This window comes from Flavobacterium collinsii, from assembly GCF_902804485.1.
Classification (GTDB): domain Bacteria; phylum Bacteroidota; class Bacteroidia; order Flavobacteriales; family Flavobacteriaceae; genus Flavobacterium; species Flavobacterium collinsii.
Window position 1 is genome coordinate 57672 of the sequence record NZ_CADCST010000083.1, and the last position, 57671, is coordinate 115342.

The 57671-nt window shown below is 36.8% G+C and carries 42 protein-coding genes (2 of these 42 cut by a window edge); 33 read left to right on the plus strand and 9 right to left on the minus strand.

Features of this window, described 5'->3' with window-relative positions; genetic code table 11:
- Together FLA105534_RS11420 and FLA105534_RS11425 are read right to left on the minus strand one after the other, a co-directional pair.
- Positions 1-1197, minus strand: partial view of a sulfatase-like hydrolase/transferase gene (locus tag FLA105534_RS11420; RefSeq protein WP_173966247.1) — the 5' portion only. The gene continues 336 nt to the left of window position 1, outside the view; 1197 of the gene's 1533 nt are visible here — the first part of the coding sequence; its start codon is at positions 1195-1197; the stop codon falls past the left edge of the window.
- 547 nt (positions 1198-1744) lie between these two features.
- A complete protein-coding gene (locus FLA105534_RS11425; RefSeq protein WP_173966248.1) occupies positions 1745-3352 on the minus strand; it encodes a class I SAM-dependent methyltransferase in 1608 nt (535 codons plus the stop codon).
- A 381-nt stretch (positions 3353-3733) separates the two neighbouring features.
- Here FLA105534_RS11425 and FLA105534_RS11430 point away from each other — a divergent pair, with 381 nt between their 5' ends.
- A complete protein-coding gene (locus FLA105534_RS11430) occupies positions 3734-4672 on the plus strand; it encodes an autotransporter outer membrane beta-barrel domain-containing protein (RefSeq protein ID WP_173966249.1) in 939 nt (312 codons plus the stop codon).
- Between the two features lie 215 nt (positions 4673-4887).
- Here the strand turns inward: FLA105534_RS11430 and FLA105534_RS11435 are convergent, their stop codons facing one another.
- A complete protein-coding gene (locus FLA105534_RS11435; RefSeq protein WP_217427698.1) occupies positions 4888-5868 on the minus strand; it encodes a GlxA family transcriptional regulator in 981 nt (326 codons plus the stop codon).
- A gap of 202 nt (positions 5869-6070) precedes the next feature.
- Between FLA105534_RS11435 and FLA105534_RS11440 the strand changes: the two genes are divergently transcribed.
- The 6 genes from FLA105534_RS11440 to FLA105534_RS11465 all read left to right on the plus strand — a co-directional run bounded on the left by FLA105534_RS11440 (position 6071) and on the right by FLA105534_RS11465 (position 15192).
- The gene (locus FLA105534_RS11440) at positions 6071-6478 is read left to right on the plus strand and encodes a VOC family protein (RefSeq protein ID WP_173966250.1); all 408 of its coding nucleotides are present in this window, start codon (positions 6071-6073) and stop codon (positions 6476-6478) included.
- A gap of 10 nt (positions 6479-6488) precedes the next feature.
- A complete protein-coding gene (locus tag FLA105534_RS11445; protein WP_173966251.1) occupies positions 6489-6926 on the plus strand; it encodes a VOC family protein in 438 nt (145 codons plus the stop codon).
- A 98-nt stretch (positions 6927-7024) separates the two neighbouring features.
- A complete protein-coding gene (locus FLA105534_RS11450) occupies positions 7025-7414 on the plus strand; it encodes a DoxX family protein (protein ID WP_173966252.1) in 390 nt (129 codons plus the stop codon).
- A gap of 944 nt (positions 7415-8358) precedes the next feature.
- On the plus strand, positions 8359-9963 hold the full coding sequence (locus FLA105534_RS11455) for a hypothetical protein (protein WP_173966253.1): 1605 nt from the start codon (positions 8359-8361) through the stop codon (positions 9961-9963).
- A 600-nt stretch (positions 9964-10563) separates the two neighbouring features.
- Positions 10564-13755 carry a SusC/RagA family TonB-linked outer membrane protein gene (locus FLA105534_RS11460; RefSeq protein ID WP_173966254.1) on the plus strand — a complete coding sequence of 1064 codons (3192 nt, stop codon included), beginning with the start codon at positions 10564-10566 and terminating at the stop codon, positions 13753-13755.
- A 12-nt stretch (positions 13756-13767) separates the two neighbouring features.
- Positions 13768-15192 (plus strand): SusD/RagB family nutrient-binding outer membrane lipoprotein, encoded by a 1425-nt coding sequence (locus FLA105534_RS11465; protein WP_173966255.1) that lies wholly within the window; start codon positions 13768-13770, stop codon positions 15190-15192.
- Between the two features lie 113 nt (positions 15193-15305).
- Here FLA105534_RS11465 and FLA105534_RS11470 read toward each other — a convergent pair whose 3' ends face one another.
- Positions 15306-16661 carry an MBL fold metallo-hydrolase gene (locus FLA105534_RS11470; RefSeq protein ID WP_173966256.1) on the minus strand — a complete coding sequence of 452 codons (1356 nt, stop codon included), beginning with the start codon at positions 16659-16661 and terminating at the stop codon, positions 15306-15308.
- Position 16662: 1 nt separating this feature from the next.
- Positions 16663-17493, minus strand: coding sequence for a restriction endonuclease (locus tag FLA105534_RS11475; protein ID WP_173966257.1), 831 nt, complete (start codon positions 17491-17493; stop codon positions 16663-16665).
- Between the two features lie 468 nt (positions 17494-17961).
- Between FLA105534_RS11475 and FLA105534_RS11480 the strand changes: the two genes are divergently transcribed.
- The 4 genes from FLA105534_RS11480 to FLA105534_RS11495 are packed head-to-tail and all read left to right on the plus strand — an operon-like array spanning position 17962 to position 24708.
- The gene (locus FLA105534_RS11480) at positions 17962-20784 is read left to right on the plus strand and encodes a TonB-dependent receptor (RefSeq protein ID WP_173966258.1); all 2823 of its coding nucleotides are present in this window, start codon (positions 17962-17964) and stop codon (positions 20782-20784) included.
- A 28-nt stretch (positions 20785-20812) separates the two neighbouring features.
- A complete protein-coding gene (locus tag FLA105534_RS11485; RefSeq protein ID WP_173966259.1) occupies positions 20813-22015 on the plus strand; it encodes a DUF4876 domain-containing protein in 1203 nt (400 codons plus the stop codon).
- An 11-nt stretch (positions 22016-22026) separates the two neighbouring features.
- A complete protein-coding gene (locus tag FLA105534_RS11490; protein ID WP_173966260.1) occupies positions 22027-23535 on the plus strand; it encodes a DUF6850 family outer membrane beta-barrel protein in 1509 nt (502 codons plus the stop codon).
- 30 nt (positions 23536-23565) lie between these two features.
- A complete protein-coding gene (locus FLA105534_RS11495; RefSeq protein ID WP_173966261.1) occupies positions 23566-24708 on the plus strand; it encodes a cytochrome-c peroxidase in 1143 nt (380 codons plus the stop codon).
- 180 nt (positions 24709-24888) lie between these two features.
- Here FLA105534_RS11495 and FLA105534_RS11500 read toward each other — a convergent pair whose 3' ends face one another.
- Entirely contained in the window at positions 24889-27333 is a 2445-nt protein-coding gene (locus FLA105534_RS11500; RefSeq protein WP_173966262.1) for a TonB-dependent receptor, read from the minus strand.
- A 406-nt stretch (positions 27334-27739) separates the two neighbouring features.
- Between FLA105534_RS11500 and FLA105534_RS11505 the strand changes: the two genes are divergently transcribed.
- Positions 27740-28675 (plus strand): Dyp-type peroxidase, encoded by a 936-nt coding sequence (locus FLA105534_RS11505; RefSeq protein WP_173966263.1) that lies wholly within the window; start codon positions 27740-27742, stop codon positions 28673-28675.
- A gap of 52 nt (positions 28676-28727) precedes the next feature.
- Positions 28728-29036 (plus strand): hypothetical protein, encoded by a 309-nt coding sequence (locus FLA105534_RS11510; protein ID WP_173966264.1) that lies wholly within the window; start codon positions 28728-28730, stop codon positions 29034-29036.
- Positions 29037-29050: 14 nt separating this feature from the next.
- Here FLA105534_RS11510 and FLA105534_RS11515 read toward each other — a convergent pair whose 3' ends face one another.
- Together FLA105534_RS11515 and fdhD are read right to left on the minus strand one after the other, a co-directional pair.
- Complete coding sequence (locus tag FLA105534_RS11515) at positions 29051-31420, minus strand: FdhF/YdeP family oxidoreductase (RefSeq protein ID WP_173966265.1); 2370 nt, start codon at positions 31418-31420, stop codon at positions 29051-29053.
- 77 nt (positions 31421-31497) lie between these two features.
- Positions 31498-32379, minus strand: coding sequence for a formate dehydrogenase accessory sulfurtransferase FdhD (gene fdhD, locus FLA105534_RS11520; RefSeq protein WP_217427699.1), 882 nt, complete (start codon positions 32377-32379; stop codon positions 31498-31500).
- Positions 32380-32395: 16 nt separating this feature from the next.
- On the opposite strand from fdhD, the gene FLA105534_RS23935 reads away from it, so the two are divergent.
- Both FLA105534_RS23935 and FLA105534_RS11525 read left to right on the plus strand, forming a co-directional pair.
- On the plus strand, positions 32396-32530 hold the full coding sequence (locus FLA105534_RS23935; RefSeq protein WP_262888445.1) for a hypothetical protein: 135 nt from the start codon (positions 32396-32398) through the stop codon (positions 32528-32530).
- Between the two features lie 325 nt (positions 32531-32855).
- The gene (locus FLA105534_RS11525; RefSeq protein WP_173966266.1) at positions 32856-34901 is read left to right on the plus strand and encodes a patatin-like phospholipase family protein; all 2046 of its coding nucleotides are present in this window, start codon (positions 32856-32858) and stop codon (positions 34899-34901) included.
- A 114-nt stretch (positions 34902-35015) separates the two neighbouring features.
- Here FLA105534_RS11525 and FLA105534_RS11530 read toward each other — a convergent pair whose 3' ends face one another.
- Complete coding sequence (locus FLA105534_RS11530) at positions 35016-35810, minus strand: polysaccharide lyase (protein WP_173966267.1); 795 nt, start codon at positions 35808-35810, stop codon at positions 35016-35018.
- An 807-nt stretch (positions 35811-36617) separates the two neighbouring features.
- Between FLA105534_RS11530 and FLA105534_RS11535 the strand changes: the two genes are divergently transcribed.
- From FLA105534_RS11535 to FLA105534_RS11620, 18 genes are all read left to right on the plus strand, one after another.
- Positions 36618-37385, plus strand: coding sequence for a GNAT family N-acetyltransferase (locus FLA105534_RS11535; protein ID WP_173966268.1), 768 nt, complete (start codon positions 36618-36620; stop codon positions 37383-37385).
- A gap of 136 nt (positions 37386-37521) precedes the next feature.
- Positions 37522-38055 carry a hypothetical protein gene (locus FLA105534_RS11540; protein ID WP_173966269.1) on the plus strand — a complete coding sequence of 178 codons (534 nt, stop codon included), beginning with the start codon at positions 37522-37524 and terminating at the stop codon, positions 38053-38055.
- A gap of 77 nt (positions 38056-38132) precedes the next feature.
- Positions 38133-39026 carry a helix-turn-helix domain-containing protein gene (locus FLA105534_RS11545; protein WP_173966270.1) on the plus strand — a complete coding sequence of 298 codons (894 nt, stop codon included), beginning with the start codon at positions 38133-38135 and terminating at the stop codon, positions 39024-39026.
- A 107-nt stretch (positions 39027-39133) separates the two neighbouring features.
- Positions 39134-40051 (plus strand): DUF6268 family outer membrane beta-barrel protein, encoded by a 918-nt coding sequence (locus FLA105534_RS11550; RefSeq protein ID WP_246253222.1) that lies wholly within the window; start codon positions 39134-39136, stop codon positions 40049-40051.
- Positions 40052-40108: 57 nt separating this feature from the next.
- Positions 40109-40522, plus strand: a complete 414-nt coding sequence (locus tag FLA105534_RS11555) for a DUF2141 domain-containing protein (RefSeq protein ID WP_173966272.1) — start codon at positions 40109-40111, stop codon at positions 40520-40522.
- Between the two features lie 201 nt (positions 40523-40723).
- Positions 40724-41425 (plus strand): ABC transporter ATP-binding protein, encoded by a 702-nt coding sequence (locus FLA105534_RS11560; protein ID WP_173966273.1) that lies wholly within the window; start codon positions 40724-40726, stop codon positions 41423-41425.
- A 33-nt stretch (positions 41426-41458) separates the two neighbouring features.
- Positions 41459-42394 (plus strand): HlyD family secretion protein, encoded by a 936-nt coding sequence (locus tag FLA105534_RS11565; protein ID WP_173966274.1) that lies wholly within the window; start codon positions 41459-41461, stop codon positions 42392-42394.
- Positions 42391-43530 (plus strand): ABC transporter permease, encoded by a 1140-nt coding sequence (locus FLA105534_RS11570; RefSeq protein ID WP_173966275.1) that lies wholly within the window; start codon positions 42391-42393, stop codon positions 43528-43530. Before FLA105534_RS11565 ends, FLA105534_RS11570 begins: the two co-directional genes overlap by 4 nt.
- 11 nt (positions 43531-43541) lie before the next feature.
- Positions 43542-44888, plus strand: coding sequence for a TolC family protein (locus tag FLA105534_RS11575; RefSeq protein ID WP_173966276.1), 1347 nt, complete (start codon positions 43542-43544; stop codon positions 44886-44888).
- A gap of 80 nt (positions 44889-44968) precedes the next feature.
- Positions 44969-45667 carry a DUF1826 domain-containing protein gene (locus tag FLA105534_RS11580; protein ID WP_173966277.1) on the plus strand — a complete coding sequence of 233 codons (699 nt, stop codon included), beginning with the start codon at positions 44969-44971 and terminating at the stop codon, positions 45665-45667.
- Between the two features lie 124 nt (positions 45668-45791).
- On the plus strand, positions 45792-47216 hold the full coding sequence (locus FLA105534_RS11585; RefSeq protein WP_173966278.1) for an amino acid permease: 1425 nt from the start codon (positions 45792-45794) through the stop codon (positions 47214-47216).
- A 456-nt stretch (positions 47217-47672) separates the two neighbouring features.
- On the plus strand, positions 47673-49424 hold the full coding sequence (locus FLA105534_RS11590; protein WP_173966279.1) for an alkaline phosphatase D family protein: 1752 nt from the start codon (positions 47673-47675) through the stop codon (positions 49422-49424).
- A 487-nt stretch (positions 49425-49911) separates the two neighbouring features.
- Positions 49912-51723, plus strand: coding sequence for an O-antigen ligase family protein (locus FLA105534_RS11595; protein ID WP_173966280.1), 1812 nt, complete (start codon positions 49912-49914; stop codon positions 51721-51723).
- A 94-nt stretch (positions 51724-51817) separates the two neighbouring features.
- Positions 51818-53353: a transglutaminase domain-containing protein gene (locus FLA105534_RS11600; RefSeq protein WP_173966281.1), complete on the plus strand. Its 1536-nt coding sequence runs from the start codon at positions 51818-51820 to the stop codon at positions 53351-53353.
- Between the two features lie 139 nt (positions 53354-53492).
- Positions 53493-54785, plus strand: coding sequence for a hypothetical protein (locus tag FLA105534_RS11605; protein WP_173966282.1), 1293 nt, complete (start codon positions 53493-53495; stop codon positions 54783-54785).
- Between the two features lie 165 nt (positions 54786-54950).
- Positions 54951-56495, plus strand: coding sequence for a T9SS type A sorting domain-containing protein (locus FLA105534_RS11610; protein WP_173966283.1), 1545 nt, complete (start codon positions 54951-54953; stop codon positions 56493-56495).
- A gap of 5 nt (positions 56496-56500) precedes the next feature.
- Positions 56501-57619 carry a hypothetical protein gene (locus FLA105534_RS11615; protein ID WP_173966284.1) on the plus strand — a complete coding sequence of 373 codons (1119 nt, stop codon included), beginning with the start codon at positions 56501-56503 and terminating at the stop codon, positions 57617-57619.
- Positions 57588-57671: the start of a hypothetical protein gene (locus tag FLA105534_RS11620; RefSeq protein WP_173966285.1), read on the plus strand. Its footprint extends 435 nt past the window's final position; 84 of the gene's 519 nt are visible here — the first part of the coding sequence; the start codon lies at positions 57588-57590; its stop codon lies beyond the right edge, outside the window. Before FLA105534_RS11615 ends, FLA105534_RS11620 begins: the two co-directional genes overlap by 32 nt.

Below are 57671 nucleotides of genomic sequence, written 5' to 3' on the forward strand. Positions count from 1 at the left end.
GTCCTCCATTATAGGCAACAGACTCGTACCTGCAAGCCCTGTTGGCGGATTGGAAATATTAGCCATCTCAATAAAAGTAGGAAAAACATCAGCTAGTGTTGCTAAGTTAATAGAGTGTTTGACGGGATGATCCTTAAACAGAATCGGATTTGAGATAACAAGTGGTACTCTTAAAGCTTCTTCATAGGCAACAAAAGTTTTCTGACGTAATCCGCCATGAGCGAGTCCCATTTCTCCATGATCGGATGTCATGGTAACGATTGCAGAATCGGCCAGTTTATGTCCATTTTCATCTTCCTTATACAGTTCGTCAATCAGATAACCATATTGTTTATCCGCGAGACTTAATAAATAACCGTAGAAATTGATATAATTCAGTTTGTCTTCGGTGCTATTGACTGCTCCGAGACTTAAAGCCATATTGATCAGGATTTGTTCCTGTGCCATTGGTTTTTTATTCTCGAGTAGATTTTCACTTACGGTAGCGGGAAGACCTATCTCTCGACCCAGCCAACTGTCCGGATGGTATCCTGATGTACCTGCTGTTCTTGGATAAGCCAATACATCGTGCGGATTTACGAGAGACAGAATAAGACAATAGGGTTTATGGTTTCCTGCGGCTCTTTGTGCTCTTACTTCCTTTAGATATTGAATAGCTTCGGCCGTATACCTTGCATCATGATTGGCATATCCGCCTCCAAAATTAAGCGGATTGACATCTTCACCGGCGTCGGGAGCAATCCAGCCCATAGCTCCAAAGAGTGAAATATCGGCGGCCGTTAAATCCTCGTAGTTTGTTTTAGTTCCATTAGGAGCGACACCTTTACTCATGTGCCATTTTCCCCGGTACTGCACATCATATCCATCAGCCCAAAGTGTATTCATAATATTGGGTAGTGCATTGCTAAGCGTAGGTTCCTGAGGTGACAACAGACCGCCTTCGGTCAGGGTTTGGCTTACGCCATGTTTCGCAGGATATAAACCTGTAAACAGGGTAGAACGGCTAGGGGAGCACATACAGGTGTTGCAGAAAGCACGGTCAAAACTAAAACCATTTTGTTTCAGAAAAGTCAATGTAGGAAGATTTTCCTGTTCCCATCCCGGCGGGAAATGTTGCGTAGCACGCTGCTCGTCGGTAATAATTAAAATCATGTCCGGCTTTTGGCCAATCTCGTTAAGTTTTTCTTTTAGGTTCATTGTTTGTGGTTTAAGGGGTTAATAAAAATTGTAATTGTTGATATAATGACGAGTAGTCAATAATGATAGGTCAATTTGAAATAATCTAAAAAGGGAGTTGCTTTGAAGGCTGTATAAAATCTGGGCGTGGAGAAAGGATGTTAAGATGCGGGTGTGGAGTAAATCACAAAAGGCCTGTATGCAGTGTTTTAATCAAACTATTGATTTGATTAATAAGAATAAAATTACAATAACTAAGTAGATTTAAATTACGTATAAATACCTGTTTTATAGAAGTATAGGGTTTGATAATGAAATACTTTTTATTGAACGACCAATAGCGGTCCGTAGAATCTTTAATAGAAAAATTTTGTTTGAATGAGAAGTATAATGGAAAAACTGTCTGTATAATTTTGATATCATACTCTGGAGGAAGAAGAAGTTTTAAATTAGAAGCGTGAAGTTCTAAATGTCTTAAAATTCAAAAACCTTCAAAGACACTAGCCTTTGAAGGTTTTTGAATCAAATGATTTTAAAATAACGGCACCTGTTTAATGAAACTACCGCTCTAACGTCCTTTTAATAAATTGATACTTACGGTCGCGATATCAGCATCTGGAAATCGTTTGAAAATTGATTTATCAGGGAATAACCCAGCTTCTGCGGCAACTTTATTAAAAACATCTATTTCAACAATATACTGGTCCGAAAAACCATGAGTAGCATCATAAGCTGTAGCAGGAGTTTTTCCGATATTGTCGGCAGCAAGCTTTGGATTTATGGTATGTAGTTCAATCAACAGTAAACCAAATTTGTGTACATAAGGAGACCACTTTTGCAAATGTTCCAGAAGATTATCTTCGACCAGATTGTTACTGATTCTTTTTCCTCTGTAGGCAAATGCACCGTTAGACGCACTAATTCTGTCTTTGTCGATGTGTTCCGGATCTTTCCAGATTCGATTGTGATCTAAAAAAGTTCTTACGTTAAGTAAATCCTTCAGATCAATATTGTAGTTTTCTTTAAGATCTTCCGAAAGTAGTTGCGGACGTCCGATATCCCCCCAAATTACCTTTGCCCAAATGTCGGCCTTGATCAGATTGGCTCTGGTTACTTTCAGTGCTGCCTGATTATAATCGGCTCCAACCAAAAATAAGGGGTAATCGTCGAGCATTTTTCCACGCAACGTTTGTCGGTCGATTACTTCAAAAATATGCTGAAGAAAAGCACCGTTACCACAGCCCATATCAAGAATTCCTTTAGGTTGTTGTTCGATTGGCAGGTTGAAAAGAGTAACTATAATTTCATCTACAACTTTAAAATAAGTGTCGTGAGCACCACCGCTTCCCCAAACGTTCATTTCACGGTCGACATGAATTTCGTTTTCGCCATCGGTTATCATTCTTAGTACCGCTGGATCACCAAAGATTAATTCCTCAATTTTAGCAAATGTTGGCAAATACGAAACCGTTACGCCATAGGCACTGGCTCTTTTGGCATAAAAAAGCCCCGTTTCTGTAAATTGGTAGTTGCCATTTTTTTCCAAAAACCATCCAAGATGCACAAAAAAGTCCAGTATTTTTTTAAAATTTTCAGGAGATTTATGAAACTCTTCGGGCTGGAATGAAGTTTCCATGAAATATTTGTGAAACATCCCTTTCATTGCCAGACGAACAATTGTCGGACCTATCAAATGGCCTTCGATATGTTTTAAAATCTGTTCCTGAAGACTATTTTTTAAAGGATCGTCAGAAGGTTCAATACCATACCTTTTCTTATATTTTTCAAAAATAATATTGAGTTTTTCGAAGGGTACATCTTCAAAAAGACGCGGATGAAACTGCACCGAAAACTGAAGCAGATCAACAACATCCTGGTAGAGATAAAACAATGAAAAAGCCATTTCTGTCCTTTCATTGACGGAGATCGTAATTTCCTGTGAACGGTTATCGACTTCATAATCTAAAAAGCCCTGAGAAGCCAGAATTCTTAAACCAACATTCAAATAACCTTCATTTGCTGTAAAAACAGTTACCAGCTCTGATAATTGTATTTGTTTTTTATTTAGTATATACTCTAAAACAGCATTGTTTTTTAGCGCTATTGCTACGGGAGCAACTGCTAAGCCGTCAAGATGTCTGAAAATAGAACTGCGAAGTTGTGATTTATCGGTCATAATGTAAGAATGATGGTTTGCTAAAAATAGTGATTTTTTTTTGAACTTAGAACCTGTCATTTTTTTCCATAGCCAAAATTAAAAAGAATCGATTCGAGCCGTGAAACGGATGAAATGACACTAATACCAAATCGAGGCTGTGACCTGTAAATCGCCGATCTCTGATTTTGGAGTAAGCTTTTGTATGATCAGTACAAATAATCTTCTCAATCTGATTATTTATTACTTTCCTTTAGCAGAAAATATAGCAAAGAAATATACATTTGTATAAAATTATTTTTACATTATAAATCTTTCAAAAATGTCATTCTAAAAAGAAATGAAGAAGTAATTTTGTTTGCGATTAAAGAAAATAAACCTAAACTATAGAATAAAAGATAAATGAAAACAAAAATAATTATAGTCGCATTAGTATTATTAGCTACTTTAAAGATACAATCTCAAAGTTTAAATCCAACTTCTAATATCTCTTTAACCGGTGCGGCTGATACTTTTAAAGCCGGGTATACCTTTTCATATTCAACAGCAGGAACACCTTGGAATGGTGCTCTTATTAGTTATGGAGGCTTTCCGACAAACAATTACGATACTCAAATAAGCTCTGATTATGGGCCGAATGGTGGTAATCATATTTCATATCGAACTAAAAACGGAGATAATAATACTTGGAATAGTTGGAATGAATTAGCCATTAGAGGAACAAACACTTTTGTTGGAGATCAAAACATCAATGGAAAATTAGCTATAAATTTAGGTACAACTTCAGATAAATTTCAAATTAATCAAGGTGGAACGACAAGAATTACTGCCAGCGGAGATGGGGTAATTGCTTGGGGTGTTAATGCTGATTATGGGTATTTGTCTTGGGATGCGGGTACAACAATAATTGGAGGGTTGACTGGTAAATCTTTAGTTTTAGCGTCAAATGGAGTAAGACAAGTGACAGTTGCAGAAAATGGGAATATGGGAATTGGAACTAAAAGTCCAACCTCAAAACTAACCGTCGCAGGAAATATAGAATCGAGAGAGGTAAAAGTAACCGTTAATGCAGGTGCCGATTTTGTTTTTGAAAAAGACTACAATTTACCATCTTTGGAGTCTCTAGATAAATTTATTAAAGAAAACAAACATTTGCCTGAAATTGCTTCTGCCAAGGAAATGCAAAAAGACGGAATTAATTTGTCTGAAATGAATATCAAATTACTGCAAAAGATTGAAGAATTGACTTTGTATACAATTGAACAACAAAAAAATACGCAGAAGCTAATGGAAGTTATTGAAACACTAAACGTAAGATTAGAAGCAGTTGAAAAAAAGTAGTTCTTTTAAAATTTTTAACTCAAATAAAGGAAACATTTTCAATATGTTAACGAAGTAATTTGATGATAGACAATAATATTTTATAATCATCAGGAAATCGCAAGGAAGAGCCTCTAAAGTAAATTTATTTTAGAGGTTTTTTTTATATCGATTGAATGAAAAATTTGATAACCATTCTATAGCTCTTCCGCTTTGATATGGAGCCTAAAATATAATTAGTTTACAGCCATTTTGTTGTATTTATTGCGATACTCGATCGGATTTAGACCTGTTACTTTTTTAAAAATGGTACGAAATGCTTTTGTGTCGGTATAACCTACATCGTACATTACCTCATTGATATTTTTGCGGCTGTTTTCGAAGCTTTTTTTGGCAAACTCAATTTTCACGCGGTTGATGTATTCTAAAACAGAATTGTTGGTAGCGGCTTTAAAGCGTCGTTCAAAACTCCTTCTTCCCAATAGCACCAGATCAGCTAATTCATCAATTGTGATTTTCTCCTGAATATTATCTTCAATAAATTCCTGTACCTGTTTGATTGCCTCATCGTTATGATTTTTTTGGCCTTGAAACATCGCAAAAGCAGCCTGACTGTCCCTGTCAATATCGATAGCAAAATATTTAGAAGCTAAAATAGCGGTTTGTCTGTCTGTATACTTTTCGACTAAGTGGAGTAGAAGATTCCAATAAGAATGTGCACCACCACTGGAATATATCCGGTGTTCTTCTGTGATAATGCTTCCATCGATGACTTCTACTTCTGGAAACATTTCGCGAAACTCATTTTGAAAACCCCAATGTGTAGAACATTTTTTACCATCCAATAAACCGGTAGAAGCCAGTAAAAAGGCACCAACACAGAGCGAAGCTACTTCAGCTCCTTTGTGATAGTGTTCGTTTATCCAGGGCAAAAGCTCTTGATTTTGAGCAATCGCACTTTTCATATCTCCAAATAAGGCAGGAATAACAATTAAATCTGTGGTTGTAACTTCTTTTGTGAGTTGAGACGTATTAACCGAGTACAATCCGTTATTGAGTTTGACTTCTTTCTTTAAACCTACCAGCTGCACATCAAACAGTAGGGGTTTGCCCGATGCAGTCATAAACTGGTTTACTGCTGAAAATAAATATTGTGGATCTGCTATAGCCTGCAGAACGGAGCTTTCAGGAACAAGAATACTTACTTTTTTTATCATCTTCTTTATTTTTAGAACTGGCTGTAAGGGCTTATTTGTTGTGCAAAGTCCCTAAAAATCAAATCGTTTTCCTTTTTGTAATTTCAAAGATAAAGATAGTTTGTCGTAAATGCCCTTTTTGTTGTCGTTTTTGCATATCCGCAGTCTGTTATTTCTGCTGCATCTTTGTACTATCAATTAACAACTAAAAAATATAGAACAAATGGCAACAAAAATTTTCATCAATCTGCCGGTAGCAGATTTACAAAAAGCAATGTCTTTTTACACAGCAATTGGATTTACAAACAATCCTCAATTTACAGATGCAACAGCAGCCTGTATGGTTTTAACTGAAGAAATTTATGTGATGTTATTAACACACAATAAGTTCAATGAGTTTACCAACAAAGAAATTGGTAATGCTTTTCAAAAAGCGGCGGTAATTAATTCATTGTCAGTAGACAGTATCGATGAGGTTGATACCATGCAAAATAATGCATTAAAAGCGGGCGGAAAAGAAACTGCTGAAGCGAAAGATTACGGTTTTATGCAACAACGTAGCTTTGAAGATTTAGACGGACATCTTTGGGAGGTTTTATACATGGACCTGGCCAAAATCCCACAACAATAATAGTATTAAAATGGCACAGCTTAATTCTTATTTAACATTTAACGGTAACTGCAAGGATGCAATGTTATTTTACAAAGCATGCCTTGGTGGTGAACTCGAGCTACAAACGATAGCCGATTCACCAGTAGGGAAGCGCCTGCCGGAGAAAATGAAAAGATGTATTTTGCACGCCACGCTTAAAAGCGATACTCTTGTGATTATGGGATCGGATATGGCCCCGGAAAACCTGACAAAAGGGAATGCCTTTTCGATGATGCTCACTTTTGACAGTGAAGAAGAAACACGAAAGGCTTATGCCGACTTATCGAAAGACGGTCAGGCAACCCATCCGTTAGAAAGGACTTTCTTTGGAGCCCTGTTCGGACACCTTACGGATAAATTTGGACATCAGTGGATGCTCTGTTATTCGTCAGAAGAAAACAAAACCTTAACCGTTGGGTGTAATTAGTTTTTGATAATTATACCCAATTGGATAAACTTCCTTAAAAAAAAGCTATGAATCAGGAGCTAATAGCAAACTATTTTTAACCACTAACCTTTACACTTATGAAAAAAGATAAAATACTATTCTGGACCACAACAATTATCATTTTTATTATGGAAGGCATTATTCCGGCCCTAACTTCACAAACTGAGATTGCCAAGCAAGGAATCAGTCACATGCAGTATCCGGCTTATTTTGGCAATGCATTGGTAGTTTTTAAAGTGATTGGAGCTCTAACCGTAATTATTCCGCAAGCACCAAAATTTGCGAAAGAATGGGCGTACACCGGTTTTGGCTTTGTGTTTATATTTGCCAGCATCAGCCATTTTGCTGTTGACGGATTCGGGTTTCAGGTGATATTACCTTTAGTTTTCCTTGGTATATTGGTGATTTCATACAAACTATATCAAAAACTGTATCAAAAAGAATATGCGCTTTCAGGGGCTTATTAGGCCTGTTAAAACGGTAGAAATAAGCTATAGAAAGTGAAAGAGACGACTGTGCAGGTCGTCTCTTTTACTTTTATATTATTAAGAGATGGTATTTTTTTACACCTAAATATCTATGTGTTGAATTAATTATACTCAACAGGGTAAATTCATAAAAAAAAATAATATGGACCGAGCCTACGGCTCTTTTATGGTTGTGCCTATTTTTTACGACGGATTAAAATCCGTCGCTACAATATTATTCGAGCCTATGGCTCTTTATGATTGTACCTATTTTTTGTGACGGATTAAAATCCGTCGTTATATTATCGTTCGAGCCGATGGCTCTTTTATGACGTTATTCTTTATCTTATAAAAATCTATTTCGGTATATATCACCTGTTCCTATTTTAGGTGCATGGATCGTAATCCGTTAACAACAAAAACAACCGTATAATTAAGTTCGGAAGGAACGACAAATTTTATAGCAACGGATTTTAATCCGTTGAAAATAAAACGTATTCAAAAAAAGTTCCAGAGGAACGATACATTTTATTTCGTTTAAATACACATAACCTTCTCTGTGAAAGAAATATATTTCTATTTTGTTATTCTTTCGGATCTAAAATCTATGTTTCTATGTGTTAAAGCATTTGTTGTTAATTACACGCAACGGCAGAAGTTTTAAACTTTACTATTCTGAGATTTCCTTGTAATTATAAGGCTTTGCAACAGAAAATAGTTGACACATGACATTAAATTCCGCGTTCGTTGCATCTTTTTTATCTCTATTAGAATCAAGCAGTAGCTTTACTACAAAAGCAACTAAACAGGCAGTCCTGCTAAGATTTCCAAACTAAAAGTAAAGGATAATCTTAGAAAATTGTACCGTATAAAGCTGCTTCATTGAGATAAAATAAGGGCGGAACCCGAAAAGCCTACGAGTAGGGTAAATGCAAATTTAAATTATGGAAGTTAAAGAAATCGTAAAGCAGGAAGTATTACAGAACTTCATGCCAAAGGGTGCAAAAACAAATGCTACAGCCATTTCAAGAATGGTGAAATACACAGATGATACATTGGAAAAACTACTTGTATTTGATGTTACCACAATAGCAGAACAACAAAGTCCTCAGGCCCAGTATACAGTAGATCAGTGGACCCAAATTTTAAAAAATCCGGAAAACATCAAGATTCGTTCTGCAGCGGTTCCAGATCAAAAAGCTTATTTTACAGAGCAGGAAGTTAAAGATAATGTTTCCAAAATTCTAAGTCTTTTCTTTGAAGGAAACGAGGCGAGGATTCCGCTTGTTACGAAGAAAGATCAGACTACTAATGATTACTATAGTGATGTGTTTGTTGAGATGAGTAATAATTTTTATAAATCTTATTCGCTAAATGCTATAAAAGAAGGGAGAGATTCAGCGCAAGAGGTCATAACAAAACTATCGGTTCTTAATGATAGTCTGGCTAGTTTTGATACCGATTTTCGAAAGATGAGGAGGGATGCAGGTTCATTCTGGCGACCTGATAATCCAAAGCGATACGACAATGTTCGAACTTCACTCGACGAGTGTCTAAGAATGCTTGGCTTGACTCGTGCCATTGCTAAAAATTATTTGGAAGTATTGGATAACATTCTGCCTGTGATAACAGAATACAGTAATTTTATAGATCTGGTAAGTTCCAGACTTCCCGATTTAAAAATTGACTCGTCTTTCAACCTGCAGACACTTACTGAAAAAGAATTTTATCTTTTTGGGTGGATTACTTTAGGAACCAGTTTTTTTGCCGGTGTAGCGACTGTTGGCCTGCTTGCGACTGCACTTGGGCCGTTGGGCTGGATTGTTGCCGGACTGGCGGCTATATTATTGATTATTGGTTCCATAGATTATATTATTAATACTCTTGCTGAGGCCAACGATTTAATGGACTGGTATGAGAGTACCGAAAATAAATTAAACGATACGACTAAAAGTCTTGAAGAGCTGTACAAACAATTGAGTTATTCAAAAGGATTTTTTGATGAAAGTTGGGTCGAATTTCAGGAACTAGCAAATAGTCTAAAACAAAATGATCTGCCTGTGAATAATGGAGATCAGGTAAGTTATATTTTTAAACTGTACATAGGGGCGTTTAACGAGAGGTTGATTCAGGAAAAACAGCTGTTTTTGGATATGGCAAATGCAGGTGGAGATACGTCTTTGGTGCTTATAAAGGCCAAACGAATTATTGATGACAAATATCCTTACCGTGGCGAGCCGGACGATGATGTTGAAAGAGAGGTTTGGTTAAATTCCAATAGTAATAAAATTAAATCTTTAGCTTTTAAATGGTTATTGGAAGGTTATGCGAAAGCAGGGACTGACGCGGAAAAACGACGCTCTTTTGAGGTAGAAATTGAAAAAATAAGCGATCAGATGTCTCATGAAGAACTTAACAGATTATTGATCACGGCAGTTTTTGTACATTCCGAATCACCGGAAGAGGTTTTACGAGAAGCGAAATTCAATGCGGTATTAGTAGAAAGAATCAAACTTGAACTAATACAAAACCTGGTGATAGCGGCCTAATTGTTTGTCTTACTTATAGAAGAGCTTAAAGAAAAACATTTTAAGAAGCCTCCGAAACTTTGTAATTCCTAATTTATTAAATAAATGTTACTGATAAAAAAGTCGTCTATAGCAGACGACTTTTTTTTGCTGAATCTTTTTTCTCCTTTTAGAAAAAATCTTACACAGGAAGTAAATAATCAATAATACTTAACTATTTTGTTTTGAATTAGTTATTGAATTTTGATTAATTTATTTAACATTTTTTATATAAAAAAAAGAGTTAAAATTTTGGCATTCGCATTTTTAATATACTTTTGTTCTATCAAATTAGTAGAATATAAAATTTACCAAATTCGCTTCTTTTTTGAGCGAACAGGAGTTAAACTGAAAATTCATTTTCGATAGGTTGTCGGTATTGAAATTCTGCAGAGATCAAATTCAAATAATAGTAATCCAAAATAAAAAAGAAAATGAAAAAGCGAATGTGTAGCTAATAAAAAACCATTTCTGCGGGAACAGAAATGGCGAAGCTTAAAGAAATTGTACATCTCTATAAGGAAAGGACTGGCGGAGTATATCCGGCGACGGTCACCTTATTTATTAAACTAAAACAAAGTAATGAAAAAAAAATTAAATAGATATATAGCACTATGTATTTTGTTGATTTCCACTGGAATTAAAGCACAGGAGACGAAACCGCTTATTCAGTCCAAACTTGAAGGAACAGTAATTGATGCCGTAACAAAAGAGCCTGTTATTGGCGCTTCAGTAAATATTAAAGGAACTACACATGGGGTTGTAACCGATATGGATGGGAGATTTCATTTTCAAACCGGGCAAAAACTTCCTTATACTTTAATCGTAAGTTATTTGGGATATAAAAAAACAGAAATCGTAGCCAAAGAAAATTCAATTACCGTTAGTCTTACTGAAGAGCAAAATGCTCTTTCAGAAGTAGTTGTTACAGCACTTGGTATTACCAAAGAAAAGAAATCTTTAGGATATACTACGCAGGCACTTAAAGGTAAGGAGCTGTCCGATACAAAAGAAACCAACTTCTTAAATAGCCTTAGTGGTAAACTGGCGGGTGTTCGTATTACCAATTCGCAGGGTGATATGGGATCTTCACGTATCGTTATTCGTGGTGAAACTTCGATATCCGGAAACAATCAGCCATTATTTGTGGTTGACGGAGTTCCAGTAGACAACTCGCAGTTAGGAAGTGTTGGTGGAACTACCCGCGACTTTAAGAATGCAATTGCCGATTTAAATCCGCAAGATATTGAGTCATTAAGCGTACTGAAAGGCCCTAATGCGGCGGCTCTTTACGGATCTCGTGCTGCACATGGGGTAGTTTTGATCACAACAAAATCAGGGAAAAGCCAAAAAGGATTAGGGATCAGTGTAAACTCTGGAATCACCATCTCTCAGGTGGCTACTTTACCTAAATTCCAAAATTCATTTGGACAAGGATCAAATGGAAAGTTCAGCTTTGTAGATGGTAAAGGGGGCGGTATCAATGACGGAGTTGACGAAAGCTGGGGACCTAAACTGGACGGAAGGCTTATCCCACAATTTTACTCCAATGGTGTTGCTGTACCTTTCGTAGCACATCCGAATAATGTAAAGGACTTTTTTAATACCGGTGTCACTTATGATAATAGCGTTTCTATCGCGAAATCGGACGAAAAATCAGATTTCCGTTTAGGTATAAACAATCAAAAACAATTAGGAACGGTACCCAACAGTGAAGTAAACAAAACAAACTTTACGGTGAATACAAACTACCAAATCTCTAAAAATATAAAAGTAGGGGTAACGGCCAACTATATTGTTACCGATGCTCCGGCCTTACCAGGTGGACCACAGGGTAACCGTGCTGCCGGTGTAATGCTACAGTTTCTTTGGTTCGGACGTCAGGTAGACATCAACGAACTTCAGAAGAACAGAGACGTGAACTGGAACAACAGCTATTACAGCAATCCGTACTGGAATGCGTATTATAACACCACCAGCCAACAGCGTAACCGTATCATCGGAGACATTCATTTGGATGCCAAGATTATCGAGGGGCTTAATTTTAAATTCCGTACCGGAGTTGATTATTACAACGATCGCAGAAAGTACACGATTAAGTACGGTACAAACGGAACGCCTTTTGGATCGTATGCAGAAGATGCTTATACTGTAAACGAAAGAAACACGGAGGGGATTTTTACCTATACTAAAAAAGTAAACGATGATTTTAGTGTCGATGCTCTTGCGGGATTCAATATTCGTAACCACAGTGATGCCAACAACTATCAGAAAGCACCACGTCTGGCTGTACCTGATTTGTATACGCTGACCAATTCGAGAGACCCTTTAACGTCATCGAATTCGCTTTCAAAATTAAAAGTATACAGCGCTTATGCTTCGGCACAATTTGGATATAGAAATTATGCTTACCTGAACGTAACTGCCCGTAACGACTGGTCGTCTACATTACCAAGCAGCAACCGTTCTTATTTCTATCCTTCCTTTAACGGTAGTTTTGTAGTTTCTGACGCCTTCAATCTGAAAAGCAATACACTTGATTTCTTAAAGCTTCGCGGAGGCTGGTCTGAAGTAGGTAACGATGCAGATCCTTACCAATTGTCTACTGTTTATGATTTTCAAACCGCATTTGACGGAAACCCAATTCAAACCTCAGCTAAGAAAAAACTTAATGAGAACCTGAAACCTGAAACGACGCGTTCTACGGAATTAGGTATAGAATCTTCTTTCTGGAAAAACAGACTGCATTTGGATGTGGCGTATTACAACACCAATAGTTTTGATCAGATTTTGGAAATAAAAACCACAGCTTCGAGTGGTTACAACTCGCAATTGATCAACGCAGGTAAAGTTAACAACCGCGGTATAGAAGTTCAATTGGACGGAACTCCTGTTCAAACGGAGGATTTCAAATGGAATGTAGGCGTAAATTACTCGAAGAATATTAGCGAAGTAAAGATTTTGGACTACGACAAACAGATTCAAAACTATACAATTGGTTCTTCAGGAGGTGTTGATGTATTGGCTTCAGTAGGACAGGCTTACGGTGCTCTTTATGGTACAGGCTACCAGCGTGATGCAAACGGAAATATAGTAGTAGGCGCTAACGGATTGCCTAAAGCCGATCCGCAAAAAAAAGTATTAGGACACTATACTCCGGATTATTTAGCGGGTGTTACCAATACCCTGACGTATAAAAATCTTGAATTTTCATTCCTTATTGACGCCAGTGTAGGGGGTGACATTTATTCGGGAACCAACAGAACAGGTACTTATACCGGTGTACTGGCGGAGACTTTATCAGGCCGTGATGCCGCAAATGGGGGTTTAAATTACTATTATCCAAACAACAACTCGGCCAATCCGAAAACATTGTTAACGGGTGGTGTAGCTCCAAATGGAGCAACGGTATATGATGATGGTGTTATTTTTAACGGAGTTTATGCTGACGGAACCCCAAATTCTCAGGTGATTAGTGCACAGGAGTTTCACAAAGCATCTTTCAACATTAACGAAGCCTATATTTACAGTTCGACTTTTGTAAAACTAAGAGAGGTAAAACTGGCTTATAATTTCAATAAGAAATTTGCTAAGAAACTAGGATTAGAAGGAGCAAGTATTACTGCAGTAGGTCGTAACCTGCTATTTATCTATAAAGATGCACCAAATATTGATCCTGAAACGGCTTTCACTACAGGAAATGCTCAGGGATTGGAGAGCTTAGCTTTGCCAACTACCAGAAATTTCAGTCTTAATGTTAATCTTAAATTTTAAAAACAAGAAATCATGCTAAAAAAATTAGCCTATATAACTCTATTTGCGGTATCACTTACCTCTTGTGGTGACACTCTGGATGATATTAATAAGAATCCAAATGCAACTGAAACACCATTAGCACCCTATTTATTAACCGGAACCCTAAAGCAGGGAGCCGATTTGTACTGGGGTTCTGATAATAACTTTAATGCCTCTTTGTTATTTGTACAGCACTGGGCTAAGATTCAGTATACAGAGCCGGACAGGTACGATGTATCGAACACTTCTTTCACTTCTTTGTGGAATACAGGTTACGCAACTTTGATTACAGATTTGAACACAATTTTGAAATTTTCAGATCAACAAGCAAACCCAAATTATAAAGGAATAGCACTGACACTGCGTTCATGGACATTTTTATTGCTAACAGATGCTTACGGAAGTATTCCTTATAAAGAAGCAGGTCTAAAAGTGACCCCGGCTTACAATACGCAAAAAGAAGTTTATACAGGATTGCTGGAAGATTTGAAACAAGCGCAGTCTTTACTAAATCCGACAAGCGGAAGTGTAACAGGAGATTTGGCTTATAAAGGAGATATTTCAAAATGGAAGAAGCTCGTTAATTCACTTCGTTTACGTATCGCATTGAGAATTTCCGATAAAGAACCGGCATTAGCCAAACAAGCGGCTATTGAAGCAACAACTGATGCTGCGGGAGTAATTAGCAACAATAGCGAAACTTTCAAGTTTACTTATACGAGTTCTCCTCAACAAAATCCCGCTTCGGCCTGGTTTGAAACCCGTGATGATTTTCGCATTTCAAAGACATTGGTTGATAAGTTAAATGAATTATCAGATCCACGTTTGCCAGTTTACGCTCAGCTGCCTACAGATCAAACTGTTGGTAAATATGTGGGTGGTGCAAACGGGTTATCCAATAGTGATGCCAACAGTCAGGGTTTTGCTAAAACGTCGAAACCGGGAACTTACTTCCTGACTTCATCGTCACCGGCTGTAATTGTTTCTTACTCCGAGGTATTGTTTAACCTTTCAGAAGCGGTAGCACGTGGTTATATTGGTGGAGATGCCGAGCAATTGTACAAAAATGCAATTACTGCTTCGTTCAACCAATTTGGAATCACGGATGCAGCAACTATTAATAAGTATTTGAATCAGGCTACTGTGAAATATGATGCAGCCAATTATGCCAAATCGATAGGTACACAAAAATGGATTGCATTCTACGGACAAGGTCTTGACGCTTTTGTAGAGTGGAGAAGGCTTGACTATCCGGTATTAAAAGCGGGTCCGGCTACAGTTTTGAACGGACAGATTCCTTCGCGTTTCTTTTATCCGGGAACAGAGCAATCATTGAACGGAACAAGCTACCAGGCCGCAGTATCCGCTCAGGGGAAAGATTTGCTGACTACAAAACTATGGTTTGATGCCAATTAAATCCTATTTGGAAATAACTGATTTATAAAAATGTTTTTTTTTGAGAAACAGCCCTGCACTAAACCAATGGTGCGGGGCTGTTTGCTTTTGAAGGTCAAAAATTAAAACAAAGCCTAAATTTCGATTTCATTCCCCATTAACGGAACATTACATTTAAACTGGTAACGATTCCGAATTTTAATTCGCAGTTCATCAGCCGGCAAATTTTCGCCATGTATTAAAAAGACACACTTAGGCGTGTTTTTAAGAGCAGACAGCCAGTTTAAAAGATCATTTTGGTCTCCATGCGCAGAGAGGCCTTCTATCTGAAAGATTTTGGCTCTTACAATATAGTAATTTCCATAAATTTTAATTTCTTTATCACCTTCAAGAAGTTTTCTTCCGCGAGTGCCTTCTGCCTGATAACCCACAAAAATAACAGTTGTTTTTTCAAGACTGATATAATGTTCAAAATACGACAATACCCGCCCACCAGTTGCCATACCGCTTGCAGCAAGAACTACTTTAGGCTGAGGATTTGCAATAATACGCTGTGTTTCTTCGTATTCAGAAACAATTCTAAACATTTTTGCCATTTCATGACAGTCCTCAACAGATAGTTTGTGCCACTTTAAATTCTCTAAAAAAACATGCAGGGCATTGGCGCCCATTGGAGTATCGAGTATATAGGGAACGTCAGGAATTCTGCCTTCTCGTTTGAGTTGCCACAACAAAAACATGACCGATTGGGCTCTCTCTACAGCAAATCCGGGAATGATTACGGTTTCATTCTGTGCTATAGCAGCATTAATCAGTGTTTCCAGTTCTTTTTTTACATCTAAATTTGGATGCAGTTTGTTTCCATAGGTACTTTCCAGAAAGATATAATCAGCCTTTAGGGGTTTGGTTGGCGGAAACATCAACACGTCGTCATCGCGGCCTATATCGCCCGAAAATACTAAAGTTTTGCCCTCGACAGTTAGCGTAATACTACAGGCTCCTATGATATGTCCTGCATTTTCAAAAACAGCGGTGGTATCCTCTTCAATCGTTACGGCTGTATCAGGAGGGATGACTTTAAAGAATGACATCACAGCCTCAGCCTGTTCTACGGTATAAAGCGGCTCAGCCTGTGTGTGTTTCGAATATTGCTCCTTGTTGGCCCTTTCGGCTTCTTCCTCCTGAATTTTAGCACTGTCTAAAAGAACCAATTTAGCTATCGATTTGGTCGGACCGGTACAGTATATTTTGCCTTTAAAACCCTGAGCTACCAGCCGGGGAAGCCAGCCACAATGATCCAGATGACCATGAGTAAGCAGGACAAAATCGATACTGGAGGGTAAAACAGGTAAAGGATCCCAGTTAAGTTCCCGAAGTGATTTTATCCCCTGAAAAAGACCACAATCAATCAATATTCTGTTATTTTTAGTTTCTATGAGTGTTTTTGAACCTGTGACAGTTCCTGCACCTCCTATAAATTTTACTTTCATATCAAATAAGTTTACAAATTTGTGAAGCTTCGTGTAGTATATTTTTGATTCGGTTTTGGCTAAGTCCTATTTTAGACAGGCTTTGTGGATCATCAATAAGGTCTTTTACCAATATCTGATCCAGAATAAGTAACTTTTCTTTTTCAACAAGCGATAAGGTGGTGAGACAGGTAATAGGGTAGAGCGCTCCTTTGTCTATTTTATTTTTTAGACTATTGTCCTGCGGATAATCCCAGCTTACAAGAGAGATTCCGCTGCAACTGGCAAAATCCTGCGCGTCTTTGGTAAAACGATTGTTAGTGACAATAATACAGGAATTAATACTTTCATTATTAGTAAATATAGTGTGTCGGTTTGCCTTAAGGTCACTAAAACGAGAAAGGATGTACATCGGTACTTTTACATCAGAAGAACCTTCTTTGCTGCCGTGAAACTTACACTCAATCATGGTAATCAGATTCTCCTTCATAATCGCCACATCCACTTCATGCGACACACATTTTCCTTGTAGTGTTAAATTTATTTTGGCTTTATAACCGTCTGCGGCATACAGTCTGGCAATGAATTTTTCAAAGAAAAAACCAGCCGGACCAAGCATCTGCAGCGCCAGCCTGATATTGTAACGTCCTGCATGTCCATTTGACGCTTTTTTTAGAATAGCAAAGGCCATTTTGTAGATTTCTTTGGTTGTGATACCATCATAGATTTGCTTTTCGATTTCGCCCAAAGATTCCTGAATAAGATCAGGTGCAGCTCCCGATTTTTTGAGAGAAAGCTTTAGTTTTTCTTTGTCGAATGGGACTTTGTGTCCAGAGTGCTTCGTTATTTTCATCACAGACAATGTGTTTAGGAGCTTATTCTGTTTGTCAAAAAAGAAAAACAGCAGCTTGTTGCTATTGAGTTTAGGTTCCCTGCATTTGCTTATATAGTAGGTTTTGGGAACGGTTATAGAATTTTCGAACTTTATTCGTTCGGTTACTCCTGAAACAGGAAAATTGAAGATTTGGTAGTAAGTTGGCAGAAGAACGGTTACAGATGGCAACAGCACACCGTCAACTGTACCTTTATTGCTATTAAAAGTGTTTATTTTTTAAATAGTACACAAAGGATAAGCGTACAAACAAATTTCGGTAAATATTTTTGATAATCAATGATTTAAGCTAAAAATTAAGAAAGAAACAGTGGTTCAGATTTCAGGGTTTTAAAATATTATTTTTATTGAGTCTAAATTAGATTATATTTGCAACGATTAACCGCCTTTTTGTGATATAGCTTACTCAGCTGCTAGAAATTTAATACCATGTTTCTTTTTAATAGTCTTACGGCATTCCTGTTTAAAAGGATTGCAACTGTCCTTTCTGTAGCATTTCTGTTGCATTTTAACCCGGTTTTTGCTCAAAATATCCCTAAAATTACCCTTCAGATTACCCTTAAAGATGCCGAAAGTAAAGTTCCGTTAAAAGGAGTTTTGCTTTCTATCGAAGGAGCGCGGAAATACGAAACCCTGTCGGATGATTTTGGTGGTATCATTATAAAAAATATAGACAATGGTCGTTACAAACTAAAATTGATGTACCCGGGTTATGAAACGATCGAGAAGAATCTGGAATTGAAAACAAATGAGAAGCTGTCATTCGAATTAGTTCTGTCTACCGTTCAGCTAAACGAAGTGGTCATAACGGCCGTAGAGTCACGCGGGATGACTAGTACCTCGATTATTGATAAAAAAGCAATGCAGCATTTACAGCCATCAAGCTTTACCGATTTATTGGAATTACTGCCTGGCGGACGCTCGAAGGATCCTGTATTTAATGCTTCCAATCATATCAAACTAAGAGAAGTGGGTATAGCCGATTCGAACTATGATATTTCCTCTCTGGGTACTTCTTTTGTGATTGACGGAATTCCTTTAAATACCGATGCGAACCTGCAAAACACCACCGGACCCAACCTGACGATAACGCCGGGGTCGGGATATGCCAATACGCGCCGAAACACCACATCGAAAGGGGTAGACATGCGCTCTATTTCTACAGATCAAATCGAGAGAGTCGAAATTATCAGAGGAATTCCTTCTGTCGAGTATGGTGATTTAACGAGTGGACTTATTAAAATTCAACGAAAAAGAGGGCGAAGTAACTGGGAATCGCGCTTTAAAGCAGATGAATTTAGCAAATTATATTATTTAGGAAAAGGTTTTGAATCGGAAGAGAAACGATTGGTACTGAACGCTGGATTGGATTATCTGAATGCAAAATCAGATCCGCGAAACAGTTTTGAAAACTATAAGAGAATCACGGCATCTATACGAGCACAAAAAACATGGGAAAATGATGCTCATCAGCTTCAATGGGATTCCAGTTTAGATTACAGTGGGTCTGTGGATAATGAAAGGGCAGATCCCGATGTGGGTTATACTAAAATTGACCGGTATTCCTCTAGTTACAATCGATTTTCACTGGCAAACTCCTTCAATTTAAACTTTAAAACATCCCCGTTTTTAAAAGCACTTCATACATCGGCATCGATTAGTCAGCAATACGATAAAATTGAACAGACCAAATGGGTACAGGTATCCAGTGCAACGGCCATACCCAATACTACACAACAGGGTGAATCTGACGGGATTTTTCTAACACCACAGTATGTTTCTAATCTTACTGTAGACGGAAAACCATTTGATGCGTTCTTAAAAGCTATGGGAGATTTTGAAATTCGTTTGTTTGGAATTACGCATACTTTAAAAGCGGGTTCGGAGTGGACTTATTCTAAAAACAATGGAAAAGGGCAGGTGTACGACACCACACATCCGCCATCGCCTGAAATGTCTACACGTCCGAGATCCTACAAAGATATTCCTGCGAGTACAGATCTGTCATTTTTTGCCGAAGACGCCATTTCAATTCCGCTTGGTAAACATCGGTTAAACATGGCTGGAGGTATTCGAGCAATGTCGTTATTGAATGTGCCGTCGGCTTACTCCATTCACGGAAAATATTATTTCGATCCCAGAGTCAATACCCAATGGGTGCTTCCGTCCTTTAAAATGGGCGAACATGTAGTGAAAGCAGAGTTTACAACAGGTTTCGGACAGTATACTAAATTTCCAACGCTGGCACAGCTTTACCCGGATTTTATCTATAACGATTTGGTACAGCTCAACTATTATCACAATACACCGGAGTACCGAAGAATTAATTTGATGACCTACAAAACGTCTCCGGTAAACTACGATCTATCACCGGCAATTAATAAAAAATGGGAGCTTCGTGCCGATTTTTCGTATGACAGCAATCGATTTTCGGTGACTCTTTTTAACGAACGTATGGATTCCGGATTTAGAAACAACTCGAGATATCAGGCGCTTTCGTATAAAAAGTACGACAATAATTCTATCGATCCTTCAACTTTAACCGCACCGCCTGATTTGGCACAGCTGCGTTTTGTCATGGATACTTTATTAACGTCTTACAACATCACCAATAACGGAAGTAAACTGCTTAAAAGCGGTGTCGAGTTTCAATTCTCATCAAAGCGTTTTACTGCAATCAACACCCGATTTACGCTGAATGGTGCCTGGTTTAAAACAACGTACACCAACAGCAGCCCGGTTTATAAAAGAGGACAAAAAGATATTGTCATCGACGGAAAAAGACTTCCTTATCTAGGACTTTACCAGTTTGATGATGGTTCTGAAAAACAGCAGTTCAATACCAATATAATTGCGGATACCTATGTTCCTTCTCTCGGATTAGAGTTTTCGGGTTCCTTCCAGTTTTTATGGTTTAGAAACGATCAGTCTACCCCAATGAACGGAACGCCTGTTGCTTATATCGATCCTTCGGGCAAACAGCATTCTTATCTTGAAAAAGACAAATCAGATCCTGTTTTACAATGGCTGGACATCAAGTACAATGAGGCTTTGTTTCAAAAAAAAACAGTTCCAATGTCAATGAACATGAATCTGAAAGTGTCTAAAGATTTTTATAAGAGATTTAGAATTTCCATGTTCGTTAACCGACTCTTCAGCTACTATCAAAACTATGAAATCAATGGTCAGAAGATCGAGCGCAGAGGGCTTACTTCACCTTATTTCGGGATGGAATTAAACTTGAATTTTTAACTTTTAATATTAAATAAATTACCCAATTATGAGAATTAAATTACTACCCATTTATCTAACAATAGCCCTAATGGCACTCTTACAATCCTGTTCTAAAGATGATGATAACAGCAGCAAGGAAACGGCTTTAACCTTAACACTTGTAAATCCTGAGGATTTAAGCAGTGTTGCCTTTTCTGAAATTTCAGTTTCCTTTAAAGAGCGTAATACCGGTAAAGTCACACAAAGCAAAGCGGTATCGAACACCCTTTCGGTTGCATTAAGCGAAGGATCTTATGAAATTTCTGTTGATGGAAAAATCAAGTATACCATAGATGGAAATACGGTTGAAGCTACGGTAAGCAGTTATAAAGAATCGGTGGTGGTTACCGGTGGAAGTACAGCTGTTTCTTTGAATTTGTTCCTGAAAACAACTCAGTCTGATTTTGTGATCGAAGAGGTATTTTTTACCGGAACAAGAACTCCACAGGGCAAACAGTATTTAGGAGACAAATACTTTAAAATTCACAATAATACAGATAAAGTATTGTATGCAGATGGTTTAATGATCGCACAGTCAGAATTTATGACCACCGATAAACAGGAGTATACACCAAATATTATGGCACAATCGTTTGCCGCATCAGCGGTTGCGATTGTTCCGGGTAAGGGAACTACTTATCCAATTGCTCCGGGTGAATTTTTTGTTATTGCCGAAGATGCGATCGATCATAAAGAATACAACTCGGCCTCAATGGACTTGAGAAAAGCCAATTTTGAATTTTATACCGAAGATGCCGATGATGTTGATAATCCGGCCGTTCCGAATATGGAAAGTTTATTCTCTTCTATGGTGATCCACAACAGAGGATTTAAAAGTTTTGTTATCGCTCGTCTGCCAATAACCAAAGCAAAATATCTTACGGATTACACCTATGACTACGAATACAATTTGGTAGTTGGAGGAGAAAGTTATCCAATGGGAGAAAGTGTTTATTCAATTCCAAACACTTGGATTGTAGATGCTGTTAACTTAAGTGTCGAATCAGAATTTCAATGGATTGTAACAGCACCATCATTGGATAAGGGTTGGACGTATTGCGGAAAAGTAGATTCAGATGCTACCCGTTACGGAAAAAGTGTTCGTCGTAAAGCGCTTTCAACTACTTCAAATGGTAAAAAAATATTAAAGGATACTAACAATTCTACTTTAGATTTTAGTCCTGAGGCTAAACCCTCTTTAATGAATTAATGAATGTAATCATGAGCTTTCGTTCCCTGTTTCTATTTCTTATTTTGAGTTCGGGTATGCTGTATGCGCAGGACAGTACTTCGGTGCTGGTTCGCGTTCAGGAAGACTTGTCTCCTGAGCATAATTTTGTTGGTACCTTCTATAGTAATCCTGCCAATCAGCGTTATGCCCGTCGTTATTCATTGTCAGAACTGAGTGTCGAGTATAGTTCAGCTTCACAGCAAACCAATATGCAGCAATTGGGGAATGGAATTGGCCAGTTTCTGATCAACGCTAAATCGTACTATAAGATTGATTCTGAAAATACTGTTTTTGGAAACGCGTATTACAAGAGTGGCAAGCGCAAAAAGGTGCATTGGAACGAAAGCTCAGATTATCAAATCATTTATCCGTATGTAACGGCTGATTCTATTGGAGGTGATTTTTCGTATGAAGAGTATTCTTTTAGCGGTGGTTATACTAAAGCTTTTAGTAAAATGAACCTCGGTATTTCAGCTAATTACAGAGCTTTAATGGAGTATAGAGATAGTGACCCGAGGCCTAAAAATACCGTTTCTGATCTTAAGGTTTCGACCGGTATTTCGGTAAACATTGGCGATCATTATGTTTTAGGATCAGCACTACATCTGCAAAAATATACGCAGTCTGATAATTTGAAATTCTTTAGCGAATTGGGCGCACCGGCAGTTTATCATATGGTGGGACTTGGTGTGTACAATAAGCTGCTTACCGGAAATAAACTCAGCTCTTATTACGACGGAAGAGGATACGGCGGAAGCTTGCAGTTTTTTCCAAAAGACCGTAATGGTTTTGGATTATCGGCAGGATACGATCGGTTTAATTATGAAAAAATAATGACCGAATTTCAAAATCTTGTTGCGTCTGCTATTTTAGAAAATAGCTATGAAGCAGCCGTTTCTTATTTGAAAAAATCAGAAGAAAAGTTTTGGGGTACAAAGATTGGACTTTTTTATACCAACAGAGCGGGAACCGAAAACATATTCGACAATCAAAGTACAACATCTTACATTAAAATAGCCGAACATACGAAATACAGCAATCAGGTAACATCGGTTGTATTTTCGGGATTGTACACTGTTCCAACGCCCGGATTAACGTGGTCGGTTGCACCAAGTTTTAATTTAAAAAATACTGCAGAAAAATATAACGATCCTTTGAGAACTGTAGACATACAACAAGGTATTGGCCGACTGGATTTTGCCGTTTCAAAACTCCTGTCTCAATCCTTAATCAATCTCTCGATTTCGTTGGAGCATAACTGGATTTTAAGTTCGAATAGGACATTGAGCGACCGAAAAGTTAATCAAATTTTTGACCTGCTCGATTCTAATTTTGCCTACTTATCAGCGGGGTATACCAAAGTAAATCTCGCAGCAAGGTGGGATTATAAATACAAACCCGATCTTAACTTTTTTGTCAAAACGAGTCTCGATTATTACAACTATTCCAAAAACTTGAACAATACTTTTTATCAAATGTCATTGGGGTTGACATTTTAACACAGATTATAAAATATTTATCTACTCATAATGAAGTCTTTGATATTAAAATCCTCTTTTTTTGCCTTTTTTACAGGTATTATTTATGCATTGCTAAGTTTCAGTGCTGCATTTAGTGAAAAAATTGCAAATTCCAACTGGCGTGAAATTTACAGTAAGCCCATTCATCAATGGCCAAAACCTACCGTTGACAAAGATGTTCTTTGGCAGGAATTTGAATCTCTGGCGATAGATACCAGTTATTACGACAGATTGGAAGATCCTAAAGTAATTTTAGGGCAGCTGCTTTTTTTTGATCCCAAACTTTCCGGTTCCAATCAGGTTTCCTGCAGCAGTTGTCATGATCCGGAACTTGCCTGGGGAGACGCAAGAGAAAAATCTTTAGGCCATGACCATTTGCAGGGAAAAAGAAACACACCATCGTTATATAATATTGGAACCCGGAAATCCTTTTTTTGGGACGGTCGTGCAGCAACTTTAGAAGAGCAGGCGCAAGGCCCCATAACGGCACATCACGAAATGAATATGGAAGCGAAGAGCCTGGCAAAAAAGCTAAAGAAAATCAAGGCTTATCCGGTTTTGTTCCAAAATGCCTTTGGGAATTCTGAGGTTACCTATGAAAAAATCCTTCAGTCTCTGGCAGTGTTCCAAAAAACAATTCTCAGCAAAAGAAGTCGGTTTGATGCTTTTATTGATGGCGATTATACACAGTTATCCGATCAGGAAATATACGGGCTGCATCTTTTTCGTACCAAAGCAAGATGCATGAATTGCCATTCCGGAAAATACCTGACCGATGAATCCTTTCACAATATTGGACTCACTTATTACAAAAGAGAATACGAAGACTTAGGACTTTATAATGTTACTAAAAAAGCAGAAGACGTTGGGAAATTCAGGACTCCTTCTCTCCGTGATGTAACGTTTACCGGTCCTTGGATGCACAATGGTTTGTTTGATAATATCACGGGAATTGTAAACATGTACAACAGCGGCATGCACATGATCGACCCTGATGAATCGGAAAAAGCAGCTGATCCGTTATTTCCTAAAACAGATACTTTAATGCAGCCGTTGCATCTTAATGATGAGGAAATTGTGGCTTTAGTTTCTTTTATAAAAACATTGTCAGGAAGACAGTATAAAATGGAAAGACCACAAATACCTAGATAAATACCACATAAAAAAAATCCCATTTCGCAAGAGATGGGATTTACTTTTTAGGGAGTGAATAAAAACCTCCAGCCCGGACAAAAGTCCAAGCCAGAGGAGCAACAGGCATATATTTCTTTAAATGTTTTATTCATAGGATAAATAATCCAAAGTGTTTTCTGAATAGAAATACGGCACTTATTAAAAGGAATATCCTAGTGTTAAGAGCCAGTTCGAAGGCGCACCAGGGAACAAACGAATATAGTCGTAACCCCCAACCCAGTACGTTTTATTGGTGATGTTGTTGGCATTCACCTGAATTTTAAACTTATTGATGCTGTAATACAATGCCGCATTAAACAATGTATAGCCCGGAATGGTTTGTGTTACCGTTTGACTTAAGTTGCGGGTGGTCACAAAATTAGTCCCAAAAGCCAGACCAAAGTCTTTTAAAGCACCATCAGTAAAGTTGTAACGCGTCCAAACATTTCCTTGTTGTTTTGGCGTATTGGGTTTTTGTCTTCCAATTTCAGTACCTACGGGGCTTTCGGTAATTGCTGCTTCATTATACGAATAAGCCGCAGAAATACTCCAGTTTTTGGTAATGCTTCCGTTCACATCAATTTCGATACCTTTTGATTCTTCCTCACCAATGGCTCGCATCAAATCTGGGTTTACAGGATCGTTGGCAGGATATAAAGTGTTTTTTTGCTGAATTTTAAATAAAGCCACCGTTACAAAAAGTTTCTCTTTAAACCAGGAAGATTTTCCTCCAAATTCAATCATATTGCTTTCTAACGGATCAAATGGCCCTCCCGCATTCGGATTGGATAAAGAAGAAGCAGTTTGCGGATTGTATCCCTTTACGTAAGTTCCGTATAAATTAATATTTGGATTAAGGGTATAGGTAAGTCCAAAACGCGGCAGAAACGAATGCTGTTTTACCTTCTTTTCGGTTGCTTTTTTGTAGTTTTCTTTATCTGTATATTCGTCGTAACGAACTCCTATTAAAGCCTGAAATGCACCAAACTTAATGTGATCCTGGAGGTAAATTCCGTACAATGAATAATAAGTCGGGTCAAACGGACGAGCAGCATAGAAATATTTGCTCATGTCTTTTAACTGCTGTGATGCCGACGGATTGGTTAAGTCAAAATGCGCCACATTGGGAACCGGATTCCCTTTGGAATCTAATAAATAGAGATTCTTCTTTTTAGGATCGTAGGTTGCAATTGAACCCGTATTGGCTGCGTTTCTGTACCCTGTTGCCTGAAGCTGAGAACCTCCTGCCGGTACCTGTTCCTGTGCATAATCATAGCCGGCAATCAAATTATGATCTAAAGCACCGGTTTTTGCCTGATACTTAAAAAAGGCAGAAAGATTATCAATATAACGCTTACGCTTGCGTTGGAAAACCTGCATTTCGATTGCGGTTGGAATAGTCGTTCCGTCACCGGCTGAAGCATATTTGTTGGCACCACGATGCTCCAAAAGATCCTCCGTATAACCTGTACGGATATAAGAAGCAGAAAACGACAAACGATCGGTAAACTGATGGTTTAATGAAGTCGTAACAATATAAGTTTCTTCATTTAAATAATCATTTGTAGAATTTAATGAATTCGAAGTTTTTGTCGAATATAAATTATTCTCATAAGTAGATTGTCCACGATCCAGGATACTTTTCGAACCTGTATAAATCAGGTCAAAGTTCACACTGGTTTTATCATTTGGAAGAAAGGAAAGAGAAGGAGCTATAACAATATTTTTATCGAATTGCAGATCTCTAAAGGAATTTGCATTTTCATATCCTACATTTAAACGGTATAAAAGCGACTTATCTTCAGTCAGAGGACCTGTAAAATCGGCTAAGGCTCTTAACGTATTAAAACTTCCTGTTGAGAAACTCACACTGTTTGCGGCCTGATCCAGTGGTTTTTTAGTCACGCGATTTAAAACTCCTCCCGGAGAAGCATTCCCAAACAAAGCAGAGGAAGGCCCTTTTAAAACTTCAACACGCTCTAGGTAATTGGCAAGAGGCTGTTTCCAGAATCCGGTAGAAGTTCGCATTCCGTTTAGTAACTGTGTATTGCTTCCTCCGTTAATTCTAAAACCACGAATCGAAATGTCATCGTAAAAAGTAAACTGGCTCACACCGCTAAAGTTTTTTACCACTTCACCTACACGAATCGAACCCTGGTCAGCAATTAATTCTTTTGTTGCATAAGAAACAGCTTGCGGAAGATCTTTTAAAGCTATTTCGGTTTTGGCACCAATAAAGGATTTTGTGTTTTTATAAGACTTCTCCTTTCGGCCTGTGATCTCTACCGTTTGTAAAGTATTGATGTTTTCCTGTAAAACGATCGAAAGTTCAAGGTTTTCATTTAGTTGAAGCTCAACTCTTTTTTCCTGTGCAGAAAACCCCATTGCCGAAAAATGAAGGATATATGTTCCTGGTGTCAGGTTGTTGAATTCAAAGTTTCCTTTGTCATCAGAAGTAGTGTTTTTTTTGAGGCTTTTAAGAAACACAGAAGCGTAAGATACAGCTTCATGGTTCTGGGAAACGATCTTTCCCGTAATTCTGGCATTTTGCGCCTGACCAAGACTAGATAGGGCCAGCAGCAAAAGTAAATAATTGAATTTCATGGCGGTTATTTATATTATGATTTAAAAATTAGGTCACAAATATACTGTTATTATTTAGACTAAATATAAATAGTAAAGAAAAGAGGGAGATTTAACAGAATAATTTAGGCAGAAGATTTAATTTTTGTAAGGCATCGAATAGAACACAATCTTTTTGAATGCCATTTATATAGAGTAAAGGCTATATTTAAGCAATTCCGATTCGTAAGAAAGAAGATTTTTATTTGATATGCTTTTCAGATTCGTTTGCATACTATTTTTTTTACGATTTCAAAAAAAGACAGTTTGCTTTTTGTTTGAGCACCTTATATTTTATTACTAATTTTAGAGTACAGTTAGGATTTGGTTCTGTATACCATTGCCTAAGAATAAAAATCAAAATCGTATATAACGTATAGCTACCAGTATGAGTCAATCACAAAATGTTACCGATTATCCAAACAACAACACCATTTTTATGGTTTGGAAATTTAAAAATCAGACCGATATAAAGACTGCATTTAAGAAAGTTTGTTCGTTGATCAGTAATTTAAACAATTCCTTTACCATAAGAATTCCTGATGGACGAAGCAGCTGCGTAATGGGGGTTGGGCATGACGCCTGGATAGCACTTGACTTACCGAAACCTTTACCGAAAGAATTGGTGAATTTTGAGCCAATAACAGGAACAAAACACACCGCAAAATCTACCGTAGGTGACCTTCATTTTCATTTAAGAGCACAAAACGCAGCCATTTGTTTTGATATGGCTATGGCAATTTCGAAGGTTCTCGAGCCGGTTGCGGAATGTTTGGAAGAGGTCCACGGATTCAGATATTGGGACGGTCGGTCTATCATTGGTTTTGTAGACGGTACTGAAAATCCGATAGGCGATGAGAGAGATTTTTTTGCAATAGTAGGTGAGGAGGATGCTGCCTATAAGGGTGGAAGCTATCTGTTTGTACAGAAATATTTCCATAACATGAAAAATTGGGAAAATCTATCTACAGAAGAGCAGGAGAAAGTAATTGGAAGAACTAAAATGAATGATATTGAATTGGATGATGAAGTGAAACCGGCAAACTCACACAGCGCGCTAACCGCAATTACAGATGAAAATGGTGAGGAACTTAAAATTGTACGGGACAATATGCCTTTTGGAAATCCTTCTAAGGGGGAAGTTGGAACCTATTTTATCTCTTATGCCAGTACATTCAGTACCACAAGAAAAATGTTAGAGAATATGTTCATTGGTAATCCACCCGGAAATTATGACCGCATACTGGATTTTAGCACTGCAGCAACCGGAACATTATTCTTTGCACCAAGTTTTGATGTCTTGGATGAATACGCTGACGAATAAGATTTTTTGACTATAAATACTAAACCAAATACCAATTGGCAACCCAAATTTTATGGAAATTGAAAAAACTATTGAAGAGAATGTACATCACTTTTTATTCGACCTGAGAAAAGAAGGAGAAGGAGAGAAGCAGGCAGCTTTAATTATTCAGCAGTACATAAAAGAAGGCAATATAAGCGAAGACGAAGAGAACACGCTTAAAATTCAGCTTTCCGATTCGTTGAAAATAATTGGCATCGGCATTCCTTTTTTACTGCTTCCGGGCGCTTCTGTCTTATTACCAATACTGATAAAAGTGGCCGATAAATATCATATTGAACTGATGCCGTCAGCATTTGACAAAAGTGATGATGAGACGTAAACAGTTACTACGGTTTACAGTTCCTTTATGCTCTCGTATATTTTGGGATTGTGTCTTTTTATTTTAATTTTCACATATTTTGATGCCGGCATATTGCTGTCTTTTACAACATTGTTCACCGAAACCAGTACATTGGTTTCGGGAAAATAAGTAACAGTATTTTTCTCGGGTATCTGATAAGAAACAATAACGAATAAAGGCGCAATTCGTTCGATACCATCATCATAATTAAATAAATCAACTTTGTCGCCCGCTTTTAATCCTGCTTTTTCAATATCTTTTGGATTCATAAATACAACGCGACGTTCATTTTTTATACCGCGATAGCGATCATCAAGACCATAGATTGTGGTATTAAACTGATCATGAGTTCGGGTTGTTGCCATCATGTACTCATCAGGAGCAAGTGCATTATTCGGTACTGAAGTTAAGGTAAAGGGCGCCCGGTTCCCAAATTCTTTTGTGATAAATTGCCCGTCACGCGCTGCGTTAGGCAGGTAGAAACCTCCTTTTTGACGCGCTCTGACATTATAATTTTCAAAACCCGGAATACACTTTTCAATAGCGTCCCTTACGGCATCATAATTATCGTGATAGCCTTGCCAGTTAACAACTGATTTGCTTCCTAATGTTGCAATAGCCATTCTACAGACAATTTGTGTTTCGTTAATTAAATTATCAGACACAGGTCTAAGCATTCCTTTAGATGATTGTACCACACCCATTGAATTTTCAGTAGTTATAATTTGAATTTCGCCGTTGACAATGTCCCTGTCACTTCGCGATAATGTTGGTAGTATGAGCGCTTCCTGTCCGTGAATCAGGTGAGTTCGGTTTAACTTGGTAGATACGCAAACGGTTAAATTTAGTTTTCTTAAGGCACTGGCGGTATAAGTGGTATCAGGTGTTGCAGATAAAAAATTACCACCCATACAAAACAGCACTTTCACTTTTTCTTCCTGCATGGCTTTAATGGCGCGAACAACATCATAGCCGTGTTTGCGGGGAGGATTGAAGCCGAAAAATGCCTGTAACCGATCGAGTTGTTCGTCGGTCGGTTTTTCGTCAATCATCATCGTCCTGTTTCCCTGAACGTTGCTGTGACCACGTACCGGACAAACACCCGCTCCGGGTTTACCGATACTTCCCTTGAGCAGCAGTATATTAAGGATTTCTCTGATCATTTCGACACCGTTAGGCTGTTGGGTAAGCCCCATTCCCCAGCAAACAATAATTCGCTTTTTGAAAGCTAAAATTTCCGTAGCTTCATACAACAGCTCTTTAGAAACACCAGATTGTAGTGCGAGTTCATCAAGATTATAAGCGTCAAATTGTTTTAGAAAAGCGTCGTATCCTGTCGTTTTTTCTTTGATAAAGTCATAATCAAAGACTTCTCCGGGGTTGTTCTTTTCAAATTCAATTAATATAATTTCGATCGCTTTAAGCAAAGCCATATCGCCGTTTATTTTTACAGGTAAATAAAGATCGGCCAGTTTAATGCCGCTTCCAATAATTCCATTTACTTCCTGTGGGTTGTGAAACCCCATTAAACCTGCTTCAGGCAAAGGGTTTATCGCAATGATCTTTGCTCCGTTTTTTTTTCCTTTTGACAATGCACTCATCATTCGGGGCGCATTGGTTCCGGGATTCTGACCAATGATCACAATGACATCTGTATCATAAAAATCATCCAGAGTTACAGTGCCTTTTCCGATGCCAATTGTAGGTCTTAGAGCTGATCCCGATGTTTCATGGCACATATTGGAGCAGTCGGGCATATTGTTTGTACCAAATTCTTTTGCAAAAAGCTGGTAGAGAAAGGAAGCTTCATTGCTTGTTCTTCCCGAGGTGTAAAAAGCAGCCTCATCGGGAGATTCTAATGTATTGAGATGATCGGCTATTTTTTTAAATGCAGCATCCCAGCTTATACGCTCATAATGTGTCGCGTTTTTAGGTAAATACATAGGGTCAGTCAGTCGGCCCATTTTGCCAATTTGATAATCGTCTAGTCTGGCAAGTTCGTAAACCGAGTTTTCTTTAAAAAAGTCAGCTGTAACTTTTTTGGTAGTAGCTTCTTCTGCCAGTGCTTTGGCGCCGTTTTCGCAGTATTCGCCCAGAGGAGATCGCTCGTCATCGGGATCGGGCCATGCACAGCTTGGGCAGTCAAAACCCCCAACCTGATTCATTTTAAACAAAGCTTTTGTACCCCGAACAAGTGTTTTTTCTTCAATGAGATCACTAAAAGCTGCGATTACAGCGGGTACACCAGCAGCCCACTTTTCTACTTTTGTAAGCTTGAGATCTAAAAGTCTATATGGATTTTCAGCGTTTGGTTCTTTTGGAACTTTACCGTCGGTGTTTTTTTTAGATTGATCTTCTTTCATAACTTTTGCATTTAAGTAGTATACTCGTAAAAAATCTGGATCATTATAATTTTAATAGTAGCGGTACAAAATCTATTTTATTGTTTGTATGAAGTCGGGATTACTACCTGATCAGTAGAATTGTAGATATTGAATCTCTCTTTTTTAAGGAACCCCAGTAGGGTAATGTTAAATTCTGCGGCCAGTTCAACTGCCAGGCTTGAGGGCGCACCAATAGCAGCTACAATTGATATTCCGGCCATAGCCGCTTTTTGAATTAACTCAAAACTGATTCTGCCGCTCAGTAGCAAAATGTACTTGTTTAAAGGCAATAGGTTTTCAGCCAGAGCCTTACCAATTAGTTTGTCTAAAGCATTGTGCCGTCCAACATCCTCCTGCAAAAGCACTAATTCCCCCTCAATAGTAAAAAGGCCCGCCGCATGAATACCTCCTGTAAGAGCAAAACTACTTTGGCCAGCCCTTAATTTTTCGGGTAATTGATAAAGCACAGTTGTTGATAGTTTAAGCTTAGAGTTTTCTACATTTTTAAAAGCACTAACTGTCTTAATGGACTCGATAGAGCTTTTTCCGCAAACTCCACAACTTGAGGTAGTATAAAAATTCCGGTCTGTTTGTACCAAATGAGGAACAAAATTTTCGATGAGATCTACCTGAACTATATTTTTCTTTTGTGCTGCACAATTCTTTTCGATATGGTATACTTTTTTGATGTTTTGATAAGAGGAAATAATGCTTTCTGTGAATAAAAAACCAATTGCAAGATCCAGATCATTCCCGGGTGTGCGCATGGTCACCGAGATGTTTTTTTGTATTCTTTCAGCCTCAGGACCATAGCTGATCCTTATTTCAAGAGGCTCTTCAACAGAGACAATATCTGGGAAGGACGAACTTTCGATCCCGTCTACCTTTCTAATGAACACCTCTTTAATAGAAACTAATTCTGGATCCTTCATTTCCATATAAACGCATTAAAAGTTGACACGTAAATTTAATGAAAAAACAGATATAAAAAGTTCTGATTTTTACGATGATAGCTTTGAAATGAGCAGACGGACTGATGCTTTAGGTTTAGATCGATTTTATGGGCATTTATTTCTGAATGTGATTTAAGAGTTTGGTAAACAGGTGTATATACTTGCTTGGGATTCTGTGTTAATTCCTAAATTAGCTTGATAAAGCTGTAACATTAAATTTCTGCGGAATAGCAATCCGTAAAGAGTTTACACTTAGCTAGTTCGGCCCTGCATTATATCAATTAGGATACAATTAAAAGAATAGGTTAACCGCTTAATGTCGAATAACAAACTCCAAATTCACCATGACTCTATTTCGATTTTTTATAATAAATGCAAGCAATTTAATACGAGGTGTTTACTTGTTCTCACCCGGTCTTGTTTTTTTGATACTCTATTATTTTGTCATTGTTAAACTCCCAATGGGACAGGATATGTTGATGCAGACTGTTGAATATTTGGGACCGTTTGTATTTACAAATTTGAGCGTAATTTTATGGATGTTATTGTCCTGGCTAAGTTCCAGACAAATTTCAAATTTGTATATAAGCATGCATGGTGCCGCGACACCTCGAATTTACAATCATTTTCCTCGTCTGTTAGGGTATAATGTAGCCGTAGGCTTGCAGCTTGCGGCATTAAATCTGCCAGCTATTATTTTTGAGGAAAAAACGATTTGGCTTTTTTGGGCACTACTGTTGTTTCATAATGTCTATTATTTTTTATTGGACACAACTTTTAACTTAAAAACCAGACGACTCATTACGATCAGCATTGTTACAGGCATCAGCTACAGTATACTTCTCATTTATTTATTCGCTTCCACAAGTTTTGAGAAACTATTTAAAATGGATGATCCTAAATTTCCACTCCATATCCGGTATTGGATGTTTCTTTCTATTTTTTACTTTTTGCTGCAAATTCTGTTTGTGTTTGTCGCTGTACAAAAAAGAAAAACAACTGTTGGTACTACGGTAAGCACAGGATGGAAAAGGATTTTTTACGGAGCATTATACTTGTCGTTTGTATTGTATTTATTAATTCTTTTTTCACCAGATTTTGCCATTCGATATGGTTCCCTGGGCTGTCTACTATTGGCAATGGGATTGTGGGTAGCCTTTGTCTGCAAGATCAAATCTTACGCTGTCAAGTATAATTTTCGGTTTACAATGCTTATTGTTTTTTGGGCGATACTACTGGGTTCTTTTTACGATCCGTACGATGTAAATCTGGAGAAGACCACCACAAAACATTTGTACGCCAATAGACCTGATATTGATAAGTATCTCGACAAATGGATTCAGAATCCGATCCGTTCAAATGTCCTAAACAAAGACACTACATCTTATCCGATATATTTGGTTATTGCAGACGGTGGCGCTTCTAAATCAGGTTATTGGGTAGCTTCTGTATTGTCAAAATTGGAGGCCGCTTATCCTGAAGATAAATTCTCAGATCATCTTCTCAGTTTAGCAGGGGCTTCCGGCGGCTCTGTCGGCAATCTCGCATTTTATACCACGCTGGTCGATCCGTCAATCACCATTAAAGATACCACAAAGGTAATAAGCGACTATCCTGCCGCTGGTTTTTTTGAAGCTGATTTTTTGACCTATCCCTTAGCCCGGTTTTTAGGCCCGGATTTATTGCGTCATTTAGTTCCTTTTTTATTACAGGACGACAGGGCAGAGGCATTGGCAACCTCAATGGAAAAGTCAGATTACAACTCTCAAATCGGACAGTATTTTAAAAGAACTCTGGACACTGTTTTTGATGATACCGGACGTCTGCCTATAGTCTTTATTAATACAACCAATATTGAAAGCGGTTCATCCGGTGTTATCAGCAATGTGAAAATTAACCCTCCTTTTACACACCGTCTGGATGTGCTTTCGCAGCTGGATGCAGATATCGATGGGGGATACAAAAATATAAAACTGAGTACCGCAGCCGTTCTCGGAGCTCGTTTTCCTTATCTGTCACCAGCAGGAGAAATAAACAATAAATATTTTGTAGACGGAGGTTATTACGATAATAGTGGTGGTGGAATTACTTCAGAACTTTTGCAGCGCATTGAGATCCGAATGGAAAGCGGTAATAAAGATGACGAATTTTATAAATTACGCAAAAGATTGAAATTTAAAATAATATACATTTCTAATGGTACAGAAAAAAAGGACAAACCTAAAACATTACATCCATTGGTAAATGATCTGGCAGCTCCTCTGATAACTGTTTTGGGGACGTATGGCAATCAGACAGAATTGTCTAATAAAAAATTAAAGGATTATATAGAGCGTAGTTCTTTTAGAATGGATCACGAGTCATTCCGCAAAGAGAATTTGCCAAAAGATAGTACTGACAATATAATCCCATATCCGATGAACTGGGTCATTTCTGACTATAATATTAGAAGAATGGAAAAGAACCTGATAAAAGTAGACCCTAAAGAGGTACTGGGCAGGAAGTAAATAAACTTTAATTTATCTTTTCGGACTAATAGTATCAAATACAAAAAAGCTCTCACTTCATAAGAAATGAGAGCTTTTGATTTTATTATGGTCTAAACAGCTAGTTTACAGTTACTATTGAGCATCCCAGGTGGCAGTAGGATAGTAGATAGAACTTGTTACCGGAGCCTTCCAGTATTCCTGACTGCCGCCACGGAAGGTGTGAAGACTTACTGCATTCACATTTCGTTTTGAATCGTTTGTCACCCAACGTATGGTTTGATTTAATAACTCCGTACCGTTTACATAGTATTTGACGTATCCGTTAGTGTTGGATCCGGTATTTAATTTAACAGAGATCTGGCAGTTGTAGGTAACTCCTTCTTGTATGAAGTACTTTTTTCCAAAATCATTTCCAAATTGTCCCGGCTGATCTTTGTAATATACATACGGTTGAAGATAAGCTCCGCTTCCTATAGACGAGTTTGATCCATTTGGACAATACCACATAAATCTGGCACTACCACCATTTCCATCCCATCCTGGGTCACCGCCAGTGTTCTGATCACCAATTAGAATACCATATCCGCATTTACCGCCTCTGCTCCAGTAAAATCCGGAATTAAATCTCATCTGAAACCAAACAGTGTAAACGCCTTCCGACCAAACCCCGAACGAGGTACACAAACCGCCAGGACAGGATAGTGTATTGGTTTGCAATGTGATGGTTCTTGCACCGGCACTGCCTGCTAATGCTGCAGCAGCTGAAAGAGCCTCTTTTTTGGTGTTTTCTTGTATCTCATTGTTGACGATTTGTGACTCGTCTTTAGTAACACTTTGCGGGGCATTGACCTCCTGTTCCTTTTCGCAGGAACTAAACACTAGTACTGTAATAAATAACAAACTTGCTAATTTTAAGATTTTTTTCATTTTTAAAACTTTAAGGTTAATAAATAATTAATGGTTAGTAAAGAATAGATTGTAATTACATCATTGACCTTGTAACAAAAAACTTTTTTAATTATCAAAATCAGTATCAGGTAATTGACACTGTAAAGTTGATTAATAACAATTTGTAAGAGGATTAAAAAAGTACGATTTTAGGTACGCAATAATCCCGTTTAGTTATTTTTCCTATTATTTTTTTAGTTTCTAAAAGCAGCAGTAGTGGAAAGACGCAGGATAAAATACCTCAAAAGAGCATAAAGCCTTTCATTTTGAATGGCTTATTCTATCAGTTTGATAGGGATTTTTAAATGGTATAGAAACTTAATCCTTGCAGTTGTTTGTTTTTCAGTTACTTATGTTTTTTTGGGTTGTTTTGGCATATCGTTTGTCTTTATGGGGGAAAATCAACTCAAAAGTTTTACCTAAATCAATAGTAGTAGGATTGGTTTTGATAAGTATAAAACTTTTTATGACGGTTATATCAACATCCATATAACCCAAACAGTATCAAACAAAAAAAATATGAAAGCAAATAAAACAAGAGATAGGGAGATTGCGAAACTATACGCATCAAATAAATCCATGCAAAACAAAGATAGAATCATCAACTTAATCGTTTTTGCTTTAGTTTTATTCCTTACTGTTTTTCTAATTTCTCAATTGATGTAGAAAGTATTTAATTTAAGATGATAAAAGCCTTTCATCTCAATAAAAATTTTAATAACCTGTTAAGATTTTTTTTAAGAATCACATTAGATATCATAAGTAACATCATATACCTAAACAATTATGAAAATTATAAACCCTATTATAGATCCCAGAATAAATATATCTAAGAAGTTTTATTCTTTTTCTGATTCATCCCGTAACAAGGCAATATCTTCAGCTGTTAAAGACACGGAAGAAGCTGTTGATTTTATTATTGAAAAAGCCAGATGCAGTCATACCTATTGGATCAAAGAAATCTGTGAAGCCACATTATTAGCCGCTAAAGCTCGTGGAATAGGTATTTCGGAATGCGCTCCAGAGCTGTTGGAAGCAAAAATGAAAAAAGGAGATACTGTCATAGCATTTACATCAGACGGAAGATGGGCAGGTTTTTCTTCTATCAATTCATGGGAAAACGAAAGCTATGTTTCTAATTCAGGATTAGTTGTAGCACCCGAGTTTAAACATACCGAACTTGCAAAAAAGATAAAAATAAAAATTTTTGAGTTGAGTCGCGAGAAGTACCCGAATGCGCGTATATTTAGTTTAACGCCAGATCTCTCAGTAGTAAAAATGTATCATGAACTCGGCTTTAAACAAGTGAGCTCTTCGGAGCTAATCTCAAAAGAAGTGTTTTGGAAGAGCTGTAAATCATGTGTAAATTGCCCTGTACTAATGAATAGGGAAAGAAAAAACTGCTTGTGTACGGCGATGATTTATGATCCAAAACATGATACGGCAGTTGTTGATCAGAATAAAAAAGATGTTGTATTAAAGGATAAGGTTTTGTTGGAAGAATTGCGTCTAATTAAAATCAGGTCATTAAATTTTCTCTCAATTAAGATCTGAGATTTTAATAGCAAAAGGACAGTGCAAAAGCTTCAATATCTTGTCTTTTTAGCATGATGTTTTGACCTAAATTATTAATTTTAAATTTGATAATGAGGGTGTTATTGTATAGTGTAATCTTAAAAAATTCTAAAAAATGAAAATGATAGTAAACCTTAGAGCCGGTCTGCTTTTTCTGATGATTATTTTTCTTTCATTAGTAAGTGCATACTATAATTTTTCGATTGAAAAAGATACGGATGATATTTTGAAAGCTAATTTCAATACTTTGGAATATTCCAGAAATATGCTCCTTTCATTAGACGAGATAAACACAGATAAAACAAAGGCAGTAGCTGTTTTTCAGGACAATTTAACCAAACAAGCAGGCAACATCACAGAAGTTGGTGAAGATAAAGTAACGGGTAATCTGCAAGAGAATTTTGATTCTTTAAAAAAGAACGCGACCGCTGAGAACTTTAAAAGTCAAATTCGTCAGGATATTTTTCAGATCATGAAATTGAATATGACTGCGATTAAAAAGAAAAATGAGATTGTCAAACATAAAACGGAAACTGCCAATTTCTGGATTGCTATTTCGGGAACATTTTGTTTTTTGTTAGCTTTTAACCTGGTACTGAATCTATCGAATCGCATTAGAAATCAATCTGCTGATAAGCACAAAGAGTAAGATTTATAATGGTACTATATGCAACAAGACATGAAGTATGCAGCTGCCATTTACAATTTATTACTTAAGTTTGTAACATGAGTAAGAGTATTAAAATTATATCATCAGAGGAATTTCCAAAACAATTTATGTCGGATGCTTCCTTAGATTTTGATTTCTTAAAAACTCCTTTGCAGATATATGATTTGAATACCACAACAGAGTATATTCAAATTCCGACTCCGCTTTTCAGACCTGATTATAATTTTATTGTTCATGTTACTAATGGTAATGCCATACAACAAGTAGATAATGAGATAATAACATTAACTGAAGATGATGTTTTGTTTGTAAAACAAGGGCACATTACAGCAATGAAAGAAATTGATCTGGTTATAACCGGTCATTTTATTTTATTTGAAGAAAGTGTCTTAAATCATATTCTGTCCAAACAGGAGCTGATACAAATTTTTGCCACAAACTCAGTTGTTAAACTGCCAAAAGAGACGAGTGTATGGCTTAATTCCTTGTTTTGCTTACTAGGACAAGAATTTAGAAGCAAAAATTCCAATATCGAAATTTGTTATTCGCTCATGCAGGCTGCTTTTCAAAAAATCATTTCTTCCAATAAAGAGCTTAATAAAACGGTACACCGCGGTAATGAAATTACTTTTTCCTTCAAAGAACTGGTTTATAAATACCATAGTCAGGATAAATCCGTATCCTTTTACGCTGATAAATTAAAAATTTCTGTAAACTATCTCAATAGGTGCATTAAGCAAACCACAGGAATAGCTCCAAAAGAATGGATAAACAATGTAAGTATCCTGCAAAGTCAGATTCTTTTGCAAGATTTGACCAAAGACATTTCAGAAATAGCTTTTGAACTGAATTACGAAGATCCGTCTTATTTTGGACGGCTTTTTAAAAAAATAACCGGTACAACTCCTTCACAGTACCGAAACTCTCTTATGCACGATTTGTCCGAGTAACGGTAAACTAAATCCTAACAACAATTATTGTTTTAAGCACACCTTTGCCTTAAGAAAATCTTAGGGGGCTAATGCAGCTCATGTGTTTAAATTTAATAAGTGTTATTTTGAAAAATGTACGATCATTAGTTTTATTAACCTTGTTTATTTGTCTTCCAAATAAATTTTATGCTCAATTAATAACAGATGGCGCAGGGGTTAGCGTTTCTGTAAACGGAAAAAGTAGCTTTGAGAATGTATCAACTTTAGATCCTTATTACGGAAATAAATTCAGATACAATACGTATGATTTTTGGTTACCAATTCCATCCTTTAAAATTGGAAAAACTCGTATTCTTGGAATTGTAAACTACCGTGTTTTGGATTTTACATTCGATAAAGATTTCAAGGATAGTCCGAATCATATCACAAAAATACAGGAGATCAAGCCTACCATTGTAGTACGTCGTCCTTTTGGACAAAGATGGGCTGTTTTTGGAATTTTCTTGCCTACTGTGGCTTCCGATTTCAAAGATTCGTTTTCAATCAATGACATGGTTTTGGATGGGATTTTTGGAGTTTCAAGAAAGTTTGGAGAAAAATCGAATCTTGAAATTGGTATAGGTCCACATATTATGTATGCTTTTGATAAATTTCTCATAACACCTGCTATATCTGTTGATTACAAAAGTAATAATGGTAAGTGGATGGCTCAGCTATACTGGCCTAGGGTGAATGTTTTTAGGAATCTTGGTAATACTACACAAGTTGGTGTGGCAGGATCTATAGATTGGACACTTCACAATTTACAAAACTATAGGAACAACGAAGGCTTAGAAGTTGATTATGCTCAGTTCTCGGCTGTTCATGGCGGTTTGCAGATTAATCAGCGGCTTTTTGATGGTTTTTGGCTTCAGTTGCAGGGAGGTATAGGATTCGCCAATAAGTACACCTTGTATGATTCAGATAACAATAGTATTACCAACTATAAGACTAAAGAAATTCCATATGCGAAAATGATGCTTACCTATCGTTTTGGAAACTAATAGAAAAATAAGAATGCAAATTAAACAAGTTTAACAACAATAAATTAAAAGAAGAAAATGAAAAAAACAATTCTGAGTGTACTGGTATTAGGAGTTTCATATTTTACTAATGCGCAACAGGTAAAAATGAATATTGATGTGACCAATGTTCAAAAAGGGAAAGGGACAGTTGTAGTGAATGTTTACGATAAAAAGCAAAATTTCCTTAAAACAGCCTGTTTTACGAAAGTGCAAAAGGCCAATCAGGAAACGATAAAATTTCAGGTTGATTTGCCAAGGGGGACTTATGCCATTACTGTTTTTCAAGATTTGGATAACAATGGAAAATTAAACAGCAATTGGTTCGGAATGCCAAAAGAACCGGTAGGAAACAGTACCAATTTTAAACCGGATGGAGGAGCACCAACGTTTAATGATTGTTCTATCTATGTTTTAAAAAATGAGTCTGCGATAGCTATTGAGCTTTATTAGGAGTTTTTGGTCTCAGTTTACAGTCGCAGTTTACAGTCTCAGTTTACAGTCTCAGTGTACAGTCTCAGTATTCAGTCACAGTATTCAGTCACAGTATTCAGTGTTTGCAACAGGTAGGTAACGGGCTGTAAACTGCGACTGCGACTGAATACTCTTAAAAAACTGAATGCTAAAAAAAGAACCTAATTATAATAATAAACTATGGAGGAGATAATATCAAAGAACAGAGCTATTGCAGAAGTAAAAGGTGCATGCAAGGAGTATCAAACCGGTGACACCTTGATTACTGCCTTAAAACCTACAAGTGTTCAATTTAAAACGGGCGAACTTACCTTAATAATTGGTCCTTCGGGTTCAGGAAAAACGACATTGTTGTCTTTATTAGGCTGTGTTATTTATCCAACAAAAGGCGATGTTTTTATAGATGGTCAACAAGTAAATACGCTTTCGGCTAAACAATTATCCACTTTGAGATTGAATAAAATAGGATTCGTTTTTCAAAGTTTTAATCTTTTGGCCCCCCTTAGTTCCTTAGAAAATGTCATGATTCCGCTGCAACTTATGAATTTTGATGAGGCTGAAGCAAAAAGAAAAGCCGAAAATGCCTTGGAATTAGTAGGCATGAAAGACCGAATGAAAAACTTACCAAAAATGCTAAGCGGAGGTCAGCAGCAAAGAGTTTCTATTGCGCGGGCGTTGGTAACTAATCCGCCTATTGTGCTTTGTGACGAACCAACTGCTGCACTAGATGTCAAGAGCGTTGGTGTGGTTATGGATGAGTTAAAAGCACTTGCTAAAAAGGGCAAGAGTGTAATTGTAGTTACACATGATATGCGACTTAAACAATTTGCCGATAGAATTATTTATGTAGATAACGGAATCGCAACCGAAAAAGAAATGTAACACTATAGAAAATCATTAATCACATTATAAAGAATGAAATATATCTTAATTTATCTAATAGCCTTGTTTTTTAGTTGTTGCAGCAAAAAAGAAGAGAATAAATCCGATCAGGTGGCTGTCCATAAAGAAGTTGCTCCATCAGAAATTGTTGGACTCGGACGTATAGAACCTAATGAAAAACTATCTGCATTGGCAACCGAAGTAGGGGGCATTGTGGTAGGTATTCATAAAAAAGAAAATGACTTAATTACCAAGGGTGACTTAATTATTGAATTGGATCACGCTATTCAGGATGCAAAAAAAAAACAGATTAAGAGTAGAATTGAAACGCAAAAAATAGAAATAAAAGTAGCTCAGTTAAACTTAAAAGAAAAGGAAATAAATCTGGAAAATAAACAGACTGAGCTGCAACGATTGAAAAATTTGCATAAAAGTGGTGCAGAAACAAAACAGAATCTTGATAACCTTGAAACAGAAACGAAGGTCTCTCAAGCCAATGTAGAGCAATTACAAAGCAGAGTGCTGATGGCTAACTCCCGGCTTCAGGAAATGAAACAAGAACTGGAAGTATCCAACAGGGAATTGCAGCAATATTTGGTAAAAGCGTTAAGTGATGGACAAATTATGACCATGAATGCTACGAAAGGGGCAGCATTGTCACCAAATCAGGCATTTGCAGATTTTATTCCAAAAAGTGAATTGGTCGCAACTTGTGAAATCGATGAATTGTTTGCAGTTAAGATTAAACAAGGACAAAAAGCCATTATTCGTCAAATTGGTTCCAATAAAACGATCGGTTCGGGAATTGTCATTTTTGCCTCATCGGCACTCAAACGCAAGTCGCTTTTTTCTGAAAAAGCTGGTGATCAGGAAGACAGGAGAGTTCGGGAAATAAAAATACTCCTGGCAAACCAAACCAAGTATCTGATTAACTCGCGAATTGAATGTGTAGTTCAAACCTCCCTATGAAATCGATGATACAAACAGCCTGGAAGTTTATTCGTTTTGATAAAACTAAAAGCATAGGAGTAGTGGTGGGCATAGTGATAAGCACTTTCCTTATTGGTCAGCAAATAGGAACATTCAATTTTTTGACAGGATTAATGAGTGTTTTGGTAAAAAATACAACAACGGACATTTGGGTTGTTGATGATAAAACGACTGATGCCAATCAGCTTAGTTTGATTGACACCAGAAAAGAGAAAGAAATCAAGAGTCTGACAGGCGTTAAGGAGGCTTTCCCCATCGTTGTAATAAACGGAAAAGCAAAATTTCCCAATGGAACCAGCGCCATTGTAAACATTATTGGTAGCGAATATCCCCATTTTAAAGTAGGTCCGGATAGTACTAAGATCATACAGGGGGAACTTCCGGATTTGCTGCAGGAAGCGGGTGTATCTGCCGATTATTTTGACCGCGGCAATTTTGGAGGCTCGTCGGATGTTGGAACTTTTTTTGAAATTAATGGGAAAAGAGCCGTCATTACACTACAAACGAAAGGAATAAGAGGCTGGGGTGGTTACTTGATGTACACTACAGTAGACAGAGCAAGGTATTATGGCAATATACCTTCGACTTCTATAAGTGCCTTAATGGTAAATGTAAAAGACGGGGAGGATGTAGATCGTGTCGTCGATGAGATCAATAATTCTATTTACGGAGTCAGAGCCTGGCGAACGTCATCTCTAAGTTCATCGACCGTAGCGAGTGTTTTGGCTTCTACTGGCTTAGGTGCCAGTACAGGATCTTTAGTGGGGTTTGCAATTATAGCAGGTTTCTTTATTATCGGTCTTACGATGTATTCATCGGCACTTGACAGGATTAAGGATTACGGAACTTTAAAAGCAATAGGAGCTACCGATTCCTACATTCGGAATTTGATACTTACCCAGGCTACTTTATTTGCTATTGTTGGATTTATGGTAGCGCTCGTTTTCTTAATGGGGTTTAAAAATGGAATGTATCAAACAGGAATATTGATTGATTTTAGTCCAATTATACTCTTTTCAATTCTAATCATCACCTTTTCTATTTCGCTTTTTGGAGCTGTGTTTGCCATTAGAAGAATCAAAAATGTAGAACCTGCTTCCGTATTCAGAGGCTAAAAATCGTTGTAATGAAAAATAATTTAATGAATATCCGTTTTATTGGGTGTCTTATGCTGTTATGCCTTTGTAAAATGAATGCACAAAGCACGGTATGGACCTTAAATAACGCAATTGAAGAAGCACATAAAAATAGAAAATTATTGACTTCTTTGGAAACCGCATCTAAGATCAGCAGCTTAAAAACAAAAGAATTAAATGCTAAATATTTACCCAGAGTTTCTTTGAACTACAATTATCAATACAATCCGATTATTGCTACAAGCGTTTTACCTGCCAGTGCATTTAATTCGGGAACCTATTCAGATGGTTTGGTACCGGTAAAACTAGGAGCCAATTATACCCAAAATGCCGGTGTTTTACTGCAACAGCCTTTGTTGGATATTTCGATTTCAAAGTTAATTAGGGAGTCCCGATTACAGGAAAAACTGGCAAGCTTGAATGAAAAAGAGGCAAGGATAGAGCTTACTTACGAAGTTTCAAAGGCCTATTTTAACACATTGGTAGCGCAACAGCAAGTAAAAGAAGCTATTGGTGATACTACCCGTACGGCTTTAAGTTGGAGTACAATAAACCAAAAATACAATAACAACAGAGCTTTAAAAGTTGACGTAAACGATGCCCAAGTAACACACAATAACGCGATTCAAAAATATCATAATGCAGTGAATAACGTTTTGGTTTTAAAGCAATACCTTTTATATGTTACTGGAAATGAATCTTCACTTGCTGCTTCAATCGTATTAGAGAAGTATAGTATGGATGGAAATAGTACTGATCTCGATGAAGGTTTAATTCAGGCATTGCCCCAAATCCAAATTTTAAAAACACAAAACGAAGTGTTAGAAAATAAAAAGAAGCAGGAAAGGGCCAAACGCAGTCCAACGATTAGTCTCAACGGTTACTTAGGAGCAGATCAGTTTACAGCCAGTATGAATCCCTTTCAGCAAGACAGCTGGTATGGCAATAGTTATATTGGAGTTTCCTTAAAATTACCCCTTCTTTTTGGCGAGAATACAGCAAAGAGAATAGATCAGTTAAAATTGGAACAGGAGCAAAATAATAACCGAATCGAAGAAGACATTAATAAAAATAAATACAATGCGCTGAATGCTACTGCCGCTTATCAAAATGTCTTACAGCAGCTAAAAACGGTACATGAAAATACCAGGCTTACGCAGGAGATTGTACTGGTTTATCAGGAGCGGTATAAGTTTGATCAGATTTCGTTTAATGAACTTAACGATAAAGAGATTCAATTACAGAATTTAGAATTAGTCTCTAACAAACTTCAGCAGGAATTGATCATGTCATGGTTGGATTGGAAGAAGGCTGCGGGAAAATTAGTTGTACAATAGTGAAGCGTCTTTAGCGTAAGTATAACGACTATTGCATAATTTTGTAAGGCATAAAGTAACTAGCTAATTATTATTACACTATGAACAATACATTTTCCGACAGCAGTCAAATTGGAACGGTCGCCACTTTCTCTGAGCTTATACATACCGATTTCGAAGGAGAAAAGAATGCGCTATGCTGGTACCGAAATTTGGATGGCGATTTTAAGGAGATTGTAACCAAGTTGTCTCTGGAAGAAAATATAACCGAAGTGTATCCGGAAGATCTAATCGCGCTCCAACTCTCAGAAAAAGGAAGTATAGCGCGGGAAATAATCTTAAAAGATTTACAGCTATTGACTGATTTTGGAGCTTCGCCTTCTCTTAATCTGCTGAAGTGTTACGAACGTGATGATGAATTTGATTTCATATCGACTGATGTGTATTCGTTTCATGTGGATCGTTCGCCCATTGCAACAGATACTTTTTTGTGCACCTATCACGGAGCGGCAAGTGATATTATTCCTAATGAACAGGCAGAGCAAAAAATCCTGATTCCGGAAATCCGGTTGAAGCTAAAAGAACTTTATGACGGGACAGAAGAAGAATTCGAAGACTTTTTGAAGGAAAATTATTTTGATTTGCATTATCAGGTACATCCGGATGCAGAACCTGTTAATTTAGGAGTAGGACATCTTTGGCGACTGGCCGTAGATCATCCAAAACAACAAGTGTTGCCTTGTATTCACAGGGCGCCAATAGAAAATGAAGGAGAATATCGTTTGTTGTTGATTTGCTAACGGAAATAAAAACTGATCCGCTAATTGAAGTTTTAGTGCAGTGCATGCTTTGCGCAATTCCTTTTTTAACTTATATTCGCTGTCTATACATTTGTGAGTGCTTACTCCTTTAAAAATCTAATTTGTGAAACAAAAACACGAAGACGTACAAGACAATCAGCTTAAACGCGGATTGACGAACCGACACATTCAGTTAATTGCTTTAGGCGGATCAATAGGAACAGGTCTTTTTCTCGGCATTGGCCCGGCGGCTGTATTAGCAGGACCATCCGTTATTTTAGGATATGCTATTGCCGGAATTATCGCTTTTTTTATTATGAGACAACTTGGCGAAATGGTGGTTGAAGAGCCTGTATCAGGAAGCTTTAGTCACTTTGCCTATAAGTATTGTGGTTCTTTTGCGGGTTTTGCGTCTGGTTGGAATTATTGGATTTTATATATTCTGGTGAGTATGGCCGAACTTACAGCGATTGGTGTTTATGTACAGTTTTGGTGGCCTGAGATTCCATTGTGGGCATCCAGTTTATTTTTCTTCCTGGTTATTAACGCTTTGAATTTTGCCTCTGTAAAAGTTTATGGAGAGACTGAATTCTGGTTCTCCATCATAAAAGTGGTTGCCATTATTGCAATGATCCTTTTTGGGACGTACTTGCTAATAAGTGGAACGGGAGGGGAGCACGCTACCATTCATAATTTATATAATGATGGAGGCTTCTTTCCAAAAGGTTTCTTTGAAAAAACGGCTTCCGGTAGTTTTCAGGGTTTATTATCCGCAATGGCACTAATTATGTTCTCTTTTGGTGGTTTAGAACTCATTGGAATCACGGCTGCTGAGGCAGAAAATCCAGAGAAAAACATTCCAAAAGCAACCAATCAGGTTATTTATAGAATCCTTATCTTTTATGTTGGTGCATTGGTCATTTTATTTGCTTTGTCGCCTTGGCAGCAAATTACAACAGACAGTAGTCCGTTTGTGATGGTTTTTCAAAATTTAAACGGAATGGAGTTTGAATTGTTTGGTAATAAAATATTTTTCACACGTCTTATAGCCAATGTGCTTAATTTGATTGTATTAACTGCCGCTTTATCAGTATATAATAGCAGTGTATACAGTAACTCACGTATGTTATATGGTTTAGCAGATCAGGGTAACGCGCCCAAGTTTTTAAAGAAGCTAAACAAACAATCGGTGCCCATTAATGCGATTTTAATTTCTTCCTGTTTTGCAGCGATCTGTATTTTAATCAATAAAGTAATTCCGGAAGAGGCTTTTAGCATTTTAATGTCTTTGGTGGTGTCTTCTTTGATTATTAATTGGGTGATGATTTCGTATACACATCTACAATTTAGAGTATCGAAAGATAGGGAAAACACAAAAACTAAGTTCCCTTCAATATTTTATCCGGTAAGTAACTACGTCTGTTTGGTGTTTTTATTGGGTATTTTATCCATCATGTGGATGACTGATATGAAATTATCCGTAGAATTAATTCCGATTTGGCTGGGGATTCTTTTCGTATGTTATAAAGTTTTTAAAACAAAAAAATAGTAGCTTTTACTATTATCAGGAGGCACTGAAAATCAACTACAAGTTGAATTTCAGTGCCTTTTTTAATGCTGCGTACTCGTTTTCTGTATCAACACTAGAATGAATTATATTTCAAATCCAAAGATCATAAAGAAGCAATAAAAATTTGTTTCTGTTTTTGAATTGGCATGTATCATAATGTAAGGTTTACAATAATTTATTACAGGCATCTCTTACTTTTGCTTTTTTCTGATCCGTATAGTAGCAGAAAATAAGCAGTTACAGGAAGCTATGTGTTTCTTAATCATACTGTAGGTCGGATAAAGTCTTTGTGGTTAGAAACTCCATATTAAAGATATTAAACATATTGAAGATTAATTTTAGTAAAGGGATTCTTAATAGTAATGTAAGGTAATTTTAAATATGCCATAACTTGAGTTTTGAGATTAAATTGTTTTTTTGATTTAAAAATATTTTATGGAAAATAACAAGGATTTAGGCAGAAGAAGGTTTCTTAGAAATTCTCTATTGGTTGCCGGAGGAGTTTTCATCGCTCCACTTATTGAAAGCTGTAGTAATGATGATAAAACGGATAACAGTGGTGCACCAGATGGAATGAAAAATGAAGGGTTTGAGACAGGAGTAGCCAGTTTTGACCCTACAGAAACCGGAGTCATTATCTGGACAAGATATTCAACAGGCTCAGATGCCGAAATTACCTGGGAACTAAGTAAAGATGCCTTATTTAAAGAAGTAACAAGAAAAGGGCAGGCTGGAGCATCTTCTACGAATGACTTTACAATAGCGGTAGATATTCAGAATATTCCTTCCAATACAAAATATTACTATAGATTTTATAATACCAAAACCAAACAAGTAACAGTTACCGGAGAAACACGCACATTACCATCAAAAACAGATAGTGTAAATGATGTAAAAATGGCCGTTGTTTCCTGTTCTAATTTTCCGGCAGGGCTTTTCAATGTGTATGGAGCGATTGCTTCTTCAGATGCTGATGTAGTGGTTCATCTTGGAGATTATATTTACGAATATGCACCTGGACAATACGGAACAAATCCGTTTACAAATCCGTTGGGCCGAGAGCATAAACCAGCCAGGGAAATTATAAGTCTGGGTGATTACAGAGAACGATACAGACAATATAGAGGAGATAAAAATCTTCAGCTTCTTCATCAGAAAAAACCTTTTATATGTGTTTGGGATGACCATGAGTTTGCCAACGACACCTATAAATCAGGTGCAGAAAATCATCAGCCGTCCGAAGGAGATTTTCAGATGAGAAAAATGGCCGCTTTTCAGGCTTATAGCGAGTATATTCCACTTAAAACAGGAAAAGATCTTAGAATTTACAGAAGCTTTAATTTTGGTAACATTCTTTCGCTTTATATGATGGATACCAGAGTGATTGCAAGAGATAAGCAGTTGAGTTATACGGATTATATTGATAATGTCGGAAATTTTGACCAGACAAAGTTTAAAACGGATCTGTTAAGTACAAACAGAAAATTAATTGGAAGTGAACAAATGACATGGCTGGGTTCACAGATCAATGCTGATACTGCTAAATGGAAAGTATTAGGCCAGCAGATTCTGATGACAAAAATGCTGATTCCTGCTGAGTTGCTGATGCTTTTGAATCAAATTTTAGCAGAAGTCAGTAAACTTGGAAGTGCAACTCCGGCGACCATGAAGGCGCTTACTACTACAATCTCTCAACTTGTTGTTCTTAAAATGAGACATAAACAAAATGATCCTTCTTTAACCGCTCAGGAAATCGCGAGAATTAAGACAACTTTACCTTATAATCTAGATGCCTGGGATGGTTACTTTGCCGAAAGAGAACAATTGTATGCGATGCTTTCCGGAAAAAATGTTGTGGTTTTAGCGGGAGATACTCACAATGCATGGATGGGTAAACTTACAGATATGCAGGGAAAGCATATAGGAACTGAAATCGCGTGCAGTTCTGTTTCATCACCAGGATTGGAAGGTTATCTTGGAATCACCTCAGACCCTTCAAAAGCGATAGAATTAGCACAGGCATTTACAGTACTTATAGATGATTTAGAATATGCAAATTTGTATAAACGTGGCTATACCTATCTTAAATTTACTACATCCGGTTCTGAAGCTGAATGGCGATTTGTAGACAGTGTAACAACCGAAACGACGACTACTGTTACAGAAAAAAAATATACTATAGCATAGAAATCTCATTTGGTACGGATTGAATCTTTCTCAAAAGTGCCAAAAATGGATGGAACTGAATCGGAACAGGAGTAATCGTGTTCCGATTTTTTTATTCTATAGATTGGAATATTAATAAACAAAAGCTAGATGATCTATTTACACCGAAGCTGCTGGTTGTCTTCGACAGAAAAAAAATAATCAATTTATCTGTTTATTCAAGCTTAGCTGTAAAACTTAGGTCCACACTAATATACCAGTTATAAATTTGTAAGAATCACGAAGTATCAGTAATATGGGTCTTAGCGCTATAAGCTAATGTATCATTTTATTGTTTATTAAAATATATATAGTGTGAAATTTTGTTTTATAGGAATACTAACCTCAATTAAGTCACTATTTGGACAAAATTGAAAGATTTTTAATCAAATTCAAAAGCCTTGTTTTGCTTTCACTTATACCTTCGTTTTTCTAAAATATCTCTCACAAGAAAAAGCATAAGGATTAAATGACAAAATATATAAAGAGTTTAGATAGCATATTTGAAATTCTCCTTCTAATGATTATTGCGGGAGGCCTTTTGAATATTAATTGGTTTTTCAATCCCATATTCGCTTCTTATTATGTATTTTGCCTTTTATCTCTAGTTTTTATAATCCTTACCCTTGTAAATGTTATCAGAGGGCCTTTTCAACTATACTTAAACCTGCCTTCATCATATCTGGGACTATGGTGTTTGTATATTTTACTGCGTAATACTGCTTCTAAACTTGATTTAGATACATTTCTGATCTACATGAGTGTAAATTTTTTATTAATAGTTAGTGCAACGACTGTTTTTAATTCTCCGACTTTCAACTTAAAGAGATTCTTTTCAGGTATAATGGCCATAGCCGCAATAGAATCGTGTTATTGTATTTTACAATATTTAGGATTTATTAGAAGTAAAAGTGAGTTTTTTATCGTTACTGGGACTTGGATAAATCCAAATGTTACAGCGCAATTTTTAGCAATGTGTGTTCCTGTTTTTCTTTACAGTTTTAAAAACAAGCGAAAAAAAATATACCAAGGAGGCTTTGCCCTTTTGTTGATAGCTTTAATACTGTTAAAGTGCAGAGCTGCTTTTATAGGCACTTTGATCGCTACAATTGTCTATTTTACCTTAGAGTATTCTTTTATAAGCTGGGTAAGGAATCAGCGCAATAAAACTGTAGTTAAAGCCTTTGTGATCATTGGTCTTTTTTTTACGCTATCAATGGTAAATCAATTGTATATCAGTAAAATAGCTTCTTCGCAGGGAAGAACTTTTATATGGAAGTTATCTTCCATGATGATTACCGAAAAACCCGTTTTTGGCTATGGTTACGGTTTGTTTGAAAAAGAGTATAATTTATACCAGGCGAATTACATTAAAAAAGGGAAAGCTTCTTTACAAGAACTTCAAAATGCAGGGCCTACAACAGTGGCACAAAATGAATTTCTACAAAATGCAGTCGAAGGTGGCTTAATTGGAGTTTCTTTAATGTTATTGTTTTTGGGATCGTTAATTATAGTGGTTAGACAAAAGAAAAATAATCCGAAAATTACTGCTTCAAAAAATAGCCTCCTTAATCTTACTTATGCAGCAATATTATCTTTTGTGAGTATGGCAATGGTCAATTTCACCATTCAATCCGTTCCTGCCATGACTATGCTTTCAATATTTGCAGCCCTACTATACAGGAATATTAAAACGGCAGAATTTTCTAAAACTATAACGTTTCAAAAGAACGCATCTCTTTTTGTATGCGTATTAAGTATGACTATTACTCTTTGTTTGTCTTATAGGATAGTTTCGGTAGCTTTCAATGACACGCAAAATAAAAAAGCTTTTTTGCTTAAAAAAGAAGGCAAAACACAAGAAGCCCTACTTTGTATCAAAGCATTAGAATCTGTTTTGAAAAGCAATCGGGATTATTGGAAAAACTATGCAGGAATTTATTTTCAAATGATGGATTATGGCTCGGCTTTAAAATGCCTTGAGAGAGCAAAAATAACCAGTGCCAATCCCGAGTTGTATTTAGCAACAGGTGTTTGTCATGAAAAACTGCAACAATATCCTAAGGCCATACAACAATACAATCAATTGGTCCTGTTACAACCATCAAAATTTGCTTATAGGTTTCAATTAATGAATGCTTATATGCAAAATAAAGACAGCATAAATACTATAGCTGTTGCGCGGCAAATTATAGACCTATATCCTAAAATTCCTTCCCAGAAAGTAACACAGTATAAAAAAGCAGCATATAACGTTTTAAATAATTTCAATGCCTTATAGGTAACTCTCTAATAATCAACAATGCACTTTTTTAATTCATTAAGTACTGCTTCTTAATAAATTACATTATGTTTTACTAAAATAAAAAAAAGATATGCTTCAAAAATTACATTCGACACTATTGATAAAACTATTATTTGTATTGTTTTTTCCAGTCGGTGTGTTTGCTCAATTCCCGGATGCTGTAGAGAAAAACCTCAAAAAGGCAGGTAATAATCGCTCTGAATTAGAAAAAGCCATCACTTACTGCAAACAAACTGGGGATACTTTAAAACTTAAAGCCATTTATTTTCTAATCTCTAATATCGATATTCACACTTCTTCCGACTATTACTGGGAAAATCAGGCAGGGAATAAGATAAATTATAATGAACTAGACTATTCCGATTTTGATCAGGCAGCAAAAGAGTTTGAAATAATTAAAGAAAAGAATCCGGGTTTGCAACCTAAAAAGATTATTTATAAGGATATAGAAAATATTAAAGCAGATTACCTGATTGCTAATCTGGAAGAGGCTTTTACTGCTTGGAAAAATTCTGCGGTCAAGAATACTTCATTTGATGATTTTTGCGAATATATTCTGCCATATCGAATAAGTGTAGAACCTTTACAAAATTGGCGAAGGTCTTATGCCGCAAAGTTCAACTGGATAAATAAACGCATACAATCTATTGGTTTTGAGGCTACTTTGCCCTTTGTAAGAGATGAAGCTAATTCGTGGTTTACCAATACTTGGGGTACTGGAACCCGTAAAGAACCATTGCCGAGACTGGGAAGTATGCAGCTTCTTATGCGAAAACAAGGTAGTTGCGATGATCTGGCTGATTTGGGTGTATTTACCATGCGTGCCTCGGGAATTCCTGCTTCTGTCAATATTATTCCTTATTGGGCCACTTCTACAGGAGGGCATTCCATCAATGTTTTTTTTGAAGGCAATAAAAAAAATATTCTTTTTGATTATGGATCCAAACAATATAATGAAGCATTAAGACGTGAACCGACCAAAGTACTTCGTCTTACTTATTCTAAACAACCGGAGAATTTAGCAAGTTTTGAAGAATCGAAAAATATTCCAAATGGTTTTTTGAGAGAGCAAAATTATATAGATGTTACTGGTGATTATTGGAAAACCACTAAGGTAAAATGCAACTTATATCCCAATGCTAACGTCTTTGAGATTGCTTATTTAGGGACTTTCAATGGTTTAGGATGGAAACCTTTCTGGTGGGGGAAAATCACAGATAATAAGGCTGAGTTTAGTCAAATCTGCCAAGGTACAGTAGTATTACCACAATATTACATTAACGAAAAAATGATTCCCGCCGGTCCTGTAGTGTGGATTGGAGATAAAGAATCTAAAGTACTGATTCCTGATCTCAAAAAAACACGTGAGGTACTAATTACCCAATTGGCTAATTATCTAATTTTTAAGCCTCAGGTAACTTACAAGTTGTTTTACTGGAATGATGCCTGGAAGCTAATTGATTCAAAGACAGCAGCCCCGGATACTCAATCACTAATGTTTGCCAAAGTACCCAAAAATGCATTGCTGCTACTGGTCTCGAGTAACTCCAAAGGATATGAACGACCATTTATTGTAGACGACAAAGGAGAACGAACTTGGTTCTAACCCCTTAAACCTATTGAATAATTCAGGAATGATCAAATGGAACACCTTTGTTGATCTTGTCTGAGTATACCCTTAAATCAGAATAGAGTGCCAAAAACTAAACATTGACCTAGATATAACAACTCAAAAAAGAACCAAAATGAAAACCAGAATAAATGAATTAATACTTACGGGTCTTTTCTTAGTTTTTGCCAATTGGGGGCAAGCTCAGATAAGCCAAAAAGTAATTAAGCAGTTTCCTGCTCATATTATTTATCAAATAAATGAAATGTCCTCCAAAATAGTACTCAACGAAGACAAACAAATAAAAGTTGGAAAAAAATTATTTGCAAGAGATAGTTTAGCTAATGTGGAGCTAAATAAAGGAGAAGCTGTATCTAAACTAAAAATATACTATGAAATAGAGAAAAACTTCTTCCAAAATATATGCACGCAGGAAGAAATAGAAGAATATTTCCATAAAGCAGACCCCACTAACAGATTTTTATTGGCCTTAAGATCAATTACTGTATTAAAACTAAATCCTACACAGATCAGCCAATTACGCGAGCAGAATGCTGTTTTAGATTTGGTGACTATAACTAATCAGCATAAAAAAATTCAATATTACAACAGTAAGCTTGAATCAATCCTTGATAGAAAACAATTTGTTTTATTAATTAAGCAGATTTATTCTCAGCAATCCTTAGAAGAAACAAAAAAGGACTGGCAGAATATCCAGCAATTCAAGTTAATAAGCACTAAGGATACCAGTGGCCTTTACAAAGAATTATACAATTATAATTTAATGGTAAATACAGTTGTTGATCCGCAATCTGAGAAATTAGGTGTAATAAAAAACAGGGAAGTTCGAAACGCACTTATGCTTCAAAAACAGCCATCAATCTTGACCCGATACAATATCCTTTCAGAAGGCAGTTATAAAAAAAATCTTTTTTCGACAACTATTAAATTTCAAGAGGATCTAAATCTTGCCCAGATACAAATAGATTCTCTTCTGTCAAAATACAGAACATTGGAATTACAAAAATTGAAAGATGAGAAAAAGGACCAAATGCTGAACAAAAAAAGTGAGTATATCCTCTATGAAAATACTGCTATACTTGAGATTTTAGATCCAAAACAATTAGCCAGGCTATTGATTAAAAAAAATGAAAAAGCAGCTTCTAATATAGCCGTAAATAGCTGGGAAGAACTTGAGCAATTAGGACTTACAAAAAACGTAGACAGAAATACAACCCTGAAGGAATTCATGCATTATCAGTTAAACTTTTTAGTGGCCAGTGACCAGGTCAAAATGAATAATAACGCGGTGAATATTTTTAATAAACGTGATGTAGAACTCAAAAAACCTGAACTCCTAAAGCAACTAGAGCAAACAAAAAGAAATCAGGAAACATCCAAAAGTGCAAAAAACGCACTAAAATGGTAGGTTTTTGCCTGTACTAAAGTAGATAAGTAGCCAGATCAAAAATCCTTTTTTAGATCATCATATCTGCAAAGGACGGTTATTTTTTACCCTTGATCAAGCTGCCTGGTCAGAGCTCTTTTTCCCCCTTATATAATTTAACCAATAACTAATATTAATATAAAACCAATGAAAAAAATAATCCGATCAGGAATTTACCTGCTTGTTTTTCTAGCGGGTATAAACTGTTTTTCACAAAAAAGCATAAAATCTTCCCCAGAGCTAAAAACTGCAAAACTGCAATTAATAGCTGGTAGTAAACAATACAATCCTAAAGCGGCTCTAGTTGTCTTTGAGCATCAAGCGTCTGAAGGCAATGCCGAGGCTATGAACGGCTTAGGGCTTATATACAGTCAAGGTCTTGGTGTCGCTGTAAATGAATCACTTAGTTTAGAATGGTTTCAAAAGGCAGCCCAAAATGGCTACCCAAAGGCCTATTACAACCTGGCTATGCACTTCAAAAATGGAATAGGTGTAGCCAAGGACGAAGTCAAAGCACTAGATTACTTTGAAAAGGCCGTAAATACAGGTTATACTTATGCATACTTTTCCTGGGGGCAAATGATCTCCAAGGGCTTAGGCTCACCACAAAACTATGCTCTTGCCATGCATATTTGGAAACAAGGAGCAGACCTTGGTATTCAGGATTGTATCTATGGTCTGGGCTATCTGCATTATAAAGGCTTCGGAACAGAGCAAGATTATCAAAAGGCTTTTATATTATTTCAACTAGCAGCCGACAAAGGAGGCAGTGCAGGGATGTACATGCTGGGTATTTGTTATCGCAATGGTTATGGTATTAACATAGACAATCAAAAAGCAAGATATTGGCTTACCCAATCTGCCGCATTAGGATATAAAAATGCAGCGATAGAACTCGGGCAAGCACAACCAGAGAATGCAATGCCTAATCAAATTAATACGCAATCTGTTGCATTAGAAACTATAAACACTCTTAATGAAGGTACCGCACCTAAAAAATTTCAAAAAGTAAATCAAAAAGCAATTCAAGGAGATATAAGCGGAATTTACACTGGCTACCTGATTCGCTACGATTGGAGTGGACAAAACATTATCTCTAAAACACCCCTTGAAGTAACTTTAAATAAAAAAGGGGAAATACTTGAAGGAGAATGGAAAGAAAAAGAAGGTGATCAGGCACATTTCCAGGCCAATATCACACCTGAGGCCCTCATTTTTAAGAACTCTAAAATTGACAGAATAGAGCATTTTTCAAATAATACCCCAAAGACATATGAGTTCAAGCAAGCCAAGTTACAGTATTTGCAAAAAGACGATATGGTTTATATAGCAGGGAATATTCAGCTTTATGATCTTGAAGAGCATGAAATTGAAAAACCCATATATGTAAGCTTACAGCGAAATGCTTCTTTTGAGGACACTGGGGGCAAGCAAATAATATCACAAGTTATTATTTATCCTAATCCGGTAACTGCAAACAGTTTTAATCTAAGTTATGAACTAACTGAGCCAACAGATATAAGTATTGAAATTTATTCTTTTACTGGTTTTTTGGTGAGTGAGCAAAAATTGAAAACTATCCAAGAAGGGCTTCAGCAGCAGAATATACAATTTAATGGTCCATCAGGTAACTATATATTAAACCTGCATTACGGAACAAAAGTGATAAAAACAATTTTAATAAAGAAATAGACTCCATGAAGAAAAATTATTTTTTAGTTGTTTTAACGCTCCTATTTATGCTATGTGCCCAAGTAGGCTATACCCAAACCGATGTTGAAGGAGGAGAATTAGGAGAAGTAATCATTGACAATCCTTACCACGAACCCGATCCAGAGCCTGAACCTTGCTTTGATTGCAGTTGTGACCCTGTCTTTTGTTCTCCCGGCGGCGGCGATTATCCAACAAATCCTGAACCTGAACCTTGTTATGATTGTTCTTGTGATGAATCTTTTTGCAATACAGACGTCCCCCCTAATGTGTGTACGCTAGTTTGCCTTAAAGGATTTGAACTTGATCCAGATTCATGTCAATGTAATCCTGTTCAAACCGAATCCCAGGGTCCGTGTATGAATAGAGACTTAAGACATAAAAAAGTTTCAAGTAATGTGGCTGAGATGATTAATCAAAGGTCACAATGGATGAGTGCCAATGGAAACGCAGTAGAAGTTAAATCTTTTGAAATACAAAATATTGAAGATGGATATGGGGATATTAACCTAGACCGGTATGATCTGGGAATTAATAAAATACCCAATGGATATACTCCCCAGATGTTATTTGAAGAAATAAGGACAAATTTTTCTAATTTTGTAACGGGGGGTGATTTACCTGGTATGGGAGTTGATGTAGTGCCCTATTCACCTGAAGATGGTCTTAAATGGAATTCCAGTAACCCTATAGGAGCAGCAATGGATTTTGATAATAGTCTGGATACCTCCACAGTGATATGCACAGAATATAATTATAATGAAATGTATTGGAACTTTACTACTGTAAGGAGCGCGGACCATTTAGGTCACTTTGTGAGCGGAACCAGACAGTTTGGTATGCAAACCAATAGTGATGGAAGCTATTCTTTTTATTTAAGAGGGGCAGACCGTTTAGGCCAAGCAATTGATTTTGGAGCAAATAACGGAATTCCCGGAGTTGACGACTTTTTATTTAACCAAGCGGCAGACGCCACCTGGAAAAATTTAATGACAACACTAGAAAACTATATTAAAGCAAAGACGGGTGCTATAGTTGTGCCTTTTGACAAAGATGAGGATTATGCCAAAAGATATGAATATAATCAAAGTGATTGCCCTGAATAAATTAATTAAAACAAAAACACAGATGAGAAATATCATTTTTTTACTACTAGTG

What these genes read in the sequence shown, in the direction of transcription:
- FLA105534_RS11425 (WP_173966248.1), bottom strand. Translation starts at nt 3,352, where the DNA reads ATGACCGATAAATCACAACTTCGCAGTTCTATTTTCAGACATCTTGAC.
- FLA105534_RS11430 (WP_173966249.1), top strand. Translation starts at nt 3,734, where the DNA reads ATGAAAACAAAAATAATTATAGTCGCATTAGTATTATTAGCTACTTTA.
- FLA105534_RS11435 (WP_217427698.1), bottom strand. Translation starts at nt 5,868, where the DNA reads ATGATAAAAAAAGTAAGTATTCTTGTTCCTGAAAGCTCCGTTCTGCAG.
- FLA105534_RS11440 (WP_173966250.1), top strand. Translation starts at nt 6,071, where the DNA reads ATGGCAACAAAAATTTTCATCAATCTGCCGGTAGCAGATTTACAAAAA.
- FLA105534_RS11445 (WP_173966251.1), top strand. Translation starts at nt 6,489, where the DNA reads ATGGCACAGCTTAATTCTTATTTAACATTTAACGGTAACTGCAAGGAT.
- FLA105534_RS11450 (WP_173966252.1), top strand. Translation starts at nt 7,025, where the DNA reads ATGAAAAAAGATAAAATACTATTCTGGACCACAACAATTATCATTTTT.
- FLA105534_RS11455 (WP_173966253.1), top strand. Translation starts at nt 8,359, where the DNA reads ATGGAAGTTAAAGAAATCGTAAAGCAGGAAGTATTACAGAACTTCATG.
- FLA105534_RS11460 (WP_173966254.1), top strand. Translation starts at nt 10,564, where the DNA reads ATGAAAAAAAAATTAAATAGATATATAGCACTATGTATTTTGTTGATT.
- FLA105534_RS11465 (WP_173966255.1), top strand. Translation starts at nt 13,768, where the DNA reads ATGCTAAAAAAATTAGCCTATATAACTCTATTTGCGGTATCACTTACC.
- FLA105534_RS11470 (WP_173966256.1), bottom strand. Translation starts at nt 16,661, where the DNA reads ATGAAAGTAAAATTTATAGGAGGTGCAGGAACTGTCACAGGTTCAAAA.
- FLA105534_RS11475 (WP_173966257.1), bottom strand. Translation starts at nt 17,493, where the DNA reads ATGAAAATAACGAAGCACTCTGGACACAAAGTCCCATTCGACAAAGAA.
- FLA105534_RS11480 (WP_173966258.1), top strand. Translation starts at nt 17,962, where the DNA reads ATGTTTCTTTTTAATAGTCTTACGGCATTCCTGTTTAAAAGGATTGCA.
- FLA105534_RS11485 (WP_173966259.1), top strand. Translation starts at nt 20,813, where the DNA reads ATGAGAATTAAATTACTACCCATTTATCTAACAATAGCCCTAATGGCA.
- FLA105534_RS11490 (WP_173966260.1), top strand. Translation starts at nt 22,027, where the DNA reads ATGAGCTTTCGTTCCCTGTTTCTATTTCTTATTTTGAGTTCGGGTATG.
- FLA105534_RS11495 (WP_173966261.1), top strand. Translation starts at nt 23,566, where the DNA reads ATGAAGTCTTTGATATTAAAATCCTCTTTTTTTGCCTTTTTTACAGGT.
- FLA105534_RS11500 (WP_173966262.1), bottom strand. Translation starts at nt 27,333, where the DNA reads ATGAAATTCAATTATTTACTTTTGCTGCTGGCCCTATCTAGTCTTGGT.
- FLA105534_RS11505 (WP_173966263.1), top strand. Translation starts at nt 27,740, where the DNA reads ATGAGTCAATCACAAAATGTTACCGATTATCCAAACAACAACACCATT.
- FLA105534_RS11510 (WP_173966264.1), top strand. Translation starts at nt 28,728, where the DNA reads ATGGAAATTGAAAAAACTATTGAAGAGAATGTACATCACTTTTTATTC.
- FLA105534_RS11515 (WP_173966265.1), bottom strand. Translation starts at nt 31,420, where the DNA reads ATGAAAGAAGATCAATCTAAAAAAAACACCGACGGTAAAGTTCCAAAA.
- fdhD (WP_217427699.1), bottom strand. Translation starts at nt 32,379, where the DNA reads ATGGAAATGAAGGATCCAGAATTAGTTTCTATTAAAGAGGTGTTCATT.
- FLA105534_RS11525 (WP_173966266.1), top strand. Translation starts at nt 32,856, where the DNA reads ATGGGACAGGATATGTTGATGCAGACTGTTGAATATTTGGGACCGTTT.
- FLA105534_RS11530 (WP_173966267.1), bottom strand. Translation starts at nt 35,810, where the DNA reads ATGAAAAAAATCTTAAAATTAGCAAGTTTGTTATTTATTACAGTACTA.
- FLA105534_RS11535 (WP_173966268.1), top strand. Translation starts at nt 36,618, where the DNA reads ATGAAAATTATAAACCCTATTATAGATCCCAGAATAAATATATCTAAG.
- FLA105534_RS11540 (WP_173966269.1), top strand. Translation starts at nt 37,522, where the DNA reads ATGAAAATGATAGTAAACCTTAGAGCCGGTCTGCTTTTTCTGATGATT.
- FLA105534_RS11545 (WP_173966270.1), top strand. Translation starts at nt 38,133, where the DNA reads ATGAGTAAGAGTATTAAAATTATATCATCAGAGGAATTTCCAAAACAA.
- FLA105534_RS11555 (WP_173966272.1), top strand. Translation starts at nt 40,109, where the DNA reads ATGAAAAAAACAATTCTGAGTGTACTGGTATTAGGAGTTTCATATTTT.
- FLA105534_RS11560 (WP_173966273.1), top strand. Translation starts at nt 40,724, where the DNA reads ATGGAGGAGATAATATCAAAGAACAGAGCTATTGCAGAAGTAAAAGGT.
- FLA105534_RS11565 (WP_173966274.1), top strand. Translation starts at nt 41,459, where the DNA reads ATGAAATATATCTTAATTTATCTAATAGCCTTGTTTTTTAGTTGTTGC.
- FLA105534_RS11570 (WP_173966275.1), top strand. Translation starts at nt 42,391, where the DNA reads ATGAAATCGATGATACAAACAGCCTGGAAGTTTATTCGTTTTGATAAA.
- FLA105534_RS11575 (WP_173966276.1), top strand. Translation starts at nt 43,542, where the DNA reads ATGAAAAATAATTTAATGAATATCCGTTTTATTGGGTGTCTTATGCTG.
- FLA105534_RS11580 (WP_173966277.1), top strand. Translation starts at nt 44,969, where the DNA reads ATGAACAATACATTTTCCGACAGCAGTCAAATTGGAACGGTCGCCACT.
- FLA105534_RS11590 (WP_173966279.1), top strand. Translation starts at nt 47,673, where the DNA reads ATGGAAAATAACAAGGATTTAGGCAGAAGAAGGTTTCTTAGAAATTCT.
- FLA105534_RS11595 (WP_173966280.1), top strand. Translation starts at nt 49,912, where the DNA reads ATGACAAAATATATAAAGAGTTTAGATAGCATATTTGAAATTCTCCTT.
- FLA105534_RS11600 (WP_173966281.1), top strand. Translation starts at nt 51,818, where the DNA reads ATGCTTCAAAAATTACATTCGACACTATTGATAAAACTATTATTTGTA.
- FLA105534_RS11605 (WP_173966282.1), top strand. Translation starts at nt 53,493, where the DNA reads ATGAAAACCAGAATAAATGAATTAATACTTACGGGTCTTTTCTTAGTT.
- FLA105534_RS11610 (WP_173966283.1), top strand. Translation starts at nt 54,951, where the DNA reads ATGAAAAAAATAATCCGATCAGGAATTTACCTGCTTGTTTTTCTAGCG.
- FLA105534_RS11615 (WP_173966284.1), top strand. Translation starts at nt 56,501, where the DNA reads ATGAAGAAAAATTATTTTTTAGTTGTTTTAACGCTCCTATTTATGCTA.